The sequence below is a fragment of the Streptomyces wuyuanensis genome (assembly GCF_900103455.1).
Classification (GTDB): domain Bacteria; phylum Actinomycetota; class Actinomycetes; order Streptomycetales; family Streptomycetaceae; genus Streptomyces; species Streptomyces wuyuanensis.
Map to the genome: position 1 here is coordinate 1 of NZ_FNHI01000027.1, position 57174 is coordinate 57174.

Genomic DNA, 57174 nt, shown 5'->3' on the forward strand with positions numbered 1-57174 from the left:
GGAAGAGGAATAGTCTTCCCGGTTCACAGCGTCCTCGCTGTGTTTTTTCAAAGGAACCACGACCATCCGTGCGGATGGACGGGGTTATCAACATATCTGGCGTTGACTTTTGGCACGCTGTTGAGTTCTCAAGGAACGGACGCTTCCTTCGTACTCACCCGCAGAACATTCTCTGGGGCTTTCCTCCGGGCGCTTCCCTTCGGTGTTTCCAGCTTAGCAGATCCGATTTCCGTTTCCGCCACCCGCTGGAGCAGGCTGCCGGTCCGTTCTTCCGCTTTCGCGTTTCCCCTTTCCGGCGGTTCCGACTCTATCAGATCCTTTCGGGCCTGATTCCCAGTCAGAGGGGGTTGTCATTCCGGCCGCCGGGCCGTTCCGACGAGTGAGACTTTAGCGGAATCAATGCCCCCGACGCTAATCGGGGCGCGTTCGTTCGAACGCGGATTCCTCATTTCGCAATAGCGCACGGAAAGCGAGGCGACAGCGTGTCGCTCGCTTGGAGTGGGTCTTGCGGGATGGCTGTCCGGGGCCGACCTGGGTCGGTGCTCACGTCGGACAACCCGAAGGACTATACGGATCGGCGATTTGCGTGTCAACCTCGCTCCCGCGACGTACCCTCTGGTCATGACTGCGCACGCGTGCACCCTTCAGTGGTGGGCCGCCTGACGGCGGCCGACAGTCACGCGCGCATCCACGGCCGCCGCCTCGGCGGCCGTTCTTGTTCCTCCCTCGGGAACGCGGCCGCAGGCGGCGGCTCCGACAGGAGAGGGAGACGGACACATGACGCGGACCTTCAGCGGGGTCAAGCCGACCGGACATCTGACGCTGGGGAACTACCTCGGGGCCGTACGGCGGTGGGCCGAGACGGACCAGCACCGGTCCGACGCACTGTTCAGCATCGTGGACCTGCACGCCCTCACCGTCGAGCACGATCCGGCGCGGGTTCGCAGACTCAGCCGGCAGGCGGCGACCCTGCTGCTGGCCGCGGGACTGGACCCTGAGCTGTGCACCGTGTTCGTCCAGAGTCACGTGGACGAGCACGCCCGGCTCTCCTATGTACTCGAGTGCACGGCCACGGACGGCGAGATGCGGCGGATGATCCAGTACAGGGAGAAGGGGGCCCGGGCGCGTGCCGCGGGGGAGAGCGTCCGGCTCTCCCTGCTCACGTACCCGGTGCTGATGGCGGCGGACATCCTGGCGTACGCGACGGACGAGGTGCCTGTCGGTGACGACCAGGCCCAGCACGTGGAGCTGACGCGTGATCTGGCGATCCGGTTCAACCAGCGGTACGGGCACGTCTTCACCGTTCCGAAGGCCGTCCATCCCCAGGTGGCGGCGCGGGTGATGGACCTGCAGGACCCGACGTCCAAGATGGGGAAGTCCACGGACGGCGGGGCGGGCATCGTCTACCTGCTCGACGATCCGGACGTGGTCCGGCGCAAGATCATGCGCGCCGTGACGGACAGCGGCCGGGACGTCGCCTACGACCCCGGCACCCGGCCCGGTGTGGCGAATCTGCTGGAGATCCTCGCCGCCTGTGAGAACGGGAACCCGGAAGGCCTGGCCGGTGTATACGAGTCGTACGGCGCACTCAAGAAGGACACGGCGGAGGCGGTGGTGGAGTTGCTGAGGCCTTTGCGGAAGCGGCACGCGGAGCTGGCGGCCGATCCCGCGTACGTCGACGAGGTACTGAGGGCGGGGGCCGCGAGGGCCCGAGGACTGGCTCGTCCTCTGGTGGACCGCGCCTATCGGGCGATCGGGCTGCTTCCGCCCGGCTGACGGAAGGCGGCCCGGTAGTCGCGCGGGCTGGTGGCGAGGTGGCCGGCGAAGTGCTGGCGCATGGTCACCTCGCTGCCGAAGCCCGTGCGGCGGGCGACTTCGGGAATGGGGTGATCGGTGAGTTCCAGGAGCTTCTGAGCGGCGGCGACACGCTGGGTGATGAGCCAGTGGAGGGGGGTGGTGCCGGTGGTCGCCTGGAAGTGACGGGCGAAGGAGCGGGGCGACATGCCCGCGCGGGTGGCGAGTGAGGCAACGGTGTGCGGCTCCGCGAGGTGGGCGAGGGCGTAGTCGCGGACGGCGGCGAGAGTGTCGGCGTCGCGATCGGCACGGGGAGTGGGGTGCTCGATGAACTGGGCCTGGGTGCCCGTGCGGAAGGGGGCGGTGACCATCGAGCGGGCGATCGCGGCGGCGGCTTCGGCACCGTGGGTGACGCGGACCAGGTGGAGACAGAGATCGATACCGGCCGCCGTGCCGGCGGAGGTCCACATGTTGTCGTCGTGGAGGAAGAGCGCGTCGGGAACGACGGTGACCCGGGGATGGTGCTCGCGGAGGAGGTGCGTGAGGTTCCAGTGGGTGATCGCGCGGCGGCCGTCGAGCAGACCCGCCTGCGAGAGGGTGAAAGCGCCTCCGCAGAGTGCGGCGATCGGAGTGCCCCGGTCGTGGACGTGGCGGAGGGCTTCGAGGACCGGTGCGGGGGCGGGGGTGAGGTGGTCGTCGAGGCCGGGCACGACGACGAGGTCGGCGCGGCGCAGCCAGCCGAGGGTGCGATCGGGAGTGAGGCTCATACCGCCGCGCATGGGTACGGGTGTGCGGTCGGTGGCGGCGCGGCGGAGCTCGAAGGGAGGTACGCCGCGGTCGGTGCGGTCGACGCCCCAGACCTCGTTGATGACGGAGACGTCGAAGGCCCGGACACCCGGGAAGGCGAGGAGGGCGATGCGCTGAGGTGCTGCCGTCGGGGACGCCATGGTGGCAGTAAACCATCGATCGCTGGCTTTTGAGCCTCTGGGGCGGGCTTCGTCCCGGGGGCAGCATGGCGGGCATGGAGATCGCAGAGAATGCAGCGCTGGTCGTCGTGGATGTGCAGAAGGGATTCGAGGAGGAGGACTTCTGGGGACAGCGGAACAACCCGGGGGCGGACGAGAACATCGCCTCACTGATCGATGCGTGGCAGGCGAGCGGCCGGCCCGTCGTGTTCGTACGGCATGACTCGTCGAAGCCGGGGTCTCCGCTGCGGTCGGGCCGGTCGGGCAACGAGTTCAAGGACTATGTGGAGCAGAGGAGGGGGAAGGGCGGCGGACCGGAGCTGCTGGTGACGAAGACCGTGAACTCGGCGTTCTACGGGACCCCCGATCTGGGTGCGTGGTTCGGGTCCCAGGGAGTGCGGCAGTTCGTGGTGGCCGGGATCCAGACCAACATGTGCGCGGAGACCACGGCTCGGATGGGCGGGAACCTGGGGTACGAGGTGCTGTTCGCGCTGGATGCGACGTACACCTTCGACCTTGCGGGACCCTTCGGCTGGAGTCTGGGGGCCGATGAGCTGGCGCGGGCCACAGCCGTGTCGCTGCACGGCGGCGGGTTCGCGACGGTGGTGGCGACGGACGATCTGGTGGCTGCCGCCGGGAAGTGAGCGCCGACCCGCGGCTGGGCGCGGCGGTCCACCGGTGGTTCGGGGCAGTCGAGGGCGCCGTTCCGGCCGTCAGGGGATGCCCGTCCGGCCGTAGGGGCTGCCCCGGCGGCGACCGGATGCGGGTTCGCGGCTGCGGCTGCGCAGCCCTTGCGGCCGCGCAGCCTCTGCGGTCGCCCGGCTTCAGCCGTTGCCTGAGGCGAGTTCGCGGCTCCGGTCGCGTGCCGCTTCCAGCGCGGCGATGAGTGCGGCACGGACACCGTGGTTCTCGAGTTCGCGGATGGCGTTGATGGTGGTGCCGGCGGGGGAGGTGACGGCTTCGCGGAGCTTGACCGGGTGCTCGCCGGAGTCGCGCAGCATCACCGCGGCACCGATGGCGGCCTGGACGATCAGGTCGTGCGCCTGCGCCCGGGGCAGACCGAGGAGGATACCGGCGTCGGTCATGGCCTCGACAAGGAAGTAGAAGTAGGCCGGGCCGGAGCCCGAGAGGGCGGTGGCGGCGTCCTGCTGGGACTCGGGGACCCGAAGGGTCTTGCCGACACCGCCGAAGATCTCCTCGGTGTGGGCCAGGTGCTCGGCGGTGGCGTGGCTGCCACCCGAGATCACGGACATGCCCTCGTCGACGAGGACGGGTGTGTTGGGCATGACACGGACAACGGGGGTGTTGGGGGCGAGCCGGCTCTCGATCGTGGCGGTGGTGATGCCGGCGGCTGCGCTGATCACAAGGCGATCGGCCGAGACATGGGGGGCGAGCTCGTCGAGGAGCCTGTTCATGTCCTGGGGCTTGACGGCCAGGATGAGGGTGTCGGCCCGCTTGGCGGCGTCCGCGTTGGTGACGGCTTCGACGCCGTAACGGGTGCGGAGTTCCTCGGCACGGTCGGCCCGGCGGGCGGTGACCAGCAGGGCCGAGACGGGCCACCCGGCCCGGATCATGCCGCTGAGCAGGGCCTCGCCGATCTTGCCGGTGCCGAGGACTGCGACTGTCTGGGTCATGCGGGTCACCTCGCCGGGGTGGTGCGTGTGCACGTGGGGTCGTCCGTGTCCGTGGCCGGTCGCTCCCGGGTTCTTCCACGGACATGGACATCCTTGCACCGGGTCTGCGGTGATGTCGGCGCTGTCCGAGGTGCGGTCACGCGGTGCGGCGGCGGAGGGTGGCCGCGCCCAGGGAGAGGACGAGGAGGGCGCAGGCGGAGACGACGAGGACGTCGCGGAGGAAGTCGGCGGTGACGTCGGTGTGGCGGAGGACCTCGTTCATGCCGTCGACGGCGTACGACATGGGCAGCACGTTCGAGATGCCTTCGAGGACGGGCTGCATGTTGTCGCGGGCGGTGAAGAGGCCGCAGAGGAGGAGCTGGGGGAAGATCACGGCCGGCATGAACTGGACCGCCTGGAACTCGGATGCGGCGAAGGCGGAGACGAACAGGCCGAGGGCGGTGCCGAGCAGCGCGTCCAGCAGCGCGACCAGAAGCAGCAGCCAGGCGGATCCGACGACGTCGAGGCCGAGGAACCAGACCGCGAGCCCGGTCGCGAGGGCGGACTGGACGACGGCCAGCAGACCGAAGGCCAGGGCGTAGCCGGCGATGAGGTCGGCCTTCCCGAGGGGCATGGCGAGCAGGCGTTCGAGGGTGCCGGAGGTGCGCTCGCGCAGGGTGGCGATGGAGGTGATCAGGAACATCGTGATCAGCGGGAAGATGCCGAGCAGCGAGGCGCCGATGGCGTCGAACGTCTGCGGGCTGCCGTCGAAGACGTAGCGCAGCAGGAAGAGCATCAGGCAGGGGACCAGCAGCATCAGGGCGATCGAACGAGGATCGTGTCGCAGTTGCCGCAGAACCCGGGTGGCGGTGGCCAGGATGCGGGACAGGGAGTGCGCGAGACGCGGCGCCGACACTGTGGCGGGCACGGTCGTGGGTGTCGTGTGGGCGTTCATCGGGCGGTCTCCTGGAGGGCGTTGGCCGTGTCGACGAGGTGGAGGAAGGCGTCCTCGACGGTGGCGGTGTCGTTGCGGCGGCGGAGGGCTTCGGGGGTGTCGTCGGCGAGGAGTTCGCCTTCGCGCAGCAGGAGGAGCCGGTGGCAGCGCTCGGCCTCGTCCATGACGTGCGAGGAGACCAGGATCGTGGTGCCGCGTTCGGCGGCGATGCGGTGGAAGAGGTCCCACAGGTCGCGGCGCAGGACCGGGTCGAGGCCGACGGTCGGTTCGTCGAGCACGAGCAGTTCGGGTGCGCCGAGGAGGGCCACGGCGAGGGAGACGCGGCTGCGCTGGCCGCCGGAGAGCCTTCCTGCGAGGTCCCCGGCGTGCGCGGCCAGGTCCACGTCGGCGAGGGCCTGGGAGACATGGCGCCGGCGGCGTTCTGCGGCGGCGCGGCCGGGGTCGAGGACCGCGGCGAAGTAGTCCAGGTTCTGGCGGACGGTCAGATCGTCGTAGACGGAGGGAGCCTGGGTGACGTAGCCGATGCGTGAGCGCAGCGCGGCGTGGCCGGCGGGCCGGCCGAGGACGTCGAGGGTGCCGGTGACCTTGGCCTGGGTGCCGACGACGGCACGCATGAGGGTGGACTTGCCGCAGCCTGAGGGCCCGAGGAGTCCGGTGATCTGACCCGGCGGCACGTCGAAGTCGAGGTTGCGCAGGACGGGACGGGAACCGCGCACGACGGTGAGGGAGCGCGCATGGACGGCCGGTGCCGGAGTGCCCTCCGGCGGATTATTCATCATGCGATGAATAATCCATCCGGAGGGGGTTGGCGTCAAGATGCGGGACGCGCCGTCACGACATGCCCGGTGTCAGCGGGACGGCCCGGGGACGACGGGCGGCCGGCCCGAGAGGCCGGCGGCGGAGCGGACGGCCGCCTCACTGCCACGACAGGCCGGACGCCCCGTCAGAAGCCGGTCGCACGGCTCGTTGTGGAGGTGGGGGTGCACCGGACCCGTGCGTCCTGGCGGCGGAGGTTCATGCACCGGGCCGGGAAGCGGAGGTCCAGCAGCCGCGGCTCGGGCCCACGGAGCTCGGAAACGATCGACGAGGCGTTGTGCGGGCTCACAGGGTCCCGGTCGATCGACGAACCATGCGCGGCGGGCCCGGCCTCGGTGAACCTGCCGTGGCTCGTCTCCCGCGACGTACGCACGGAGTGCGCGGGCGAGCGCTGGGCCCGGCGACCCCGGGCGCGACACCGAGGAGGCGAGCGGGAGACCGGCGGCGGCAGGTTCGGTGTTCGGGGCAGTCAAGACCGCCGCCCGGCCCACTTCGTCGGCGCCGACGTCCCCGGGGGCGACGATCCGTCGGCCCTCCTCGATCCGTACGCCCCGTGACAGCAGGCGGCCAAGGACGCGACCCCGCGCGCGTTGCGAGAGGCACGGGAAGTACCGCCCACGCGCCACTGGCCCTGGGACTCGGCGAGTTCGGCGGCGGGCCCGATGCCTTCGGCAGGCCGCGAGGACCGCGACCCAACCCGGGCTGCCCTGGAGGCCCGCGTGCGGGCAGGCCGTCCGTCGCCTTCCGAGTCCGCCGACGAGTCGCCCATGCGCCTGACCCGCCGTCGCCCGTCTGGCGACTCCCTCACGGGAGGACCGGGAGGAGACGGTCAGGAGGAGGCGACGGTGACGGTCAGATCAACGGCGAACGCCTCTTCCACCGCGCCGTCGGGGAAGAGTTCCAGCAGCAGGGCGCGCTCGTCGGCCAGCACGGCCGCGGCCTCTCCGGGCCCGAGCGCAGCGAAGGACGAACGGCTGCCGAGATGTGCGAGGTGGGTGTCGAGCGGGATCCGGCGCGTCCAGTGCAGCCGGCGGAACACGGGCGCGAGTGCGGGGCACAGTCCGCGGACGATACGGGCGGCCTCGTCCGTGACCCCGTGTGCGTGGTACCCGGGGAGGCGGCGGGCCAGCCGTGCCTCCTGCTCCCGGGTCCAGGTCACGTCGGGGTCCGGCACGTTCCACCAGAGCGCCAGTGCGCCGTGCGGGCGGGCGAGGACGCGCAGGGCCTCGGGCACCGAGCGGGCGGGATCGGTCCAGTGCCAGGACTGGGCGTATGTGACGAGGTCCGCGCTGCCACCCGCGAACGGCAGGGCGTCGCCCAGCGCCCGCACCAGTGGGACGCGGGGGAGCACGCGGCTCAGCACCCCGGCCATGGCGGGGCCGGGTTCGACGGCGACGACGCGCGCGCCGCGGTCGCGCAGCAGACGGGTGGCGATGCCGGTCCCCGCGCCCACGTCGACGACGCGGGAGCCCTGAAGGGGTCTTCCGGTCAGTTCCTCGATCGCGTCGAGGAGGGCGGGCGGATAGCCGGGGCGGGCCGCCTCGTACTGGTCGGCGACGGACTCGAACGGGAAGCGGTGGCCGTGGGCGTCAGGCCCCGGCCGCTGTACCGCGTGCGTCATGCGCCCCATCATGACGCGGCGCGGTCATTTGCGCTTGGGCTTCTTGCGGGCCGCCGGGTTCCCGGTGCGTGCGCCGCGGCGCTTCTCGTACTGGGTGACGGCCGACTCGTACTCCCCGCGCCGCAGCTTCTCCCCCGGCGCTTCGGTGAGCGAGCGGAAGAAGTAGGCGAGCAGCGCTCCGATGAATCCGATCATCCGCAGGCTGCGCAGGGACTCGTCGCGCGCGGGGTCGGCCGGGCGGCGCGAGAAGCCCTCCCAGGTCTTGCGGAAGGCGATGGCGCTGCACACCGCGAAGGTCACGATCACGAGCAGGTTGACGAAGCCGCCGACCCGGGCGGTCTCCAGGCCCTGGTAGGCGAACCGCAGGACGAGGCATCCGGCGACCGCCGCGGCGAGCGAACCGGCCGCGACGGCGACGCGACGCAGGACGTATCCGCCGTCGTGGTGGAGCCAGGTGGTGCCGAAGAACCTGATCTCCTCGGGCTGCGGCCCGACGCGGCCACTGCTCCCGGCGCCCGAGTCGCCGCCGGGTCCGGGAGCGGAGCCGGGGGTTCGGCTGCGGTGGGGGCTGTCTTCACGGTTCTCGCTCACGCACCCGATTATCCCCGGCCGCCCACGGCCCCGGCGCTCGGCCGGGGCACCCGCGCGGGCACGCGGCCCGGCCCCGTGTCCCGAGCGGCCCGAGCACCGTCCACCGGGCCCCGCCGTCGACGGGCCCGCCGGGCGGCCCCGGGGCAACGGCGACGGCGATTACCCGACACGGACGGCGTTGTCCCGCGGCCGCCGCGGGCAGGAGGCGCGGCGGGCAGCTGAGGCGGTCGCGTTTCGCCGCGGAGTACTCGGCAGCGGAGACGACGGCGCCCACTCCCGTGGTCTGCGCGAACGACGTCACGCAGACGGTGGAGACGCCGCGCCCGGTGCTCGGCCGAGGGTCACCGGAGCGCGGTCGCGGGAGCGCAGGCCGGTTGCCCAGTTGTGCGGCCCGGCGGTGGGACAGCTCACGGCGTGATGGCCCGTTGCCGCCCGCCTCCGCCCTGGTGCCGGAGAGGAACCGGCCGCCTGCGATCTCGTCCCGCAGCATCGACGCGCCGTGAGCGCCGGTGACCGTCCCCGCCCGGGCCACCTGCACCGCATCCGCCAGGTTCCACGCACCGTACGAACCGGTGACCGCCCCGCCCCGCCACCGGCATCGGTCGGCGGGCTCGACCGGTACCGCAGCACCTCGCCGGTTCGTGGAAGGCGCCGGATCCCGCTGCGGACGTTGAGCCGGGTGCCGACGCCGGGCGCCGACACGGGACGCGCCGGGCGCCGCTTGCCGAGCGGAGCGACCGTGGTCGCCGGAACGCGGGCACGCTGCCGACATGAGACGAAGGCACCGCGGCCGCCGGCGGGTGGCCGACCCGATCACCGGGCGGAGCGGCCGCGGCCGCCGGGCTCACCGAGCGCCCCGGACCGGGCCCGTCCGCGAGGAGCCGCGTCGCCGCCGGTCCGCACCGGGGCAGGTGCCCGGTCAGGCACAGCGGAGGTCCAGGTGCCCGGTCAGGCACAGCGGAGGGTCAGGCGCAGCGGAGGGTCCAGGTGCCCGGTCAGGCACAGCGGAGGTCCAGGTGCAGCGGAGGGTCAGGCGCAGCGGAGGGTCCAGGTGCCCGGTCAGGCGCAGCGGACGGCGACGTAGCCGTCGGTGCCCGTGTTCACATAGGCGTCGGACACGAACTGGCCGTTGGCGATGTTGTCCCACAGGTTCGACGTGCCGTACGGGCCCGTCACCCTCTCCCCCGGCTTCTGGCAGTTGATCGGCACACGTGCGCCGTACTGCAGCACTCTGACGACCTGGTACTGAGTACCGGGCCCGCTGCGGACGTTCACGCGGTAGCCGGGGGCGACCGCGTAGCGTCTCGCGGCGCGCGGTTCGGCGAGCGCCTCGGGCTCCGCCTCTTCCACGCCTTCGATTCCTTCGACGGCCATGACGGCCTCCCCCGCGGTCCGAAAGTCATGCTTGCGCCCCGCAGGCTAGCAAGCCCCCACCGACTCGTACGCGCCATCGACTAGGCTCCGTGAGTCGCGCTTGCGGACAGAGAACACGGGGGTGGACGATGCCGCCGCTGCGCAGCACCGGGCCTGTCCCGGAAGCGGAACATCCTGAGTACGCCGGGCAGTACCGCCTCGAGCGGTGTCTGGGATCGGGCGGTATGGGTGTCGTACATCTGGCCACTTCGGCGTCCGGACTGCGTCTCGCCATCAAGGTCGTCCATGCGGAACACGCCACGGACCCGGAGTTCAGGGCTCGTTTCCGGCAGGAAGTGGCCGCCGCCCGCAGGGTGAGCGGTGCCTTCACCGCGCCCGTCGTGGATGCCGACCCGGCAGCGGGGCGCCCTTGGATGGCGACGCTGTTCATCGAGGGACCGACGCTGGCCGAACGCGTCAAGCGGAACGGGCCGTTGAGCGTCGACGAGCTGCGCAGGGTGGGCGCCGGGCTCGCGGAGGCACTGCGCGACATCCACCGCGCGGGTGTCGTCCACCGCGATCTCAAGCCGAGCAACGTGCTGCTCGCGGCCGACGGCCCGAAGGTCATCGACTTCGGCATCTCCCGGCCCTCGGACAGCGATCTGCGCACGGAGACCGGGAAGTTGATCGGCACCCCGCCGTTCATGGCTCCGGAGCAGTTCCAGCGGCCGCGGGACGTCGGCCCCGCGGCCGACCTGTTCGCGCTGGGCGCGGTCCTGGTCCACGCGGCGACGGGACGGGGGCCCTTCGACTCCGGCAGTCCGTACATCGTCGCCTACCAAGTCGTACACAACGAGCCCGACTTGACCGGAGTACCCGAGGAGCTGGCCCCGCTCCTGGCCCGCTGCCTGGCCAAGGACCCCGCCGAACGGCCCGCGCCGGACGAGGTGATGGCCGAGCTGCGCACCCCGGTGGGGGAGGTGGCGACGGCGTTCATACCGGTGCAGCGAGTACCGGCGGACGAACGACAGCCGACGGGCCGGGGCCCCGGCCCCGCCGAGGAGGAAGAGCCCGGACCGGCCGCCCGGCCGCGTCGGCGCCTCGTCCGGTACGCCGCCGTCGGCAGCCTCCTCGTCGGTCTGCTCGCCGGCGCGTACGCAGGCATCCGCATGGCGGCGCACGACGGCGCCCGCGCCGCCGGCGCGCCGGTCGCCCACCGCGGCGAGCCTGCCTTCACCGGCTGGCAGACCTCCCTCTCGAAGGGCTCCGACTCCCTGCGGACGGCCGCGTGTTCGTCCCACGGCGGGGCCCTCTACTGCGCGGCGCCGGGCGTCATGGCGACCCGCCTCGCCGCGCTCGACGGCAAACCGGTGTGGACGCGCGGGTCCGTGGGCTCCGGAGCCGGTGCGGGGCCGGAGGGAGACGCGGGTTACGAGGCCAGGACCCCGGTGCTCTCGGGCGGTCTGCTGCACGTCACCACGGCCGGTGGACAGCGCCTCGAAGCCCTCGACCCGGAATCGGGCGCCACGCGCTGGACCGCGGCCATCGGTCCGTACGCGACGGTCGGCCACGCCGAAGGGTGCGTCCTGCTGGCGGGCGCTGACGGGAACGTACGGGCCCTGGACGGCACGACCGGCGAGGAGCTGTGGCGGAAGCGACGGGGCGCACCGGGCACGCAGTGGGCGCCGGGCCCGCGCGGTTCGGGAACGGTCTTCGCGGTCACCCCCGGTGCCGACGGCGCCGGCACACTCGTCCGGGTTATCGCGACGCGTGACGGCTCGGTGCGCTGGGAGAAGCGGCTGACCGGCTCGCTGTCCCCGGTGCCGTCGGCCTCGGAAGGGGCGCTCTTCCTCCTGGCCGCCGACTCCGACGACTTCACCACGGCCGTCGTGCGCCTCGACACGAACACTCGCGGGGTTCGTCGTGTCCCGCTGCCCGTCGACGTCGACCAGGCCCAGGCCGCCGTGGCCGGCAGCACGGTCTACCTGGCGGGGACGGGAGGATCGCTGCTCGCCGTGGACACCGCGGCCGGAGGCGGTCAGCGCTGGCGGCTGGAGACGTACGTGGCCCAGTCCTCGCGACCGGTCGTCGACGGAGACCGGATCTATCTGAGCGGAGCCGACGGGCGGCTCCTGGCCGTCGACGCGGAACGCGGTGTGCTGCTCGGTCAGACGGATCCGCGGATGAACTCGGGACGCTCCACCTACACGTCCGCTCTGCCGGCACCCGCCACCGCCTCCGGCAAGGTCTTCGCGACCGCGCCCGACGGCACCGTGTTCGCCGTGGACGCCGCCGACCCGGGACGCTGGTAGGCGGCCGGACACGACCGGGCCACCGCCGGACGGACGGACGGGCAGACGGGCAGACGGGCAGACGGGCAGACGGGCAGACGCGAACGCCCCGGCGCACGACCGGACACCGCAAAGCCCACCGGGCAGCCACCGGGCAGCCGGACACGGCGAAGCCCCACCGGCCCGAGGCCGACGGGGCTGCCGCAGCGAACCGGTGTGGTCAGCCGAGCCTGTCCACGTCCCGCACCGCGCCCTTGTCCGCGCTCGTCGCCATCGCCGCGTACGCCCGCAGCGCCGCGGAGACCTTGCGCTCGCGGTTCTTCGGGGCATAGACGCCGCCCAGGGCCTCGCGGCGGGCGGCGAGCGTGGCGTCGTCGACGAGGAGCTCGATCGAGCGGTTCGGGATGTCGATGCGGATGCGGTCGCCGTCCTCGACGAGGGCGATGGCTCCGCCGGACGCGGCCTCCGGAGAGGCGTGGCCGATGGACAGGCCCGACGTGCCGCCGGAGAAGCGGCCGTCGGTGACGAGCGCGCAGGCCTTGCCCAGGCCGCGGCCCTTCAGGAAGGAGGTCGGGTAGAGCATCTCCTGCATGCCGGGGCCGCCGCGCGGGCCCTCGTAGCGGATGACGACGACGTCGCCCTCCTTGATCACCTTGGAGAGGATCTTGTCGACGGCCTCGTCCTGCGACTCGCAGACGACGGCCGGGCCCTCGAAGGTCCAGATCGACTCGTCGACGCCCGCCGTCTTCACGACGCAGCCGTCCTCGGCGATGTTGCCCCTGAGCACGGCGAGGCCGCCGTCCTTGGAGTAGGCGTTCTCGACGGAGCGGATGCAGCCGCCCTCGGCGTCGACGTCCAGCGACTCCCAGCGCTCGGACTGCGAGAACGCGGTGGCGGAGCGGACGCAGCCGGGGGCCGCGTGCCACAGCTCGACGGACTCGGCGGACGGGGAGCCGCCGCGGACGTCCCAGGTCTTGAGCCACTCGGCCAGCGACGCCGAGTGGACGGTGTGGACGTCCTCGTTCAGCAGTCCGCCCCGGTAGAGCTCGCCGAGGATGGCGGGGATCCCGCCGGCCCGGTGGACGTCCTCCATGTAGTACGTGCCGCCCGGGGCGACGTTGGGGGCGACCTTGGCCAGGCACGGCACACGGCGCGAGACCGCGTCGATGTCGGTCAGGTCGTAGTCGAGCTCCGCCTCCTGGGCGGCGGCGAGCAGGTGCAGGATCGTGTTCGTCGAGCCGCCCATGGCGATGTCGAGGGCCATGGCGTTCTCGAAGGCCTCGCGGGTGGCGATGTTGCGCGGGAGGACGGACTCGTCGCCCTCCTCGTAGTAGCGCTTGGTGATCTCGACGACCGTGCGGCCCGCGTTCTCGTACAGCGCGCGGCGGGCGGTGTGGGTGGCGAGGACCGATCCGTTGCCGGGCAGGGACAGGCCGATGGCCTCGGTCAGGCAGTTCATCGAGTTGGCGGTGAACATGCCGGAACAGGAGCCGCAGGTCGGACAGGCGTTCTCCTCGATCCGCAGCACGTCCTCGTCCGAGACGTTCTCGTTGACCGAGTCGACGATGGCGTTGATCAGGTCGAGCTTGCGGACCGTGCCGTCGACGAGGGTGGCCTGGCCGGCCTCCATCGGGCCGCCGGAGACGAAGACCGCCGGGATGTTGAGCCGCATGGCGGCCATCAGCATGCCCGGGGTGATCTTGTCGCAGTTGGAGATGCAGATCAGGGCGTCGGCGCAGTGCGCCTCGACCATGTACTCCACGGAGTCGGCAATGAGGTCGCGCGACGGCAGCGAGTAGAGCATGCCGCCGTGGCCCATCGCGATGCCGTCGTCGACCGCGATCGTGTTGAACTCGCGGGGCACCGCGCCCGCGGCCAGGATCGCGTCCGAGACGATCCGGCCGACCGGGGCGAGATGGGTGTGCCCGGGGACGAACTCCGTGAAGGAGTTGGCGACCGCGACGACCGGCTTGCCGATGTCCGCACCGGCTACGCCGGAGGCCCGCATAAGGGCGCGGGCGCCCGCCATATTGCGGCCGTGGGTGACTGTGCGGGACCTCAGCTCGGGCATCGTCGCTCGCTCCTTCAGACAGTTCTGGCTTTCTCGAGCGTACGCCGATGCTCCAAGATCTGGACGTCTTGTCCGGAATGCGGGACAGAGGTCCGCGTTTCGGTCAAGCCCCCAGCCGGACCGCAGCCTGACCGGCCGCCGCCGCGCCGCACGCGACGGCCCGGCTCCCATCGGGGAGGCGGCAGCGGGCCGTGGTCCCGCGCCCCCTCCGTACCCGGACCGCACCGCCCGGATACGGGCCGGACGAGCGCTCGGGTCCGGGCGCGGTCCCGGGGCGCGGAAGCGCGCGCAGCCCGTGTGCCCTCGCCCCGGACCGGGCCGACCGGCTCACGGCCGGGACTCAGGCCGCGGTGAGGTACCTCTGCAGCGTCGGCGCGACCATGGCGACGATCTCCTCCGGATCCACGGTGGCCAGCGGCTCCACCTGGACCACGTACCGCAGGATGGCGATGCCGATCATGTGCGAGGCGGCCAGCTCGGCCCGGAACTTCGGGTCCGGTACGTCCAGGTCGGCCGCGATCCGCTCCAGCATCCGCCGCAGGACGAAGCCGCGCAGCACCTTGGCCGCCGCCTCGTGCGTCAGCGCGGACCTGAGGATCGCGAGCAGCGGGGCGCGCGTCACCGGGTTCTCCCACACCCCGATGAAGTAGCGGGCCAGCCGCTCGCCGACGCCGTCCTTGCCCTCGCCGAGGATCGCCGGCACCACCAGGGCCGGCTCGAAGGAGACCTCGATGGCGGCCGCGAAGACCTCGTCCTTGGTGCCGAAGTAGTGGTGGACGAGAGCTGCGTCGACCCCCGCGGCCTTGGCGATTCCCCGGACGGAGGTCTTGTCGTAACCGCGCTCGGCGAACTCCGTGCGGGCCGCTTCGAGGATCCGCTCCCGGGCGCCGGGACCGGTCTCCGCCTCGGTTCGGGCGGGCCGGCCGCGCCGCCTGGGCGCCCCGCCGGTCATGATCGGCCCGGACCCGCCGTGCCGGGGAGACCACCCTGGGACGGCGCGTTCGCCGAGGCCAGGTGGAGCCGGGTGAAGGCCAGCGCCTCCGCGAGGTCGGCCTCGCGCTCCGCGGCCGACATCGCCCGCCGGGTGTTGACCTCGATCACGACATGGCCGTCGAAGCCGCTGCCTGCCAGGTGCTCCAGCAGTTCCGCGCACGGCTGGTCGCCGCGCCCCGGCACCAGGTGCTCGTCCTTCGCCGAGCCCTTGCCGTCCGCGAGGTGGACATGGCCGAGCCGGTCGCCCATCCGGTCGACCATCGCGAGGGTGTCCGTACGGGACGTCGCCGTGTGCGACAGGTCGATCGTGAAGTGCCGGTAGTCCTCTTTGGTGACGTCCCAGTCCGGCGCGTAGGCGAGCATCTCGCGGTCCCGGTAGCGCCACGGGTACATGTTCTCGACGGCGAAGCGCACGTCCGTCTCGTTCGCCATCCGCCAGATGCCGGAGACGAAGTCCCGGGCGTACTGCCGCTGCCAGCGGAACGGCGGATGGACGACGACCGTGGACGCGCCGAGCTTCTCGGCGGCCGCCTGGGCGCGCTGGAGCTTCACCCAGGGATCGGTGGACCAGACGCGCTGGGTGATGAGCAGGCACGGCGCGTGGACGGCCAGTATCGGCACCTCGTGATAGTCCGAGAGCCGGCGCAGCGCCTCGATGTCCTGGCTGACCGGGTCGGTCCAGACCATGACCTCGACGCCGTCGTAGCCGAGGCGCGCGGCGATCTCGAAGGCCGTCGCCGTCGACTCCGGGTACACGGAGGCCGTCGACAGGGCGACCTTCGCATCCGGGATGCGCACCACTGGTTCTGCCACGAGGGACAGATTACGGGCCCGCATCAGAGGGTGGGGAGGTGATCCAGCCGCCGCAGGATCACACCCTCGCGGAGCGCCCAGGGGCAGATCTCCAGCTCGTCGACGCCGAAGAGGTCCATCGCACCCTCCGCGACCAGCGCTCCTGCCAGCAGCTGGCCGGCCCGGCCCTCGGAGACGCCGGGCAGACTGGCACGCTGGGCGGCCGTCATCGCGGCGAGCTTCGGAACCCACTCCTCCAGTGACTTCCGACTCAGTTCGCGCTGGGTGTACACACCCTCGGCGGAGCGGGCGGCTCCGGCGATCCGGGCGAGCTGCTTGAAGGTCTTGGAGGTGGCGACGACGTGGTCCGGCCGGCCGAGCCGGTTGAACTCGCCGACCGTACGGGCGATCTGTGCCCGTACATGGCGGCGCAGCCCGCGCACGTCCTCCGGGTCGGGCGGGTCGCCGGGCAGCATCCCCGCGGTCAGCCGGCCGGCGCCGAGCGGCAGGCTGACGGCGATGTCCGGGTCCTCGTCGATCCCGCAGGCGATCTCCAGCGAGCCGCCGCCGATGTCGAGCACCAGCAGCTTGCCCGCCGACCAGCCGAGCCAGCGGCGGGCGGCCAGGAACGTCAGCCGGGCCTCCTCGTCGCCGGTGAGGACCTGGAGGTCGATTCCGGTCACCGCCTTCACCCGCGACAGGACGTCGTCGGCGTTGGCGGCCTCCCGCACCGCGGAGGTCGCGAACGGCAGCACGTCCTCGCAGCCCTTGTCCTCGGCGGCCTGAAGGGCGTCGTTGAGCGTGCCGATCAGCCGGTCGACGCCGTCGGGGCCGATGGCCCCGTCGCCGTCGAGCAGCTCCGCCAGGCGCAGCTCCGCCTTGTGGGAGTGGGCGGGCAGCGGCCGGGCGCCGGGGTGGGCGTCCACCACCAGAAGGTGCACTGTGTTCGAACCGACGTCGAGGACTCCGAGTCTCATGTACGGAACGCTACTGCGGCGACGCGCATACGCTGGAGTCGTGCCAAAGACGAAAAAGGCGAAGCCGGACAAAGCCGAGCCGAAGAAGCCCACCGTCAACTCTCACCGCCCTCCGGACGCCGAACCGGACGAGAAGGGCCTGGACTTTGCGCGGGCCTGGGTCGAGTTCCCGGACCCGGCGGACGACGAACAGATCTTCCGCTGCGATCTGACCTGGCTGACCTCGCGCTGGAACTGCATTTTCGGCAGCGGCTGCCAGGGCATCCAGGCGGGCCGGGCGGACGACGGCTGCTGCACGCTCGGCGCGCACTTCTCCGACGAGGACGACGAGAAGCGGGTCGCCGAGCATGTGGCACGTCTCACCCCCGAGCTCTGGGAGTTCCACGACGTCGGCCGTGCGTCGGGCTGGGCCGAGGTCAACGAGGACGGGGACCGGCAGACGCGGCGCTGGAAGGGCTCCTGCATCTTCCAGAACCGACCGGGCTTCGCGGGCGGCGTGGGCTGCTCCCTGCACATCCTGGCGCTCAAGGAGGGCAAGGAGCCGCTGGAGACCAAGCCCGACGTCTGCTGGCAGCTGCCGATCCGCCGCACGTACGACTGGATCGAGCGGCCCGACGACACGCGGGTCCTCCAGGTCTCGATCGGCGAGTACGACCGCAGGGGCTGGGGCCCCGGGGGCCATGACCTGCACTGGTGGTGCACGTCGGCGACCTCGGCGCACGGTGCGGGCGATCCGGTCTACGTCACCTATCGGCCCGAACTGACCGAGCTGATGGGCAAGGACGCGTACGACGTGCTCGTGGAGCTGTGCGAGGCGCGGCTGGCCTCGCAGCTGCCCCTGGTGGCTCCGCACCCGGCGGATCCCGTCTGAGGGCCGTCCCGCGCAGGCGGTTCGCGCTCCGACCGCCGCGCCGGCGGCCTCGGGCCCGCCGCTCCTGCGGGAAGTCGCGGTCGTGGCGGAGCGTATGACCGCGGCCGCCCGCGTTCCCCGGCCGGGCGGACACCCGACCTCGGCCGCACGGCGCGGGGCCGCTGCTCCCGGACGGTGTCGCGGCGGCGGCCCCTGCAGGGCGGCCCCCCGGGAGCACAGCACCTCGCGCTCCCGGTGACGGGAGAAACGCTTCGTCAGCCGGGCGTGGCCGGGGCCTCGCTCAGCGGCGGCGGAGACGGGTCGGTCGAGGACGGCGGCGGCTCCGAGGCGGGCGGCGGTTCCGACGAAGGTGGCGGCTCCGAGGACGGCGGCGGCTCCGACGGCGGAGGCTCGGACGACGGCGGCGGTTCCGTCGAGGGCGGGGGCTCCGTGGACGGCGGGGGCTCCGACGGCGGAGGCTCGGACGACGGCGGCGGGGTCTGCGGCGTTCCCTGGCCCCGGATCTGCAGGACCGTTCCGGCGGGGTCGATACCGACACGGGCGCTCCAGGGACCGGCCGGCTCTGCCGCGTGGTCCACGTGGACACGGACGACGACCGACTCCCCCGGAGCCAGCTTGCCGGTGGTGCGGTCGGCGTACAGCCATGGCGCGTCCGTCCACAGGGACCAGGAGACCGGTGCGCCGCCGGAGGCGGTGAGGGTCAGCATCGTGGCCTCGCCGTAGGGCCGTGCCTCGACGGAGAGCCGGCCGGAACCGTGTCCCGCCGCCGCGGCGCCGGGAGGGACGCCGGGGCTGATCACCTCGACGGTGACTCCCCCGGTCCCCGGGCCCGGCAGGCCGTCCGCGACCCGGGGATCCGGACCCTCCCGACGCGCATTGCCGGCGTTCTCGTAGCGGTCGTACGGCATACCGCCCAGGGACTGCGGTTCGTCGGCCTCGCTCGCGGAGACCGAGGAGCCGTCGCGCGCCTCGCCGGTCAGCGGGGCACCCCGGTAGGCCGCCCAGAGGGCGAGCACGGGCGCGGCGACGACGGTCGCGACCACGGTGGTGGTGACGGCGCGGGCCCGCAGCCGGCCGCGCCGCGCGGCGTGGTCCTTGGGGTCCAGGGGGAAGCCGTCGCGGCCGAAGCGGGGCGCGGCGGCGCGGGCGCGCGGGACGTGCAGCATCGCCGCGTGCGCCTCGGCGCGGGGTGCGACGACCAGCGGGAGCGCGGCGGGGGTGACGGTCGAGCCCGGCCACGGTCCCGCGGCGCCGGCGCGCTCGGCCGCTCTGCGGCAGCGCGGGCAGTCGTCGACGTGGCGGACGAGCTCGCGCCGCAGCGCGGCGGAGAGCAGCACCCGGCGGTCCTCGGTGAGCCGGGCGACGGAGGGGCAGTTCCCGGTCTCGACGACGGCGAGCGCGGCACGGGTGCGCTCCACCTCACAGGCGGCGGACGAGAGCAGTTCTCGCGCGGTGGCCGCCTCCATCCCGAGCACGGCGGCGACGTCCCGGTAACCGAGCCGGTGCCGTACGGCCAGTTCCAGTGCCTCGCGCTGTTCGGGGGTGGTGCCCGCGGCCTCGGGCCAGGCCAGCCGGGCGAGCTCCGCCCGGTGCCGGTCCTCGGTCTCCGGGGACACCGGGGTCTCTTCCTGCCGCTCCGGCGCCTGGGCGCCGGCGGCACGGCTCCCGGTACGCGCCGCGTGCGCGCCCGCCCCCTGGCGCCTGCGACGGCGCTGTTCGCCCAGCGCCCGCAGGCAGGCCCAGCGGGCGAGCGCGTACAGCCACGCCTTCCGCCGTTCCTCCTCGGCCGGTCCCCGCCCGCGGTGCCGCTCGGCGACCGCCAGGACCTCGCCGAGCACGGCCGTCGCGGCGTCGTGGTCGCACAGCACGGACAGGCAGTAGGTGAACAGCCCGTCCAGATGGGGCTCGTACCGCGCGGGCGGGGTCTGCCCGAGCGTCGGCCGGGGCGCACGACGGTGTGCGCGGTGTGCGCCGGTGGTTTGCGCGGGGGGCTCCAGCATGCTGCTCGTCACCCGGCGACCGTAGGCAGCGGCTGGCACACCCTTCGCGCGACTTGAGCACATTTAATCCATACGGGTGATGCGATCCCTCGAAAGAGAACAGGCGCATTTGCCACGGTGCGGGTGATTGTGCTTATCAACGTGGCCTATGCGCACCGCATGTGCTGCCGTCACCGGGCACGTGCGCTCCGGGCATCGGAACCCCCGTCCGGGTGCCCGTGGACAGGGGGAGAGCCGTTATTTGGGAGTTGCGGTATTCCCGGGTGGCTCTGTTCGCGAGATTCGGGAGGCACCCGCTGAGAATGATCTTGCTAGGGTCCACCCAAGTGCTGGGGCGTTCAGCGCACGGGAGGTGGTCAGGCGATGACCCCTGAGGAGCAGGATCTGGTCAAGGGTCTGGTGTTCGTACCGGGTAAGGGCCGGAGGCGTACGCTCGACGAGGTGTTCGCCCACTTCGGCGAGTCCGACGGTGGGGCCTTGGCGCTCCGTCTGCTCCGGGACGCCATGGAGCGCCGGGACGCCGACGACGTCGGGATGGCGTTGATCGTGAAGGCCTCCGCCGACGCCTCGGGTGAGGAGTTCCTGGAGCCGTTGATCGAGCTGTCCCGTGCCGACTGGCACACGCGCCACGAGGACGTCGTGCGAATGCTGGGCAAGCTCCGCTCGCCCAGCACGGTGCCGACGCTGGTCGAGGCGACTCGCTGGGTTCCCGAGTACCTGGACTGGGACGAGAACCGGGCGCTCGCGGTGAAGGCGATCTGGGCTCTCGGCGCCATTCCCGGCGCGGAGGCCCGGGAAGCCCTCGAGGGGTTCCGCGACGACGAGAACGAGATCATCCGCGAGAACGTGCTGAAGCAGCTCGCACGCCGCGGCGAGCTCTGACCGCGGAGCTGTAGCACTTCATCCGGAACGCCCGACCGAGTTTCCTCGGCCAGCCGTTCCGACCAAGATCAATCTCGCCAGGATTTCCTGTACCTCAACTACTCACGGGATGTCGCACAAACCACCCGCCGGGCCGTGAGTGACTCCCAAACTCAACGGACAGCAGATGTCCACCACTTCGGGAGGCACCACCGTCTGGCGCTGTTCGATTGCGGAGGCATGATCACCCGAAGGTCGGAGGCTGAGCCTCGGCGTCTTCTGCTGGCTGATCAGAAGAGGCGTGCGCGTGTCCTGCGTGAGGTTCTCAAGATCTCGCGCAGCCACTGGCTGCGGACGGCTGGTAGCCGGACCAGGGTGTGCCAGAAGATTCCCGGGTCGGGTCTGAAGAGGCTGCAGGGGTGCGGTGCGGGCGGATCGTCGCGTAGGACGCCGTCGGGCATGACGCCCGACGCGGGGGCGGGCAGGTGCGGCTCAGGGAAAGCCAACCACCACCACACCCCGAACGGCAGGGGCACCGGGGGTGCCGAGGCGGCACGCCGGATGTTGCATCGGCTGGAATAGCGCCCATTCGGCGCGTTGTCGGTGTGCGCCGCTACGGTTTCCCGCATGGCTGCCCGTACGAAGACCTCCAAGGACCGGCCGTCCTACCGCTGCACCGAATGCGGATGGACGACCGCCAAATGGCTCGGCCGCTGCCCCGAATGCCAGGCGTGGGGCACGGTGGAGGAGTACGGGGCGCCCGCGGTCCGCACGACCGCCGTCGGCCGGGTCACCAACGCCGCCCTGCCCATCGGCCAGGTGGACGGCCGGCAGGCGACCGCTCGCACGACCGGTGTCGACGAGCTGGACCGGGTGCTCGGCGGCGGGCTGGTCCCGGGCGCCGTGGTGCTCCTCGCGGGCGAACCGGGCGTCGGCAAGTCCACGCTCCTGCTCGACGTCGCGGCGAAGGCGGCGAGCGACGACCACCGCACGCTCTATGTGACGGGCGAGGAGTCCGCGAGTCAGGTCCGGCTGCGAGCCGACCGGATCGGCGCGCTGAACGACCATCTCTACCTCGCCGCCGAGACCGATCTGTCCGCGATCCTCGGCCATCTCGACGCCGTCAAGCCCTCCCTGCTGGTCCTCGACTCCGTCCAGACGGTGGCCTCCCCCGAGATCGACGGGGCGCCCGGCGGGATGGCGCAGGTCCGGGAGGTTGCCGGCGCGCTGATCCGCGCCTCCAAGGAGCGGGGCATGTCCACGCTGCTGGTGGGCCACGTCACCAAGGACGGCGCGATCGCCGGTCCGCGTCTGCTGGAGCATCTCGTGGACGTGGTGCTCCACTTCGAGGGCGACCGGCACGCGCGGCTGCGGCTCGTACGGGGCGTCAAAAACCGGTACGGAGCCACGGACGAGGTCGGCTGCTTCGAGCTGCACGACGAGGGGATCACCGGACTCGCCGACCCCAGCGGCCTGTTCCTCACCAGGCGCGACGAGCCGGTACCGGGCACCTGCCTCACGGTGACGCTCGAGGGCCGCCGCCCCCTGGTCGCCGAGGTGCAGGCGCTGACCGTCGACTCGCAGATCCCCTCTCCCCGGCGCACCACCTCCGGGCTGGAGACCTCCCGGGTGTCGATGATGCTGGCCGTGCTGGAGCAGCGCGGCCGGATCAGCGCCCTGGGCAAAAGGGACATCTACAGCGCGACAGTCGGCGGTGTGAAGCTCTCCGAGCCCGCCGCGGACCTCGCGGTCGCACTGGCGCTGGCCTCCGCGGCGAGCGACACCCCGCTGCCGAAGAACCTGGTGGCGATCGGCGAAGTGGGCCTCGCCGGCGAGGTGAGACGCGTCACGGGCGTCCAGCGCCGGCTGGCCGAGGCGCACCGTCTGGGCTTCACCCAGGCGCTGGTCCCGTCCGATCCGGGCAAGGTCCCGCCTGGTATGAAGGTCACGGAAGTCGCCGACATGGGGGACGCGCTGAGAGTGCTCCCACGCGGGCGTCGAGCAGAGGCCCCACGGGCGGACGACCCGCGCCGGTAGACTTTGCCCTGGTCTCGCCCGCCCGTACGAGCCGGAGGAGTGCAGTGGCAGCCAACGACCGGGGCTCAGCACCCGGAAAGTCCGGCGGAGGCCCCGGGGGATCCGGCACGGACGCGCTGATGCGCGCCTCGCTCAGTGCGGTCGCCCCGGGCACCGCTCTGCGTGACGGTCTCGAGCGCATTCTTCGGGGCAGCACGGGCGGTCTCATCGTCCTGGGAATGGATAAATCGGTCGAATCCATGTGCACGGGCGGCTTCGTGCTCGACGTGGAGTTCACGGCCACCCGGCTGCGCGAGCTGTGCAAGCTCGACGGTGCGCTGATCCTGGACAAGGACATCACCAAGATCCACCGGGCCGGTGTCCAGCTCGTCCCCGACGCGTCGATCCCGACCGAGGAGACCGGCACCCGGCACCGCACCGCGGACCGCGTGTCCAAGCAGTGCGGCTTCCCCGTCGTCTCCGTGTCCCAGTCGATGCGCCTCATCGCGCTCTACGTGGACGGCGAGCGGCGAGTCCTGGAGGAGTCCGCGGCGATCCTCTCCCGGGCCAACCAGGCGCTGGCCACGCTGGAGCGCTACAAGCTCCGGCTGGACGAGGTCGCCGGCACCCTCTCGGCCCTGGAGATCGAGGACCTGGTGACGGTCCGCGATGTGACGGCGGTCGCGCAGCGGCTGGAGATGGTGCGCCGCATCGCCACGGAGATCGCGGAGTACGTGGTGGAACTCGGGACCGACGGCCGGCTCCTCGCGCTCCAGCTCGACGAGTTGATCGCCGGCGTGGAGCCGGAGCGCGGGCTCGTCATCCGCGACTACGTCCCGGAGCCGACCGCCAAGCGCTCCCGCACGGTCGACGAGGCGCTCGCCGAGCTCAACGACCTGACCCATGCAGAACTGCTTGAACTGCCCATCGTGGCGCGCGCCCTGGGGTACAGCGGCTCGCCCGAGACCCTGGACTCCGCGGTCTCCCCGCGCGGTTACCGGCTGCTCGCCAAGGTGCCGCGACTGCCCGGAGCGATCATCGAGCGGCTCGTCGAGCACTTCGGCGGCCTGCAGAAGCTGCTGGCCGCGAGCGTCGACGACCTCCAGGCGGTCGACGGCGTCGGTGAGGCCCGCGCCCGCAGCGTCCGCGAAGGTCTGTCCCGCCTCGCCGAGTCGTCCATCCTGGAGCGCTACGTCTGACGGGCCCGGCGGGCGCCTGGCGAAGCGGCGCTTGCCTCTTCGTGACACCGCATCGGCCGCCGTGCGGGCCGGAGCCGGTACTAGTCCTTCTCCAGCCGGAACGACGCCGGCGCCACCGACGCCCCCGGGAACGCCGCCTCCAGCAGGTACGAGCCCGGTGCGGCGGGAGCGGCCGGCGGGGTCGCGCACTGCGGTGCGCTCCTGCGGCGGTCCCAGTCCACGGTGTGGGTCACGGTCCGGCCCGCCGGGACCTTCAGGAGGAGGGAGGCGCCGGCGGTCGGGCAGTCCTTCGAGGACCACACCTTGTCCTTCTCGCCGTCGTCGATGGACGACACGGTCAACACCGCCTTCCCGGGCCCGAGATCGGCCTTGCAGGTGACGGACGAGCCGTTGTGCACGGAGAGTTCGAACTGCGGCTTCTGTCCCGGCGCGTAGGCGGGCCTGACGCTGCGTACCGTCAACTCGACGGCTCCCGGGGCGCAGTCGGGGAGTGAGGAGCCCGCCGGGACCTGCTCGGCCCGGCCGGTACCACCGCCGTTCGCCGCGCCGCCGTTCGCTGCGCCGCCGGCGCCGGGATCGCCGTTCTTGCCGTCGCCGCCGCCGGTCTCCGCACCCGTGCCCGCGTCGCCGCCCGTGCCGTCGCCACCACCGGTACCGTCCGACTCATCGCGGCCGCCGGGCTGTTCACTGATCGCGGGACCCGAACCGCTGGGGCCCGGCGTGATGGAGGGTGCGGGCTTGGCGCCGCCCGGCTTGCCGTCGTCGCCCGTGCCGCCGCCGGGGTCACCGGAGCTGACGGCCCATGCGATCAGCAGTGCGAGCAGCGCGAACAGCAGCAGCGCGACCGCCCTTCGCCGCCAGTAAATGGAGGAGGGAAGGGGCCCGACCGGATTGCGCAGAGATCCCACGTACCGAACTGTACGAGAGATCGGCGGGCAACTCCGGCCCCACCCGCCGCTCATGGCTCCCGAATGTGCCGATCATCATCATGCGCCCCTGATTCCGGTTGCCTGGAAAGGGGTTCGGCCGACCGCGGCGGGTGGGTGGCGCCCTCGCCCGCGTACGGTCCTGGTCATGGACAGCGACATCTCCGGCGGCTTGTACCGCGATCTCACCGACTACGCCCGCTCCACCCCGCACTGGGTGCACGACGCCGCCGAACTCTGGACGGAGGCGGGCCTGCTGCTCTTCGGCGCGCTCTTCGCGCTGGCGTGGTGGCGGGCACGGGGCCTGGAAGCGGGCCGGATGGCCCTGGCCCTGCTGGCCCCGCTCGCCACCGCGACGGGCTATGCGTGCAGTGAGTCCCTGAAGTCGCTGGTGGACGAGGAGCGTCCGTGCCGCGCCGTCGCGGGGGCCGCCGTGTCACTGGTGCCGTGCCCGCCGACGGGCGACTGGTCGTTCCCGAGCAACCACTCGGCGATCGCCGGCGCGGCGGCGGCCGCGCTCGTGGTCGTACGGCCGCGGATCGCGTGGCTCACCGTTCCCATGGCCCTGCTCATGGCCTTCTCCCGCGTCTTCGTAGGAGTGCACTACCCGCACGACGTGGCCGCGGGCCTGCTGCTGGGCGGAATCGTCGCCGTGGTGTCCGTGCGGGTGCTGACCCGGCCGGCCACGTCACTCGTCGCGACCGTCCGCACCAGCCGCTCCCCGCTGGCGCAGTGGTTCGCGGGCCCCGGGCCCGCCGGGGAGACGGGTCCCGGCGCTGGCTTCCCCGCCGCGGACGCCGGTGTGAAATACACCGATCCGGACGCGGCCGTGTACTCCGACCCGGACCCCCTCGCGGGCCGCCCGGAGCGCATACGCCGCGTCCGGCGCTGAACATGCCAGGATCGGAGGTGCCATGACTGCGACCGAGATGCCCTCCTCCGTGACCGACGTCCCCTCCGACCCGGACGGTGTACCCGGCGCCGCCGAGGCCGCCGCCGAGCTCCACGACCCCGTCCTCGCCTGGTTCGACCAGCACGCCCGTGACCTGCCCTGGCGCCGCCCCGAGGCCGGTGCCTGGGGTGTGATGGTCAGTGAGTTCATGCTGCAGCAGACCCCCGTCAACCGGGTGCTCCCGGTGTACGAGCAGTGGCTGGCCCGCTGGCCCCGCCCCGCGGACCTGGCCGCCGAGGCTCCGGGCGAGGCCGTGCGCGCCTGGGGCCGCCTGGGCTACCCCCGCCGGGCGCTGCGGCTGCACGGAGCCGCGGTCGCGATAACGGAGCGGCACGGCGGTGACGTACCCAGCGAGCACGCCCAGCTGCTCGCCCTGCCCGGAATCGGCGAGTACACGGCCGCTGCCGTGGCGTCGTTCGCGTACGGGCAGCGGCACCCGGTCCTGGACACCAACGTCCGCCGGGTGTTCGCCCGCGCCGTCACCGGCGTCCAGTACCCGCCGAACGCGACGACGGCGGCCGAGCGCAGGCTGGCGCGCGCGCTGCTGCCGGACGACGAGCCGAGGGCGGCCCGCTGGGCCGCCGCCTCCATGGAACTGGGCGCCCTCGTCTGCACGGCCCGCAACGAGGACTGCGGGCGCTGCCCCGTCGCCGGGCTGTGCGCCTGGCGCCTCGCCGGCAAGCCGGCGCACGACGGACCGCCCCGTCGCGGCCAGACCTACGCCGGCACGGACCGGCAGGTGCGCGGCAAGCTCCTCGCGGTGCTCCGGGAGGCCGTGCGGCCGGTGCCGCGCGCCGTGCTCGACCGGGTCTGGGACGAACCCGTCCAGCGGGCCCGCGCCCTGGACGGCCTGGTCTCGGACGGTTTGGTCGAGCCCCTGGAGAATGATCGGTTCCGGTTGCCTCTGACCTGAGAATCGGTGGCCGACCCCGCCTGTTACACAACCGATGGACGGCCGTGCGTCCTCCGACGGCTTCTCCGCACAGCCTCGTGACAACTGCTCCGTAATTTCTTGTGGCGTAAGCGAGACCACGGAAACACACGGCTTGTCACGGGGCTGGAACGGGGAACGGAGGCGGTTGGAATGGCGCACGCAGAGGTGCTCGAGTTCGAGGAGTACGTCCGTACGCGGCAGGATGCACTGCTGCGCAGCGCACGACGGCTCGTCCCCGACCCGGTCGACGCCCAGGACCTGCTGCAGACCGCGCTGGTGCGCACCTACGGCCGCTGGGACGGCATAGCCGACAAGTCCCTCGCCGACGCCTATCTGCGCCGCGTCATGATCAACACGCGTACGGAGTGGTGGCGGGCCCGCAAGCTGGAAGAGGTCCCCACCGAGCAGCTGCCGGACGCCAGCGTCGAGGACGTCACCGAGCAGCACGCGGACCGGGCCCTGCTGATGGACGTCCTGAAGGTGCTCGCGCCCAAGCAGCGCAGCGTCGTCGTGCTGCGGCACTGGGAGCAGATGAGCACCGAGGAGACGGCCGCCGCGCTCGGCATGTCGACGGGTACCGTGAAGAGCACGCTGCACCGGGCGCTCGCCCGGCTCCGCCAGGAGCTGGAGAGCCGTGAGCTCAACGCCCGGACCCTGGAGCGTTCGGATCACGGGAACCACTCGCACGCACGGCGTGAGGAACGGGGGCAGGAGCGTTGCGCGGCCTGATCGGAGGCGGCGGCCCCGGGGACGGGACCGGCCCGCGGGGCGGCCCCCCTCTCGGAGGGCTCCTGGGCCCATGGGCGGCGAGTGGCACGGCGATGGCCGGCCTCGCCGCCTTCGGGCTGCTCGCGGTGGGCTGCTCCACCGGCGGCATGGGCATCCGCGACGAGGGTCCGGCGCGTACGGACCCGGTGGCGCAGTCCCCCTCGACGACGGCGCCGACCGCCACGACCTCTCCGCTGAGGAAGGTCGACGCGGTCGCCCTGCTGAAGAGCGACCCCAAGGTCAGCAAGCAGGTCAAGGCGGACCTGCGGCCCTGCGCGGCCGACGCCTACGCGATCGACACCTCGTACGGCAGCATCACGGACAACGCGACGGCGCCGGACGTGGTGGTGAACCTGATGACGTGCGGGGATGCCGTGGGGATCGGTACGTATGTGTACCGGGCGACGGACGGGACGTACGAGAATGTCTTCGCGAAGGAGGAGCCCGCCGTCTACGCGACGATCGACCGCGGGGACCTCGTCGTCACACAGCAGGTGTACGCCAAGGACGACCCGGTCACCTACCCGTCGGGCGAGATCGTGACCACCTATCGCTGGTCGGGGACCAAGTTCACCGAGCACGACCGGGTGCAGAACGAGTACAGCCGGGTCGCCGGCGGTGAGGAAGAACCTCCGGCGACACCGGCGCCGAGCGAGAACTGACCCGCTTGCCCGCCGCGCCGCCGAGTACCGGCCGTACGCCGAGGCGTACGGCCGGACCGCCCCCGGGCGCCACCCGGCACCTGCCGGGAACGCAGACAACGATCGAGAGACGAGAGCCGAGAGAGCTGAGGGATGGCCGAGACACATGTGCTGTTCGTCGAGGACGACGACGTCATCCGTGAGGCCACCCAGCTGGCGCTGGAGCGCGACGGCTTCGCGGTGACCGCGATGCCGGACGGACTGGCCGGTCTCGAGGCGTTCCGCGCCAACAAGCCGGACATCGCGCTGCTCGACGTGATGCTGCCCGGTCTCGACGGGGTCAGCCTCTGCCGCAGGATCCGGGACGAGTCGACCGTGCCCGTGATCATGCTGTCGGCGCGGGCGGACTCGATCGACGTGGTGCTCGGGCTGGAGGCGGGTGCCGACGACTACGTCACGAAGCCGTTCGACGGGGCCGTGCTGGTCGCCCGGATCCGAGCCGTGCTGCGCCGGTTCGGCCATGCGGGCGGGGTCACGGGCGACACCGACGCGCCCGGCGAGCGCGGCGTGCTGACCTTCGGCGACCTGGAGGTCGACACGGAGGGCATGGAGGTCCGCCGGGACGGCCGGCCGGTCGGGCTCACCCCCACGGAGATGCGGCTGCTGCTGGAGTTCTCCTCCGCGCCCGGGACTGTCCTCTCGCGCGACAAGCTGCTGGAACGCGTCTGGGACTACGGCTGGGGCGGGGACACCCGTGTCGTCGACGTCCACGTGCAGCGGCTCCGCACGAAGATCGGGCAGGACCGGATCGAGACGGTCCGCGGCTTCGGGTACAAGCTCAAGGCATGAGGAGACCGGCCCTGCGGACCGGTGTCCGCTGGAAGATCAGCATCGCGATCGCCGCGGTGGGTGCGCTGATCGCGTTCGCGCTGAGCCTGGTCGTGCACAACGCCGCCCGGGTGTCGATGCTGGAGACCTCGCGCGACCTGCAGATGAGCCGGCTGCTCTTCGCGCAGCGCATCTACGAGACCACCAAGCCGAGGACCGAGCCGAAGCTCGGCTCGAAGCTCAACGACCCGGAACTGCCCCGGCCGCTGCGGAGCCTGCTCGCCGACGGACGGCAGGCCACCTATGTGCAGGGGAAGGGCCCCGCGCCGGACATCTGGGCGGCCGTGCCGCTCGGCAACGGCGACGTGCTGTCCCTGCACAGCCGGATACCCGGCCGCAGTGCCGACATCATGAAGGACCTCGACCGCGCCCTCGTGATCGGTTCGGTGTCGGTCGTCTTCGGCGGCTGTGCGCTGGGCGTGCTCATCGGCGGGCAGCTGTCGCGCCGGCTCCGGAAGGCCGCGGCGGCGGCGGGCAAGGTGGCCCAGGGCAACACGGACGTACGGGTCCGGGAGGCCGTCGGCGGGGTCGTACGGGACGAGACCGACGAACTGGCGCGGGCGGTCGACGCCCTGACCGACGCCCTCAACGAGCGCATCGAGGCCGAACGCCGGGTCACCGCGGACATCGCGCACGAACTGCGCACACCGGTGACCGGTCTGGTGACGGCGGCGGAACTGCTGCCGCCCGGCCGCCCCACCGAGCTGGTTCGGGACCGGGCGCGGGCGATGCGCACCCTGGTCGAGGACGTGCTGGAGGTGGCGCGGCTGGACGGCGCGTCGGAGCGGGCCGAGCTCCAGGAGATCGCTCTGGGGGAGTTCGTCAGCCGCAGGGTCGCCGTGCTCGACCCCGGGGTGGTGATCAGCGTCGTGCACGAGTCGTGGGTCAGCACGGACCCGAGGCGGCTGGAGCGGATCCTGCTGAATCTGCTGACCAACGCCGCCAAGTACGGCAGGCCGCCGATCGAGGTCACCGTCGAGGGCCGGGTGGTCCGGGTCCGCGACCACGGTCCCGGCTTCCCGGAGGCGCTGCTGCGCGAGGGGCCGAGCCGGTTCCGCACCGGCGCGAGCGACCGGGCGGGGACGGGCCACGGTCTGGGCCTGACCATCGCCGCCGGGCAGGCCCGCGTCCTCGGCGCCCGGCTGACCTTCCGCAACGGGGCTCCCGAAGGCGTCGCGTCGCCGGGTGCGGCCGGAGGTGCGATCGCCGTCCTCTGGCTCCCGGAGCACGCGCCGACGAACACGGGCAGCTTTCGCCGGCCGGCATTCCCGGACTGATCGTCCCGGGCCGGGCCTCGGCCGCCGCGGGCTGTGCCCGCACCCCCCTTTCGCCTGTCCGTCCGCCCGTCGTCGGCTCATGGTCACGATGACCCGGCTGATCCAGGAGCCGGGCCTGGCCATGACCGACCGTGTGCGCTGCGTCAGCGCGCTCTTCACGATGCACGCCGGGATGTTCTTCATGCAGAACGTCGAAGGCGACCCCGAGGAGAAGCGTGAAGCCGTCCTCGAGGTCGCCATCGATCTGGTGTCGCAGGCGCATCACGGCCCGCGGGCGTGAGCCGTACCGCGCGAGGCGGGGAGCGTCAGATGGTGACGCCCTGCGCGCGCAGGAAGTTCGCCGGGTTCAGGGCCGAGCCGTAGTTGGGGGTGGTGCGGATCTCGAAGTGCAGGTGCGGGCCGGACGAGTTGCCGGTGTTGCCGGACAGGGCGATGAGCTTGCCCGCGTTCACGGTCTGGCCGACGTTCACGTTGATCTTCGACAGGTGCGCGTACTGCGAGTACTTGCCGTTGCCGTGCTTGATCACGATCGCGTTGCCGTAGGCGGAACCGTCACCGCCGCCGTTCGGGCCGGCCTTGACGACGACACCGCCGCTGGCGGCCTTGACCGGGGTACCGACCGGGACGGCGAAGTCCTGGCCGGAGTGCTTGTGGGACCACATGGCGCCGCCCTGGTTGAAGCTGGCGGTCAGGGTGTAGCCGGATACCGGCTTGACCCAGGCGTTGGCCTTGGCCTTCTTCGCCGCGACCGGCTTCGCCTCGGCGGCGGCCGGGGCGCTCTTGACCGTGTCGGCGGACGCGACGCCGGCACCGGCTCCGACGACCATCGCGGCGCCGAGTCCGGCAGCCACGACGGCACCACGGGTACGGAGCACGGACGGGCGGAAACGGGTGGGGGCGGTGCGCTTCGACATGCGGGGAGAACCTCCGGGCTGTGGGACATGAAGCGACCCGATGGCTGAGCACCGGGGCAACACCTTGGTAACCCGCACCCCCAACTCGGCTCAAACACCCCATCTACGACAACTCGTCGTAGACACGCCCCTGTGAGCGAGACCCTTGACGGAACCGAATCGCCCGTCCGGCATTGTCCGAAATCTACGGACGAAGGATGGTTTATTGGCACGTGGGGGCTGCGCATATGGGTTGTCCGGTCCCGCCCAGCGCGGCATCGGGTCCATACCGCCGGACGTCCCGCCCCCGGGGGGTCGAACACCCCGGAGCGCGGCCCGACATCCCCACTAAGGCGCCTAGTAGGGTCGGAAACGCCTGTGCGCCTTGTCACGGCCGATGGGACCTTGGGCCTTCCGTTTCGGGACCAAAGTCCCGTTAGGGGCAGGCGCCAACCGACTCCGGGCAGTACGCCCGAAGCGCCAGGTTTGAGGGGATACGCCCCTCTGGACACGGGGGAGAGTCCGATGGAGCCCGCACTGATCGGCACCCGCCTCGCGTCTGCGGCGCTCTCCCCGCTCGTCAAGCGCCTGCTGGTGCAGGAGGGCGGCGGCGCGGCCCTCACGGACAGGCCCGTACGGCTCGCGGGGCTGGTCTCGTTCCGGGGCGAGAAGCGCACCCTCACCGAGCGGGACGTCCGCAGGCTCGCGGGCACCCTCGTCCGCGAGTCGCTGGCCCGTCCCGGCGAACCGCCGTTCCCCGGCGACGAGGCCGAGGCCGTCGCCGACGCGCTGGCCCGCACCCTGCTCGCCCTCGGCGAGCTGGAGATGGACGACGTCCAGGCGGTTCGCCACGGCCACACCGAGCTGGCCCGTCGGCTGCGCGCCACCCCGGCGGCACAGCGCGCCGCCGCCGGCCTGTCCGGGGACGCCACCCGCTTCCTCGACTCGATCACCGAGTGGGCCTGCCTGCACATCCTGCAGTTCTTCACCCAGCGCTCGTCCTTCGTCGCCCGCACCCTGGTGGAGCAGAGCCGCACCCAGGCCGAGCTGATCGCGAAGCTCGACGAGCTGATCCTGCGCGTCCCCCGCACCGACGGCCGTGACGCGGCGTTCGAGCGCCGCTACCTCCCGTACGTCGCACGGCGGCACGGCAGCCTCACCATCTACGGCATCGACCTGCACGACTCACCGGACGAGTGGCCGCTGGACGCGGCGTACCTCTCCCTGGAGGCCTCCGCGCCGGCCGGGGACCGGCAGCCCGCACCGCCGGCGGACCGGCGCGAGGGGCCGCCGGACGACGGCGACCGGTGGCTGCGCGGCGCGGGACGCACGCACGAGTCAGACGCGGAACCCGTGCCCGCGGACCAGGCCCTCGCCGCCCACGACCGGGTGCTGCTCCGCGGTGTCGCCGGCTCCGGCAAGACCACCCTCGTCCAGTGGCTGGCCGTGTCCGCCACCCGTACCGCGGATGAGGCCCCGGACGGACCGATGGCCTACCTCCACGACCGCGTCCCCTTCGTCCTGCCGCTGCGCACCCTCACCCGCCACGGCGAGCGGCTGCCCGCCCCCGACGCCTTCCTGTCGGCCGTGGGCTGCCCCCTCACCCCGCCCGAAGGCTGGGCCGACCGGGTCCTGACCGCCGGCCGCGGGCTGATCCTCGTCGACGGCCTCGACGAGGTCCCCGAGGCCGAGCGGAGCCGCACCCGCCGCTGGCTGCGCGATCTGCTGGGCGCGTACGGCCGCGGCAACCGCTGGCTCGTCACGTCCCGCCCCTCCGCCGTGCGCGACGACTGGCTCGCCACCGACGGCTTCACCGACCTCACCCTCTCCCCCATGAGCCGCCGGGCGGTCGCGACCTTCGTACGGCGCTGGCACCGGGCCGCGGGCGCCGACGCGTCAGCGTACGAGCAGCCGCTCCAGGACGCTCTCCGCGGCAAGCAGGACCTGTCCGCCCTCGCCACCAACCCCCTGATGTGCGGGCTCATCTGCGCACTCCACCGCGACCGGCGCGGCTTCCTCCCCCGCGGCCGCAAGGCCCTCTACGAAGCGGCGCTCACGATGCTGCTCACCCGCCGCGACCGGGAGCGGGACATGGGCGCCCCCTCCGGCATCGACCTCGCGGAGGCCCCGCAGATCCAGCTCGTCCAGCGCCTGGCGTACTGGATGACGCTCAACGGCCGGACCCAGATGGACCGTTCCCGGGCGGAGTCGCTGGTCGTCGGGGCGATCCCGGCGGTGCCCGAGGCAGCCGCGGCCGGTGACCCGGACGCGGTCTTCGGCCATCTGCTGCACCGCAGCGGGCTGCTGCGCGAATCCTCCCCGGGCGCCGTGGACTTCGTACACCGCACCTTCCAGGACTACCTCGCGGCCAAGGCGATCGTCGACGAGTGGCACATCGGCGTCCTCACCCGGCACGCGGCCGACGACCAGTGGGAGGACGTCATCCGGATGAGCGTGGCCCACGCGCGGCCGCGCGAATGCGCCGAGATCTTCACGGAGTTGCTCGCGGCGGCGGACGCGGCGCCCGACCGCGCCACCCAGCTGCGGATCCTGGTGGTCGCGGCCGCCGCGATGGAACAGGCGACGGAGATCGCGCCGTCCGTCCGCGAGGCGCTGCTGAGCCGCACGGCCGAGGCCATCCCGCCGAGGACCGTCCAGGAAGCCCGGGCCCTGTCCGCCGCGGGACCGCTGGTGCTCGATCTGCTGCCGGGACCGGAGGACTCGGGCGACGACGACGTGGCACGGATGACAGTCGTCACCGCCTCGCTCGTCGACTCCGACGCGGCGGTCCCCTTCCTCGCCCGGTACGCCGGGCACCCCTCGGTGCGGGTGCGTTCGCAGCTCGTGTGGGCCTGGGACCGCTACGGCCACGACGAGTACGCCAGGGACGTGATCGCCGCGGTCGACCCGTCGGGGCTGTACTTCACGGTGCGCAACGGCGAACAGGCCCGCTCGCTCGCCGCCCTCGCCGGCGGACGCGCTGTGCACTTCCAGGGGGACCTGCCCGGGGAGCTCATCACCGCCACCGTCCGGTCCTGTGCGCCGCCGGCGGTCCGCATCTCCCAGAACCCGCGGCTCACCGACCTCGCCTGCCTGACGGGCGCGCCCGCGGCGCTGCGGGACGTCGAGATCGACCGGTGTCCCGCGCTCACCGACCTCTCGGCCGCGGGCCCCCTGACCACACTCCTCCTCGACGACAGCCAACTCGCCGTCGTGGAACGGGTGCCGGACGCACAGGGGGTGCAGGTCGAGCTGAGGCGGGCGGCGCCGAACCTGCGCCGCGTCCCGGATCTCTTCCCCAGTCTGCCCTTCCTCTCCGTCGTGCACCTGTGGCAGGACCGACCCGTCGACCTGACCCCGCTCGCGGCCGTGGACGGGCTCCGCCGGATCCTCCTCGTCGGCGACCCGGCCCTGTTCCTGGGGGCGGACCGCCTCGCCGACCGGGTGTCACTGACCGTCAGAACCCCGGAATGACCGACGCGTTGCGTCACGCCTCCTTTCGGCTCCGGGCCGGGTCCGCCATCCTCCTGTGACATGAGCAGACCCGTGATGAGCCTGAACCGACGCGGGCACCTGAGCCGCGACCGCTTCCGACGCAGTGTCCTCCGGGCCCGGACCTGGCCCCTCGCCCTCGGCCTCGTCGCCGCGCTCACCTGGAGCAGCGGCAGCGCACCCGCCGGGGCAGGGCCCTCCGACGCCGGCCTCAAGGGCGCGATCGACACGATCCTCGCCGACTCCCGCATGGACGGCGGTGCCGCGAGCGTCGTCGTCGCCGACGCCACCACCGGGGAGCGGCTCTACGAACGCGACGCCGGCGACCGGCTGATGCCCGCGTCCAACACGAAACTCGCCACGTCCACCGCCGCGATGGCGCTGCTCGGCCCCGACTACCGGTTCCGTACCGAAGTGCTGTCCACCGGCCGCCGTCACGGCCCGGTCCTGCACGGGGACCTGTACCTCCGAGGCGGCGGCGACCCCACGGCGCTCGCCGCCGACTACGGGCGTCTCGCCGCCCAGTTGCGGCAGTCGGGCATCCGGGGCGTCACCGGCCGCATCGTCGCCGACGACACCCGGTTCGACACCAGCCGTCTGGGCCGGTCCTGGGCCGCAGACGACGAGTCCTCCTACTACTCCGCGCAGATCTCACCGCTGACCGTCGCGCCCGACACCGACTACGACTCCGGCACCGTCGTCGTGGAGGCGTCACCCGGTGCCGCGCCCGGCGACAGGCCGAAGGTGAAGCTCACCCCGCCGACCGACTACGTACGGGTCGACGTCCGGGGCAGGACCGTGCCCGCCGGGCAGACCGACACCCTCGCCGTCGAGCGCGAGCACGGCACCAACACCATCGTGATCAGCGGGGACATCCCGGTCGGCGGCTCCACCACCAAGGAGTGGGTCACGGTCTGGGAGCCCACCGGCTACGCCGCGGCCGTCTTCGCCGACGCCCTGGCCGCCCACGGCGTACGGGTCGCCGGCGCCCCGCACCTCGGCAGGCCCACTCCGCCCGGCGCGAAGGTCCTCGCGACCCACAGCTCCATGCCGCTCAGAGAGCTGATGCTCCCGTTCATGAAGCTGTCCAACAACATGCACGCCGAGACGCTGACCAAGACGATCGGCTACGAGACGTCCGGACGCGGCACCTGGAGCGCGGGACTCTCCGCCATCGACGGCTACTTGAAGAAGGAGGGCGTCGAGGCGGCGAAGCTGCGCCAGGTCGACGGCTCCGGCCTGTCCCGGATGAACGTCTTCCCCGCCGACCAGCTCGCCCGACTCCTGCTCGCGGTCCGCGACGCTCCCTGGTACGCCGACTGGCACGCCTCCCTGCCCGTCGCCTGCAACCCCGACCGCGCCCTCGGCGGCACGCTCCGCACCCGGATGTGCAACACACCGGCGGCCCTCAACGCCCGCGCCAAGACCGGGTCCCTGACCGGCGCCTCGGCGCTCTCCGGGTACGTCGAGGACGCCGGCGGCCGCGAACTCGTCTTCAGCATCGTGCTCAACAACTACCTCGCGTCCTCCGTGAAGAGCATCGAGGACGCGATCGTGGTGACCCTGGCCAAGTCCGACACGGCGGGCGGCACCATCGCCACCGCCTCCGTACCGGCCCTGCGGAACGCCCCCCGTACGGCACCCGCGGATCTCGAATGCACCTGGCGGAAGCCGGACGTCTGCTGATCCGCCCGTGCCCCGGACCACCGGGGGACGTCAGGGCGGCAGCGGCCGGTGTCGTCGGCCCGCCGCGGTCCCACCGCGGAGTGGTCCGGCTCCGGCCGCACGGCACGGCGAAGGGGCTGTCCCCGGACCCTCGGGTCCGGGGACAGCCCCTTCGGCGCGTGTCAGAACGCTCAGGCGTCCTTCGACAGGTTCGGCCCGCTGCCGCCGGCCGCCGACTCGATCGGCGGGACGTCCGGCAGCGCCGACTTCTCCTCACCGCGGAAGGTGAACTTCTTCTCCTCACCCTCGCCCTCGGTGTCGACCACCACGATGTGACCGGGACGCAGCTCGCCGAAGAGGATCTTCTCGGAGAGCAGGTCCTCGATCTCGCGCTGGATCGTCCGGCGGAGCGGACGGGCGCCCAGGACCGGGTCGTAGCCCTTCTTCGCCAGCAGGAGCTTGGCCTCCTGGCTGAGCTCGATGCCCATGTCGCGGTCCTTCAGCCGCTCGTCCACCTTGGCGATCATCAGGTCGACGATCTGGATGATGTCTTCCTGGGAGAGCTGGTGGAAGACGACCGTGTCGTCGACACGGTTGAGGAACTCCGGCCGGAAGTGCTGCTTCAGCTCGTCGTTGACCTTGGCCTTCATCCGCTCGTAGCCGGTCTTGACGTCGCCCTGGGCGGCGAAGCCCAGGTTGAAGCCCTTGGAGATGTCCCGGGTCCCGAGGTTGGTCGTCATGATGATGACCGTGTTCTTGAAGTCCACGACCCGGCCCTGGGAGTCGGTCAGACGACCGTCCTCCAGGATCTGGAGCAGGGAGTTGAAGATGTCGGGGTGGGCCTTCTCGACCTCGTCGAACAGGACGACGGAGAACGGCTTGCGGCGCACCTTCTCGGTGAGCTGGCCGCCCTCCTCGTAGCCCACGTATCCGGGCGGGGAACCGAAGAGGCGGGAGACGGTGTGCTTCTCGCTGAACTCCGACATGTCGAGGGAGATCAGCGCGTCCTCGTCGCCGAAGAGGAACTCGGCCAGCGTCTTGGAAAGCTCGGTCTTACCGACGCCGGACGGGCCGGCGAAGATGAACGAACCACCGGGACGCTTCGGGTCCTTCAGGCCGGCGCGGGTACGCCGGATCGCCTGGGACAGGGCCTTGATGGCGTCCTTCTGGCCGATGACGCGCTTGTGGAGCTCGTCCTCCATGCGGAGCAGACGGGAGGACTCCTCCTCCGTCAGCTTGAAGACCGGGATGCCGGTGGCCGTGGCGAGGACCTCGGCGATCAGCTCGCCGTCGACCTCGGCGACGACGTCCATGTCGCCGGCCTTCCACTCCTTCTCCCGCTTGGCCTTCGCCGCCAGCAGCTGCTTCTCCTTGTCGCGGAGGGAGGCTGCCTTCTCGAAGTCCTGGGAGTCGATCGCGGACTCCTTGTCCCGGCGGACACCGGCGATCTTCTCGTCGAACTCGCGGAGGTCCGGCGGGGCGGTCATCCGGCGGATGCGCATCCGGGATCCGGCCTCGTCGATCAGGTCGATCGCCTTGTCCGGCAGGAAGCGGTCCGAGATGTACCGGTCGGCCAGGGTCGCGGCCTGAACCAGCGCCTCGTCGGTGATGGAGACCCGGTGGTGCGCCTCGTAACGGTCGCGCAGACCCTTGAGGATCTCGATGGTGTGCGGCAGCGACGGCTCCGCGACCTGGATGGGCTGGAAGCGGCGCTCCAGGGCCGCGTCCTTCTCCAGGTGCTTGCGGTACTCGTCGAGCGTCGTCGCACCGATGGTCTGCAGCTCGCCCCGGGCCAGCATCGGCTTGAGGATGGAGGCGGCGTCGATCGCGCCCTCGGCGGCACCCGCACCCACCAGGGTGTGGAGCTCGTCGATGAACAGGATGATGTCGCCGCGGGTGCGGATCTCCTTGAGGACCTTCTTCAGGCGCTCCTCGAAGTCACCGCGGTAGCGGGAGCCGGCGACCAGCGCGCCGAGGTCGAGGGTGTAGAGGTGCTTGTCCTTGAGGGTCTCGGGCACCTCGCCCTTGACGATGGCCTGCGCCAGGCCCTCGACGACGGCGGTCTTGCCGACGCCGGGCTCGCCGATGAGGACCGGGTTGTTCTTGGTACGGCGGGACAGCACCTGCATGACCCGCTCGATCTCCTTCTCGCGCCCGATGACCGGGTCGAGCTTGGACTCGCGGGCCGCCTGGGTGAGATTCCGGCCGAACTGGTCGAGGACGAGGGAGGTCGAGGGCGTGCCCTCGGCCGGACCGCCCGCGGTGGCGGCCTCCTTGCCCTGGTAACCGGAGAGCAGCTGGATGACCTGCTGCCGCACCCGGTTGAGATCGGCGCCCAGCTTCACGAGGACCTGGGCGGCGACGCCCTCGCCCTCGCGGATCAGGCCGAGCAGGATGTGCTCCGTGCCGATGTAGTTGTGGCCCAGCTGAAGAGCCTCCCGGAGCGACAGCTCCAGGACCTTCTTGGCACGAGGGGTGAAGGGGATGTGCCCGGACGGGGCCTGCTGGCCCTGGCCGATGATCTCCTCCACCTGCTGGCGGACCGCCTCGAGCGAAATCCCGAGGCTCTCCAGGGCCTTAGCGGCGACACCCTCACCCTCGTGGATAAGGCCCAGGAGGATGTGCTCGGTGCCGATGTAGTTGTGGTTGAGCATCCGGGCTTCTTCCTGAGCCAGGACGACAACCCGCCGCGCGCGGTCGGTGAACCTCTCGAACATCGTTAATCGCTCCTCAGAGCGGTCAGTCAGTTAGGGGTCGATCCCCTCCCTGTCCTTCCGCAGCTTAGTCCCGCAAGCGGGGACCGCTCATTCCAACTGCCGACACCCGTCAGTGGCCTCCTGCCCCGAACGCCGACAAATGCTCCAACCCGATGGTGCGAGACGATGTTCCCGCAGGCCAGGCAGTTACCCGCGCCATCAGTACGCCGATGGCGAACGTGAGACCGCAGAGCCCGCGTTTCACCCGTCCCCACTAGGGATGTCTTACCCGTATGGACGGACACTCCATGCGGCGCGCGCCGGTTCCCTCAGCTACGGGCGAACATCCTTGCGCCCTCGAACACGCCTTGACGACCTCCTCCCGCCACTCGGGGTGACCGGAACCCGACGATGCGTAACCACCGGGTCCTCCCGGGAGTTCCCGGAACATGGCCTTCACTCTCCCGGCACCTCGCCTGCCGCTCGATGACGGCAGCGCAAGGTGGTACAAGAACGAGCTTGGCTGGGCTACGGCCGAAGGGCCACCGGTACAGCTGATCACCGGGCTGCGGTTCGACGTGCTGGAGCTGCCGGAGGACGCCGGGACGGCTCTGTTGAGGCGTTTCGGGCGCACCGGACCGGTCGCCAGGGCGGGCGGCAGAATTCTGCTCCTGGTCGCCGCGGGCGGCGCCGAGGAACTGCCGGGGCTGCTCGACTGGCTCGAGTGGGGCGGCATCGGCCTGGAGCTGACCGCTCTCGGGCCGGGCGGGTCCGTGCCCGCCCCGGTCCCCCCGGGGCGCGCCGTCCCGGCCGGGGCGCCTCAGGGGGCCGCCGTGTGGCTGCGGCCCCCGAAGCCGGGGCGCGAGGTGGAGCCGTCACTGCCGGCGTTCGGCGCCGTGGGGCGCGTCGGTGCCGGATCCGGGGGCGATGGGGGCACCCCCGACCTCGCACGGCTCGTGGACGCGGCGGCGAACGCCTGCCACCGGGCCCGTCTGCTGCGCACGTATGCGGCGGGGCCGCACACGAATGCTCAGCCGTTGGCCTTCTCGTAGGCCTCGCGGATCTCGGCGGGGACGCGGCCGCGGTCGTTGACGCTGTAGCCGTTCTCCTTCGCCCACTTCCGGATCTCGGCGGTGTCCTTGCTGCCCGTCGAGGACGCGGCACGGCCCTTTCCACGGCCGGTCGTGGCACGGCCACCGGTGCGCCGGCCGCCCTTGGTGTACGGCTCGAGCAGACCGCGGAGCTTGTCCGCGTTGGCGGTGGTGAGGTCGATCTCGTAGGTCTTGCCGTCCAGAGCGAACGTCACGGTCTCGTCCGCCTCGCCGCCGTCGAGGTCGTCGACAAGAAGGACCTGAACCTTCTGTGCCACCGGATTTCCTTTCATCGAAAATGCAGTACGCGGAAAGGAAACCGCTTTTCTCTGGAAAACACAAACCCTCGGCAGAGGTTCAGAACCCGGGGAACGCGGGAAACGTACGCGATTCGGACATAGAGGTTCAGTGCCGGGACGAGTCCCGCTTCCGCTTGCCGCCGAAGCGGGATCACAGGTGCAGAAGCATCCGGCTGTTACCCAAGGTGTTCGGCTTCACCCGTTCGAGACCGAGGAACTCGGCGACACCCTCGTCATAGGAACGCAGCAGCTCGCTGTAGACATCTCCGTCGACCGGGGTCTCACCGATCTCCACGAACCCGTGCTTCGCGAAGAAGTCGACTTCGAAGGTCAGGCAGAATACCCGCCGCACACCCAGCCAGCGGGCGGTGTGCAGCAGCTTGTCCAGCACATGATGGCCCACGCCCCCGCCCCTGAACTGGGGGTCCACCGCGAGAGTGCGGACTTCCGCGAGGTCTTCCCACATCACGTGGAGGGCGCCGCAACCGACCACCTTGGCGTCGGAGTCGCGTTCCGCCACCCAGAACTCCTGGATGTCCTCGTAAAGCGTCACGGTCGCTTTGTCGAGCAGGATGCCTTCGCTCACGTACGGATCCACGAGGCGGCGCACGGCCGGCACATCGCCGGTCCTGGCCCGGCGGACCGTGACGGCATTTGCTGCGGCATTGGGAAGCGACTGCGCTGACGTCATGGCCGGACGCTATCGCCCCGCCCCGTCCGCGCCTCCGGCGCCCTCGGCGTCCTGTTCGGGAGAACCTTCCGCCGCTCGCCGAGAAGGGCCTTCCCCTTCCGGTTCCCGCGCCTCTTCCGCCGGGTCGCGCTGCACGACGCGGATCGCGTCCCGCAGCGCCTGGCGCTGCTCCGGCGACATCATGCCGAAGAAGGCGACAAGGGCCGCGGCGGGGTTGTCGCTCTTCGACCAGCCTTCGTTCATCAGTGCGGCGGAGTAGGCGGCCCGGGTGGAGACCGCGGTATATCGATAGGCGCGGCCTTCGACTTCCCTGCGCACCCAGCCCTTCTGATGGAGATTGTCCATTACGGTCATGACCGTGGTGTAGGCGATGGACCGTTCCTGCTGGAGATCTTCCAGCACTTCGCGCACCGTCACCGGGCGGTTCCATTGCCAGATGCGCGTCATGACGGCGTCTTCGAGCTCTCCCAATTGACGGGGCACATCGCCACCATAGTCGGAGATGTCGTAATGGCTGGCTATTGACGTACTTCGGGTACGAAAAAGGACGTACGGCCGCGATGAGCCGTACGTCCTGGGGGCAGCCGGTGCGGAACGGCCTCAGGCCTCGGTCGGCCGGTCCGACGGGGCGGGCCGGCCGGCGGCCTCCGCGCGGGCGATCGCCGCGTCCACCGCGGCGTCCTCCTTGGCCTTGTTCGGGCCGCCCTGGCTCTTCACGATCGTGACGACGAGGGCGGTGAAGAACGCGGCCATCACGACCGGGGGCAGGAGCGCGGATACGTAGTCCATGCCCTCCAGAGTAGCTATCCGGCGGCCCGCTTCTCCGGCGGGGGCGCCGGACGGCGGCGTGGCGGGAAGACCTCGCCCGGGGTGGGGATGGGACGGTCAGGGCGGGGGGCCGGGCGGCCGGGCTTCGGGGACGCCGGACGCGGCTCCTGCTTGTCCCCGGCCGCGGCGCGGCCGCCGGGCAGGGCGTGCAGCCGCACGCGCGCCGGGGTCGGCACGGCCGTCCGGGCGGCGGCCCGGTCGGCAAGCCGGGCCCGTACGGACTCCTCGGCGAGGCCCTGGCAGCGCTCCAGGAGGGCCGCGGAGAGCGGCGTGCGGCGCAGGGAGCGAAGGGCCGCGAGATCCTCGGGAGCGGGGTCGTGACCGGCCGCGAGGGCGTCCTGGAGGAGCTCCAGATAGCCGCTCGCGGAGCCGGGAAGGGCATTGCGGTACCGCGCCAGGTCGGCGAGCAGGAACGCCCGCAGCCGGCCCGCCTCGCGGACGGCCTCGTCCACGGACTGTGCGAGCCGCAGGCACTCCTGGGCGGTGTTCGTGCCGGGGCCGTCGGCCCGGTCGGCACGACGTGACTGGTCGGGGTTGAGGGCGATGGCGAGAGCGCGGCGGAGCACACGCAGTTCGTCCGAGCTGAACGCCATGCCGCCGCGGGATCCGTATGGCGTGGGCATGGGGTGACGATACGCGCTAATCGGACAAAATTCGTTTAACGCCCCATTTGCGGCGCGGCGTGCACGGCGGCGCCGCGACGGCGTGCACGGCCGGACCTGCGGGAGCCGCCCACCGCTGTCCGCGGGCGGTGCGCCGCGCAGGGGGCCGCCCACGGCGGACCCTCACGCGAGGGCCTGCATGGCCCTGCCGGCAACCGCGCCTGCGGACGGCGCCCACGGACGGATACGCGGGCCCGGGCGGCGTGTCCGCCCCGCCGCGGTCCGACTTCAGGCCGACCGCAGGCCGCCGCGACGGGAAGCGGGGACTCCGCCCGGCGCTCCCGAGCACGCCCACCGCGTGGCCGCGCGCCCGCGCACCGGGCGCGGGGTCACATCCGGGAGACGTTCCGCTCGTAGACGAGGCGGAGGCCGATCAGCGTCAGCCAGGGCTCGTGCTCGTCGATCGCGGACGACTCACCGAGGACCATCGGCGCCAGGCCGCCGGTGGCGATCACGGTCACGTCCTCCGGGTCGTCGGCCAGCTCGCGCTTCATGCGCTGGACGACGCCGTCGACCTGGCCCGCGAAGCCGTAGACGATGCCCGCCTGCATGGCCTCGACCGTGTTCTTGCCGATCACGCTGCGCGGACGGGCCAGTTCGATCTTGCGGAGCTGGGCGCCCTTGACGCCGAGGGCCTCGACCGAGATCTCGATGCCGGGGGCGATGACACCGCCCGCGTACTCGCCGCGGGCGCTGACGGCGTCGAAGGTCGTCGCCGTACCGAAGTCGACGACGATCGCCGGGCCCCCGTAGAGCTCGACGGCGGCGACCGCGTTGATGATGCGGTCCGCGCCGACCTCCTTCGGGTTGTCCATCAGGATCGGCACGCCGGTCTTGATGCCGGGCTCGACGAGCACGGCGGGCACGTCGCCGTAGTAGCGGCGGGTCACCTCGCGGAGTTCGTGGAGCACGGACGGCACGGTGGCGCAGATCGCGATGCCCTCGATGCCGTCGCCCAGTTCCTCGCCGAGCAGCGGGTGCATGCCCATCAGGCCGTTGAGGAGCACGGCCAGTTCGTCGGCCGTACGGCGCGGGTCGGTGGAGACGCGCCAGTGCTCGACGATGTCCTCGCCGTCGAAGAGGCCGAGGACGGTGTGGGTGTTGCCGACGTCGATGGTGAGCAGCATCGGATCAGACCTCGGCCTCTCGCAGGTCGAGACCGATGTCGAGGATCGCGGAGGAGTGGGTGAGCGCTCCGACCGCGAGGTAGTCCACGCCCGTCTCGGCGTAGGCACGGGCGTTCGCCAGGGTGAGCCGGCCGGAGGACTCCAGGACCGCGCGCCTGTCGACGATCGCGACGGCCTCGGCGGTCTCCACCGGAGTGAAGTTGTCCAGCAGGATCAGGTCGGCGCCCGCGTCCAGGACCTCGCGGACCTGGTGGAGGGTGTCCACCTCGACCTCGACGGGCAGGTCCGGGGTGCCCAGCTCGGCCAGGGTCTCCCGAACGGCCTTGAACGCCTGGGCCACGCCGCCCGCGGCGATCACGTGGTTGTCCTTGACGAGGGCCGCGTCCGACAGCGACATGCGGTGGTTGACGCCGCCGCCGCAGCGCACCGCGTACTTCTCCAGGGCGCGCAGGCCCGGGGTCGTCTTGCGGGTGTCGCGCACGCGCGCACCCGTGCCTTCGAGCGTGTCGGCCCAGGCGCGGGTGGCCGTGGCGATGCCCGAGAGGCGGCACAGCAGGTTCAGGGCGCTGCGCTCGCCGGTGAGCAGGTCCCGGGTGCGGGCGGTGACGGAGAGGAGCTTCTGCCCCGGCTCGACGCGGTCGCCGTCCTCGACGTGCCGCTCGACCTCGAACTCGTCGGTGCAGACGATCGAGAGGACCGCCTCGGCGATGCGCAGGCCCGAGACGACGCCGGCCTCGCGGGCGGTGAAGTCACCGGTGGCGACCGCGTCCTCGGGGACGGTGGCGACCGTCGTCACGTCGACGCCGCCGTCGAGGTCCTCCTCGATGGCGAGGTGCGCGATGTCCTCGACCTGCACGGGGTCCAGGCCGGCCTCGGCAAGGAGTTCGGCGAGGGCGGGGTCGAGGCCGCACTCGTACACCTCGTCGCCGCAGCCGCAGTCGTCGCCGCAGCCCTGCTCTTCGGCGGCGCGGGCGCCGATCTGGATCAGCGGGACGTCCACGGGCTCCGGACGTTCTTCGGGCGTGCTCACGGTTGCGGCTCCCTGTCGGCGGTGGGGGTGGGGACGGACGTGGGACGGACGGGCGGGAACGCCTCGCTCGGCGTGCGGCGTACGACGAGGCGGCGGTCGGGGGTGAGGCGCACGACGATATGACGGCGCCACCCGGCGTCGTCCCGCCCGGGGTGGTCCTCGCGCCAGTGGCAGCCGCGCGTCTCCGTCCGCTCGTGGGCGGCGGCGACCAGGACGCGGGCGACGAGCAGCAGGTTGGTGGCCTCCCAGGACTCGACGCCCGGCTCGGCGGCCTTGTCGAACTCCTCGGCGTCGTGCAGCGCGGACAGGTGCAGCGCCTCCAGCGCCTCCGCCGCCTCGTCCAGGCTCGCCGCGGAGCGCAGCACTCCGGCGCCGTTCGTCATGATCCGCTGGATCTCGCGCCGGGCCTCGGGCACGAGAAGCGGTACCGGGCCGCGGGAGCCGCCCTCCGCCGGAGCTCCGGTCCGTCCGGCCGGCCGGGCGTCCGCAACGGCCGCCGGGCCCGCCGGCCGGACGGAATCGGCCGCCGCCCCGGCCGCGTGCGTCTCCGCGACCGTCCTCGCGATGCGTTCCGCGAAGACGAGGCCCTCCAGGAGGGAGTTGGAGGCCAGCCGGTTGGCGCCGTGGACGCCGGTGCAGGCGACCTCGCCGCAGGCGTACAGGCCGGGAACGGTCGTACGGCCGTGGAGGTCGGTGCGGACGCCGCCCGAGGCGTAGTGGGCGGCCGGGGCGACCGGGATCGGTTCGGTGACCGGATCGATGCCGTGGGCGCGGCAGGCGGCGAGGATGGTGGGGAACCGGTTCTCCCACATCTCGGCGCCGAAGTGGCGGGCGTCCAGGAGCATGTGGTCCGCGCCCTGCTCCTGCATGCGGCGCATGATGCCCTTGGCCACGATGTCGCGGGGGGCGAGTTCGGCGAGTTCGTGCTGTCCGACCATGAAGCGGGTGCCGGACGCGTCGACGAGATGGGCGCCCTCGCCCCGCACCGCCTCGGAGACCAGCGGCTGCTGGCCCTCGGAGTCCGGGCCGAGCCAGAGGACGGTCGGGTGGAACTGGACGAACTCGAGGTCGCTCACCTCGGCGCCGGCGCGCAGCGCGAGCGCGACGCCGTCGCCGGTGGACACCGGAGGATTGGTGGTGGCGGAGAAGACCTGGCCCATGCCGCCGGTCGCCAGGACGACCGCCGGCGCGTGCACCGCGCCGACGCCGTCGTGCTGGCCCTCGCCCATGACGTGCAGCGTGATGCCGGCGGTACGGCCCTTTTCGTCCGTCAGCAGGTCGAGCACCAGGGCGTGCTCGATGACGCGGACGGCGCCGTCGCGTATCGCCGTGACCAGCGCGCGGGAGATCTCGGCGCCCGTGGCGTCGCCCCCCGCGTGGGCGATACGGCGGCGGTGGTGGCCTCCCTCGCGGGTCAGCGCGATGTCGCCCGAGTCGTCGGTGTCGAACCGCGCCCCGGTCGCGATCAGCCTCCGCACCGCGTCCGGGCCCTCGGTGACGAGCGTGCGCACGGCTTCCTCGTCGCACAGCCCGGCACCCGCGACGAGGGTGTCGTCGCGATGCTGCCCGGGGGTGTCGCCTTCGCCGAGCGCCGCGGCGATGCCGCCCTGGGCCCAGCGGGTGGAGCCGTCGTCCAGGAGCGCCTTGGTGACCACGACGGTGCGCAGGCCCTCGGCCGTGCAGCGGAGCGCCGCCGTGAGGCCCGCGACGCCCGAACCGACCACGACGACGTCCGCGTCGATGGCCCAGCCGGGGGCCGGGGCGTTCAGCCGTATACCGGTGCTCGTCACGAGGCGGCTCCGAAGGTCAGGGGGATGTTGTCGATCAGCCGGGTCGTGCCGACCCGCGCGGCGACGGCCATGATCGCTTCGCCGGTGTGGTCGTCGGCGGCCTCGGAGAAGTCGGCCGGGTCGACCAGGGCGAGATAGTCGAGGACGAGTGGCGTCGAGGACTTGGCGGCCTCGTCGAGGACGGCGCGCGCCGCGGCCCGCACGGCGTCGGCACCGCCGCCGGGCTGGGCGACCGCGACCGCGTGGGCGTCGGCGGCCGCCCGGGCCTCGCCGAGCGCGGACAGCGCGGCGGCCCGGGCGTTGGAGGCGGGCGAGGACTCGGCCCTGGCGCGCAGGGCGACCTGTGCGGCGAGCCGGTCCCGGGCCGCGAAGAGGGCCCGGGACAGCGCGAGGGCGGTGTGGCGCTCCCCCGGCGAGAGGTAGCGGTTGCGGCTGGAGAGGGCGAGGCCGTCCGGCTCCCGCACGGTCGGGACGCCGACGATCTCCACCGGGAAGTTCAGGTCCCGGACCATCCGGCGGATCAGGGCCAGCTGCTGGGCGTCCTTCTGCCCGAACAGCGCGACGTCGGGGCGGGTCAGGTGCAGCAGCTTGGCGACGACGGTCAGCATGCCGTCGAAGTGACCGGGCCGGGAGGCGCCTTCGAGGACGTCTCCCATGGGGCCGGCGGTGATCCTGACCTGGGGCTCGCCGCCCGGGTACACCTCGTCGACCGGCGGGGCGAACACGGCGTCGGCGCCCGCCTCCGCCGCGGTCTTCAGGTCCGCTTCGAGGGTGCGCGGATAGCGGTCGAGGTCCTCGCCGGCGCCGAACTGCAGGGGGTTCACGAAGACCGTGACCACGACCTGGCCCTCCGGCCCGACCAGTGAACGGGCCGTGCGGATCAGGGTGGCGTGGCCGTCGTGGAGGGCGCCCATCGTCATGACCACCGCGCGGCGGGCCGGGGCCGCCGGGGCGAGGGCGTCGAGCTCCGCGGCGGTGCGCAGGGGCGTGATCATCGGTCGTTCTCCCCGTCCGCGGTGTCGTCCGGGCCGTCCTCGCGGCCGCGGCCGTCCCCGGCGTCCGGGCCGTCCGCCAGGACGACCAGCAGGTCCTCGGCGAGCTCGGGCTTGAGCAGGCCGTGCGCGAGGGCGCGGTCCGCGGTCGCGCGGGCCATGGCCAGATACCCGGCGACCATGCCCGGGGCGTGCTTGCGCAGTTCGGACACATGGGCGGCCACCGTCCCCGCGTCACCGCGGGAGACCGGCCCGGTCAGCGCGGCGTCGCCGGAGCGCAGGGCGTTGTCGAGCGCGGCGCCGAGCAGCGGGCCGAGCATCCGGTCGGGGGCGGAGACCCCGGCGGTGCGCAGCAGCTCCATGGCCTGGGCGACCAGCGTGACCAGGTGGTTCGCGCCGAGGGCGAGGCCCGCGTGGTACAGCGGCCGGTCGGCCTCCTCGATCCACTCGGGCTCCCCGCCCATCTCGATGACGAGGGCCTCGGCGGCGAGCCTCAGCTCCTCGGGCGCGGTGACGCCGAAGGAGCAGCCGGCCAGCCGCTGGACGTCCACGGAGGTGCCCGTGAAGGTCATGGCGGGGTGCAGGGCGAGCGGGAGCGCGCCGGCCCGGCGGGCGGGGTCGAGCACCGCCGTGCCGTACCGCCCCGAGGTGTGGACGAGAATCCGGCCGGGGCGCACGGCGCCGGTCTCGGCCAGGCCTTCGACCAGTCCGGGCAGCACGTCGTCGGGAACGGTCAGCAGCACCAGCTCGGCACGCGCGAGCACCTCCGCCGGGGGGACCACCGGCACGTCGGGCAGCATCGAGGCGGCCCGGCGCACGGAGGCGTCGGAGACGCCGGAGACGGCCACGGGACGGTGGCCGGCGAGCCGGAGGGACGCGGCGAGGGCGGGGCCGACGCGGCCCGCACCGACGACACCCACGGTGAGGCGGGCCGGACGGTCCTTGGGGTCGACCGGCTCCTGTGCCGGTGGTGTTGCTGGCGATGGTGCGTTCACGCGCGGCCTTCCGTTCCAGTCCGCAGGGGGTACCGGACGATTCTTCGCCATGCTACGCCAGCGTTTCGGCACCCTTCCGCTTGTCCACAGGCTGTGGAGACGGCACCGGGCCCGGGCGGAAGGGACCTGTGGACAACGGCATGGGGCCGTCCGCCATGGGCGATGATCGCACCATGACTCAGAACGCGGAGCGGACGCTGCCCTTCGACGCCGGCGGGACGACCGCCGGCACGGGGAGGGCTGCCGGCGCGGACCCGCTCGGTGACTCGGAACGGCGCACGGACCGGAGCGAGGAGGAGGGACGCCGCCGCAGGCTGACTGCCTGGCGGGCCTCCGACCGGCTGCTGTGGCGCGGCTCCGCGGACGGCCGGCTCGGCGAGCGGCTCGCGGCGCTGGCGGCCGACGCGGGTGCGGTCCACGACCTGGACGAACACGTGGACCTCTACGGCGACGGGGTCGTCGCCGCGCTGGAAGGACGCGTGGCCGCGCTGCTCGGGTTTCCCGCCGCGGCGTTCTTCCCCACCGGCACGATGGCGCAGCAGGTGGCCCTGCGCTGCTGGGCCGGGCGCACGGGCAACCGGACCGTCGCGCTCCATCCGCTCGCCCACCCCGAGGTGCACGAGCGGGGCGCGCTGGGGGCGGTCGGCGGGCTGCGCACCGTCCACCCGACCCGGGAGCCGCGGCTGCCGACGGCGGACGAGATACGCGGTCTGGACGAGCCGTTCGGCACGCTGATGCTGGAGCTGCCTCTGCGGGACGCCGGATTCGTGCTGCCGGAGTGGGACGAACTGGTGGACGTCGTCGAGGCGGCACGGGAGTCGGACGCGGTGGTGCACTTCGACGGCGCGCGACTTTGGGAATGCGCCCCTCATTTCGGCCGTGAACTGGACGAGATCGCCGGGCTCGCGGACAGCGTGTACGTGTCGTTCTACAAGTCCCTCGCGGGCCTGTCCGGCGCGGTGCTGGCCGGGCCGGAGTCCCTCGTGGAAGAGGCACGCGCCTGGCGCCACCGCTACGGCGGCCTGGTCTTCCAGCAGTACCCGGCGGCGCTGTCGGCTCTGCTCGGCCTGGAGCGGGAACTGCCCAGACTGCGGTCCTACGTGGCTCATGCGAAGACCGTCGCGGCGGCGCTGTCGACGGGTCTGGCGGAGGAGCCGGGCGTGCCCTGGTTCCGGGTGCATCCGGACCCGCCGCACACCCATCAGTTCCAGGTGTGGCTCCCGTTCGACGCCGATGCGCTGGACGAGGCGGGCCTGCGGCAGGCGGAGGAGACGGGCGTGACCCTGTTCCGACGCTGGTTCCCGGCCCCGTCCGGTCCTCCGGGCGTCAGCGTCACGGAGGTCACCGTCTCGGCGCCGGGGCTGTCGTGGACCGCCGACGACGTCAGGGCTGCCCTCGCGGACTTCATGGCGCGGGTACGGACCGGGGGCGAAGGGGGCCCCGGCTGACGGCGGGGCGCCGGCGGCCCCGGCGGCCCGCTCCTGCGCCGCACCACGCCTCTGGAATCCCTCGACGCGCGCCGTCCGCGCGGGGAGGCCGGGCCGTGCTCGGCCGACCCGCTCGGTGCCGGCCGAGGCTCGCGAGGGGCGACGCCGCCCGTACGCGCGAGCGCGTACGGGGAACGACCGGGCCGTACCGGCCGGGAAGGGGCGGCACCTCGCCGTGCCCGGCCGCGCGAGAGCCGTCGAGCAGGTGGCGCCGTACGGTGCCCGTGCGCTTCGGGCCGGTACAGCCCCCTCCGGCGCCCGCCGCGCGTCGATTGACGAGGACCGTCAACCGGACGACAGGCACCGTCCCGCACCGCGCACCATGGGGACCGTGACCGTCACCATCGACATCGCGGGCCTCCCGCCCGAACGCATCGTCTTCGAGCCGTCGCCGCTCGCCGAGCTGGGCATGGCCCTGCACGCCCTGGCCGAACCGGGGCACCATCCGGGACTGCACGGCTGGGCGACGGCGACCGCCGCCGGATTGAAGCCGGACCTGGCCGACCGGCTGCACGAGGCCGACTTCCTCTGGACGTCGACCTTCTCGGACGTACTGATGCCGTTCTCCGGCATCCGCGGCGGCGACGGCCGCACCGGCGCGACGCTCGCCGAGGAGCTGGACCTGCTGGACCGGCTCGACGAGGAGCGGTTCCTGATGGCCGCGATGGAGTTCACCTGCTCCCGCTCGTACACCACGGGCGCCATGATCGAATCCGGGCGCGCCCTCGAGCTCGCCGCTTCCCGCGGGCCCAGGCAGCTGGGCTTCGCCCGCCGCATCCTCGACGACCCCGGGGCCGTACGGGCCTGGCTGCGACGGCTGTTCGAGGACTGCGACCAGGCGTTCTTCGCAGACACCTGGCGCCGGGTGGGACCGGGGCTGGCCGCCGACGCCCGGCACAAGACGGAGCTGCTGCGCCGCAAGGGCCTCGGCGACGCGCTGCGCGACGTGTCGCCCGCGCTCTCCTTCGACGAGGAGCGGGGCCGGATCTGCGCGGACAAGCTGAGCGACGGGAGGACGACCGCGGTCGACCCCGCCGTCGGGCCCGGCCTGACCCTCTTGCCGTCCCACTTCGGCTGGCCGCATCTGACGGTGCTGTACGCCCCGGGCTGGCGGCCCGCCATCGCCTATCCGGTGGGAGCACCCGACCTGCCCGGCCCCGCGTCCGTCGAGATCCTCCAGCGCCGGATGGAGGCACTGGCCCACCCCCTGCGCATGCGGCTCTGCCGGAACCTGGGCCGGGCCTCGTACACCACCGGCGAGCTCGCCGAGACCCACGGCATCACCGCGCCGGAGGTCTCCCGGCATCTGTCGGTGCTCAAGCGGGCCGGACTGGTCACGACGCGACGGCGCGGCCGGTACGTCCTGCACCAGTTGGACGTGGCGGTGGTGGCACGGCTGGGAAGCGACTTCCTGGAGACGGTGCTGCGCTGAAGCGGGTCCCCTGGGCGTGGCCGGAACCACCCGGTACGCCCCGCCGCAGTGGCTCCTACGCGGTCTGCGTCCCGCCGCCGAGCCGGCCGTCGGTCCGCAGGAGTACGACGGTCATGACGCGGCGCCGCCGCCCGCGCGGACCAGACCGCTCTCGTAGGCGAGCACCACGACCTGCACCCGGTCGCGCAGGCCGAGCTTGGTGAGGATGCGGCCCACATGGGTCTTCACCGTGGCCTCGGACAGCACCAGCCGGGCGGCGATCTCGCCGTTCGACAGGCCCTGCGCCACGAGCATCATGACCTCGCGCTCCCGGTCGGTGAGCCGTTCCAGCTCCTTCTGCTGCGGCTCCTTCCCGTGGGACGGCAGCATCGGCGAGAAGCGGTCGAGCAGCCGGCGCGTCGTGGACGGGGCGACCACCGCGTCGCCGCTGTGCACGGAGCGGATGGCGCCGAGCAGTTCGGCCGGCGGCACGTCCTTCAGCATGAAGCCGCTGGCGCCCGCCTTGAGCCCCGAGAAGGCGTACTCGTCGAGGTCGAAGGTGGTCAGGATCAGCACCTTCGGCGGATCGGGCTGGGCGCAGATCCGGCCGGTCGCCTCCACCCCGTCGAGCCGGGGCATGCGGACGTCCATCAGCACCACGTCGACGGCCGTGGAGCGGAGGATCTCGATGGCCTCTGCCCCGTCACCGGCCTCGGCGACGACCTCCATGTCGGGCTGGGCGGCGAGCACCATCCGGAAGCCGGTGCGCAGCAGCACCTGGTCGTCGACGAGCATCACGCGGATGGTCATGGGCGGGGTCCTTGTCTTGTGGGCCGGGGCGGGAGGGGTACGGGCGGGGCACGAAGGGACGGGCGGGGTACGGCCGGCGGGGCCGGTGACGGCAGGCTAGTGGGCCGATTTGAGGGGCAGCAGTGCGCTGATCCGGAATCCTCCGCCCGGCCGCGGACCGGCGTCGAGCGTGCCGCCGACCATGCCGACGCGCTCCCGCATGCCGATGAGTCCGTGGCCCTTGCCGTCCGCGCCGCCGTCCTCGTACAGCTCGTGGGCCGCACCCCGGCCGTCGTCCTCGACGAGCAGCCCGAGGCCGTCGTCGAAGTAGACCAGCCGGACGCTCGCCCCGGCGTCCGGGCCGCCGTGCTTGCGCGTGTTGGTGAGCGCCTCCTGGACGATCCGGTAGGCGGTGAGCTCCACGCCGCTCGGCAGCGGGCGCGGGGTGCCCTCGATCCGGAAGTCGATGGTCAGGCCCGCCCCGCGGACCTGCTCCACCAGTTCCTTGATCTGCTCGACGTCCGGCTGCGGTACGTACTCCCCGCTCTCCGGGGCGTCGCCGGTGCGCAGGACGCCCAGCAGCCGGCGCATCTCGGCGAGCGCCTGGCGGCCGGTGGAGGAGATCGTCTCCAGGGCCTGCCGTGCCTGGTCGGGCGCGGCGTCCAGCACGTAGGCGGCGCCGTCGGCCTGCACGACCATCACCGAGACGTTGTGCGCGACGACGTCGTGGAGTTCGCGTGCGATCCGGGCGCGCTCCGCCGCGACGGCGACCTTGGACTGCGCCTCGCGCTCCTTCTCCAGCCGGGAGGCACGCTCCTCGAGCTGGGCGAAGTACGCGCGGCGGGTGCGCAGGGAGTCGCCGAGCACCCAGGCGAGGGCGAACGGGACCGTCATGACCACCGTGAAGAAGATCTTCCCGCCCGCGCTCATGCCCGGCTCGGGCCAGCGGATCTGGGCGAGCGTCGCGGCGGACAGCCCGCCGGCGAGCGCGAGGTGGGAAGCCCAGCGCGGCCCGTCGTGCGCGGCGACGGTGTAGATCAGCACGAGCATCGCGAAGTCCGCCGGGTTCGGCCCGACGTCCAGCACCAGCTGGGCGACGCCGATCCCCGCGACCAGCAGCAGCATCCTCTCCGGCATGCGGCGGCGCAGCGCCACGGCAAGGCAGAGGAGGAGCACGACGACGGCGGGCGCGATCCGCGGCTCGACCCCGACGTGCTCCTGGACGACCCACAGCATGGAGAACCCGAAGAGCATCACAGCCCAGAAGCTGTCGACGCCCGTCGGGTGCCTGCGGAGAAAATCATAGAGGCGCTGCACGTAACCCAGCGTAGGCAAGGACGAAAGGTGCCCGGGTCAACCGGAGGGGCGATCCGGTCCGCCGACGCCTACTCCCCAAGGTGGAGACTGGGGCGCGTGACGTACCAGGCGACGAACGAGGCGGGCCACGCCGGCGCGGAATGGGTCCCCTGGCGGCAGGCCGCGGAACGGGCGCTGTACGGGCCGCGGGGGTTCTACCGCAGGCCGGAGGGACCGGCGGGGCACTTCCGCACGTCCGTGCACGCGTCGCCGCTCTACGCCGCCGCGGTCGCCCGGCTGCTCCGGGAGACCGCGGAGGGGCTGCGGACACGGGTCGGCGAGGTCGCGCTGGTCGACGTCGGCGCGGGCCGCGGGGAACTGCTGACCGGTGTCCTGGCGGCGCTGCCGGACGGTTTCCCCGTGCGCGCCTGCGCCGTCGAGCGCGCCGACCGGCCGCCGGGCCTCGACCCGCGGATCGAGTGGGCCGAGCGGCCGCCGACGGGGATCTCCGGGCTGCTGTTCGCGAACGAATGGCTGGACAACGTCCCGGTGGACGTCGCCGAGGTCGACTACGCGGGCGTCCCGCGTTACGTCATGGTCAGGGCCGACGGCGAGGAACGTCTCGGGGATCCGGTGTCCGGGGCCGACGCCGCCTGGCTGGACCGCTGGTGGCCGCCCGCCGGGCCGGGGGCGCGGGCCGAGATCGGGCGACCGCGCGACGAGGCCTGGGCGGCGGCCGTCGCGGGCCTGGACGCGGGGCTCGCGGTCGCCGTGGACTACGCGCACCGCGCCGGCGCTCGCCCGCCCTTCGGGACGCTGACCGGGTTCAGCGGCGGGCGCGAGGTCCGTCCCGTGCCGGACGGCGGCTGTGACATCACGGCGCATGTCGCCCTCGACGCCTGCGCCGGTCCAGGGGCCGAGCTGGTGAGCCAGCGCGAGGCCCTGCGCCGCCTCGGCGTCTCCGGCGCCCGGCCGCCGCTCTCCCTGGCCTCGTCCGATCCCGCGGCCTACGTCCGCGCGCTGGCGTCGGCGGGCGAGGCCGCCGAACTCACCGCCCCCGGCGGCCTCGGCGACTTCACCTGGCTCCTCCAGCCGGTCCCGGCCCGCTGAGGCGCTCCGTGGCGCGCCGGTCACGTGCGTGCACGACGCCCGGCGCACGGCCCCGGCCCGGACACGGCAGGGTCGGAGGCCGGCCTGACGGGTCGGGCGGGGGGCCCGCACGGCGGGTGCGGGCCCGTGCCGGCGCCCGGTGGCGGACCCCCGGACACGGTCCGGCCACGGGCGCGTCCGGTCCACGGGCACATCTCCGGGCACTCACCCACGCGAGGGATACTGCCTCCATGACGGAGACGACGATCGGCATCGGCGGCGCGGCGGAGAGCACCGACATGGTGCTGAACATCGGGCCGCAGCATCCCTCCACGCACGGCGTGCTGCGCCTCCGCATCGTCCTGGACGGCGAGCGCATCGAGCAGGCCGAGCCGGTGATCGGCTACATGCACCGCGGCGCGGAGAAGCTCTTCGAGGCACGCGACTACCGGCAGATCGTCATGCTGGCCAACCGCCACGACTGGCTGTCCGCGTTCTCGAACGAACTGGGCGTCGTCATGGCCGTCGAGCGCATGCTCGGCATGGAGGTCCCGGAGCGCGCCGTGTGGCTGCGCACCCTCCTCGCGGAGCTGAACCGGGTGCTCAACCACCTCATGTTCCTGGGGTCGTATCCCCTCGAACTCGGTGGAATCACCCCGATCTTCCACGCCTTCCGCGAGCGGGAGGACCTCCAGCACGTGATGGAGGAGGTCTCCGGCGGCCGGATGCACTACATGTTCAACCGCGTCGGCGGCCTCAAGGAGGACCTGCCCGCGGGCTGGACCGGCCGGGCGAGGAGCGCGATCGCCGAGGTCCGTTCGCGGATGGACGTCTACGACCGGCTCGTCCTCGGCAACGAGATCTTCCGTGGCCGCACCCGAGGCATCGGCGTGCTCACCGAGCGGACGGCACACGGGTACGGCGTCTCGGGCCCGATCGCCCGTGCCTCCGGAGTCGACTTCGACCTCCGACGCGACGAGCCGTACCTGGCCTACGGCGAGCTCCAGGACACCCTGAAGGTCGTCACCCGCACCGAGGGCGACTGCCTGGCCCGGTTCGAATGCCTGCTGTGGCAGACGCACAACTCGCTGGATCTGGCGGACGCCTGTCTGGACCGGCTCGCCGAGCTGCCGCCCGGGCCGGTCAACCAGCGGCTGCCGAAGGTGCTCAAGGCGCCCGAGGGCCACACGTACGCCTGGACCGAGAACCCGCTGGGCATCAACGGCTACTACCTGGTCTCCAAGGGCGAGAAGACCCCGTACCGCCTCAAGCTCCGCTCGGCGTCGTACAACAACATCCAGGCGCTCACCGAGCTGCTGCCCGGCACCCTGGTCGCGGACATGGTGGCGATCCTGGGCTCGATGTTCTTCGTGGTCGGAGACATCGACAAGTAGGCCGACCGCGCCCGCGACTCGCAGGCCGGCGCCCGAGCGGGCGGACGCTCAGCAGCTACACGGGAGCAACAGGAACGCCGGGCGGCGTGAGCCACCCGGCGTTCGCGCGGCCGGAACCGCGCCGGATCGGGAACCGCGCCGGATCAGGAGATCGCGGTGCGCAGCTGGGCGACGTCCAGCTGCTCCGTCTCGTCGTGCGCGGTCAGATCGATGACCTCACCCACGACGCGTTCCTCGGTGCGCCTGCTCTGCGCCAGCGCCTCCTCGCCCACCACGTCGGCGAGGTCCTCGTCCTGGACCGACGCGAGCTGGGCGGGCTCGAGGGCCGCGACCGGCGTCTTCTTCCGGCTGCCGCCCCCGGCGGTCGGGGCCGGCCCGGTGGACTCGGCGGCTCCAGCAGCCTGTTCGGCGCCCTCCGGAGCCTTCGCCCCCTGAGTGCCGAAGAAGTCGAAACCGCCCTGCGGGCGCACGGGCCGGCGCTGCCCGGAGTAGGGGACGATCGCCGCGGCGACCGGCACGCGCGTGGCGGGGACGGCGGACGACGGGCGGGCGTGCTGCGCTCCCCCGGCGGCCGCCGCGTGCTTCCCCTGCGGCTCGTCCGCCTCCCGGGCCCGCTCGGCGATGTCGCGCTTGCGGGCCTCCTCGACGGTGCGCTTCGCCTGCTGCTCGGCGGCCCGGCGCGGCAGGTCCTCCAGCGCCTTGGCCGCACGCAGGTACGCGGACGGCGTCGGCGTGGAACCCGCCGGGGGGAGCTCCTTGGGCGAGCCCGCCTCGATCGCGAGCTGCCTGCGGCCCTCGAGCGCGCTGGCGCGCTCGGTCTCGGCGTTCGCGTACCGGCGGAGCAGTGCGGCGTGCTCGTTGCGCAGTCCGGCCAGCTCGACCCGCTTGGCGCGCAGCTTGGCGTCGAGCTTGGTCCGCAGTTCGCGGGACTCGTCGAGGTCGGCTTCCAGCTCCGCCGTGCGCTCCTCCGTCTTCCACGCGTCACTGGCGCGGAGACGGGTGAGTTCGGCGACGCGGCGGCCCGCGTGCCGGTCCCAACTGCGCATGAGGACCGCGCCGGTGACCGCCGCTGCGGCGGCGGCCGCGACCAGGGTGCGGAGCAGGACCGGATCGGAGAGCAGCCAGGCGCCCAAAGCACAAAGGACCGCAGCTCCGGCGACCGCCGAGGGCGGAAGGAGCCTGTGCAGAGGTGGGGAATGGCGGTGGCGTCCACGTGGCATGGCCTGAAATTTACCGTGCGTAGGTGACGATTGGGGGGTCGGCCCGGCAATCTCTTCGCATCGGTGACACAT

48 protein-coding genes and 1 pseudogene are annotated in these 57174 nt (G+C 72.5%); 21 read left to right on the top strand and 28 right to left on the bottom strand.

Annotation, left to right across the window (positions count from 1 at the left end; translation table 11 throughout):
• Positions 1 to 777 precede the first annotated feature (777 nt).
• A complete protein-coding gene (gene trpS, locus BLT82_RS30805; RefSeq protein WP_093660795.1) occupies positions 778 to 1776 on the top strand; it encodes a tryptophan--tRNA ligase in 999 nt (332 codons plus the stop codon).
• Here trpS and BLT82_RS30810 read toward each other — a convergent pair.
• Positions 1743 to 2741, bottom strand: coding sequence for a GlxA family transcriptional regulator (locus tag BLT82_RS30810; protein WP_093660797.1), 999 nt, complete (start codon positions 2739 to 2741; stop codon positions 1743 to 1745). The genes trpS and BLT82_RS30810 overlap by 34 nt on opposite strands.
• A 74-nt stretch (positions 2742 to 2815) precedes the next feature.
• Between BLT82_RS30810 and BLT82_RS30815 the strand changes: the two genes are divergently transcribed.
• Positions 2816 to 3403 (top strand): cysteine hydrolase family protein, encoded by a 588-nt coding sequence (locus BLT82_RS30815; protein ID WP_093660999.1) that lies wholly within the window; start codon positions 2816 to 2818, stop codon positions 3401 to 3403.
• A gap of 180 nt (positions 3404 to 3583) precedes the next feature.
• Here the strand turns inward: BLT82_RS30815 and proC are convergent, their stop codons facing one another.
• From proC to BLT82_RS30850, 6 genes are all read right to left on the bottom strand, one after another.
• Positions 3584 to 4393, bottom strand: coding sequence for a pyrroline-5-carboxylate reductase (proC, locus tag BLT82_RS30820; protein WP_093661001.1), 810 nt, complete (start codon positions 4391 to 4393; stop codon positions 3584 to 3586).
• Between the two features lie 136 nt (positions 4394 to 4529).
• Positions 4530 to 5327: an ABC transporter permease gene (locus BLT82_RS30825; RefSeq protein WP_093660799.1), complete on the bottom strand. Its 798-nt coding sequence runs from the start codon at positions 5325 to 5327 to the stop codon at positions 4530 to 4532.
• Positions 5324 to 6106 carry an ABC transporter ATP-binding protein gene (locus tag BLT82_RS30830; RefSeq protein WP_404205581.1) on the bottom strand — a complete coding sequence of 261 codons (783 nt, stop codon included), beginning with the start codon at positions 6104 to 6106 and terminating at the stop codon, positions 5324 to 5326. Before BLT82_RS30830 ends, BLT82_RS30825 begins: the two co-directional genes overlap by 4 nt.
• Positions 6107 to 6972: 866 nt before the next feature.
• Complete coding sequence (locus tag BLT82_RS30840) at positions 6973 to 7764, bottom strand: class I SAM-dependent methyltransferase (protein ID WP_093660803.1); 792 nt, start codon at positions 7762 to 7764, stop codon at positions 6973 to 6975.
• 24 nt (positions 7765 to 7788) lie between these two features.
• Positions 7789 to 8355: a hypothetical protein gene (locus BLT82_RS30845; protein WP_093660805.1), complete on the bottom strand. Its 567-nt coding sequence runs from the start codon at positions 8353 to 8355 to the stop codon at positions 7789 to 7791.
• Positions 8356 to 9414: 1059 nt separating this feature from the next.
• Positions 9415 to 9729, bottom strand: a complete 315-nt coding sequence (locus BLT82_RS30850; RefSeq protein ID WP_093660807.1) for an SH3 domain-containing protein — start codon at positions 9727 to 9729, stop codon at positions 9415 to 9417.
• Positions 9730 to 9857: 128 nt separating this feature from the next.
• Here BLT82_RS30850 and BLT82_RS30855 point away from each other — a divergent pair, with 128 nt between their 5' ends.
• Positions 9858 to 12020, top strand: coding sequence for a serine/threonine-protein kinase (locus tag BLT82_RS30855; RefSeq protein ID WP_093660809.1), 2163 nt, complete (start codon positions 9858 to 9860; stop codon positions 12018 to 12020).
• Positions 12021 to 12219: 199 nt separating this feature from the next.
• On the opposite strand, the gene ilvD is transcribed toward BLT82_RS30855, so the two are convergent.
• From ilvD to BLT82_RS30875, 4 genes are all read right to left on the bottom strand, one after another.
• Entirely contained in the window at positions 12220 to 14070 is a 1851-nt protein-coding gene (gene ilvD / locus BLT82_RS30860) for a dihydroxy-acid dehydratase (RefSeq protein WP_093660811.1), read from the bottom strand.
• 340 nt (positions 14071 to 14410) lie between these two features.
• Entirely contained in the window at positions 14411 to 15022 is a 612-nt protein-coding gene (locus tag BLT82_RS30865; protein ID WP_093660813.1) for a TetR/AcrR family transcriptional regulator, read from the bottom strand.
• Positions 15019 to 15876, bottom strand: coding sequence for a sugar phosphate isomerase/epimerase family protein (locus BLT82_RS30870; RefSeq protein ID WP_093661005.1), 858 nt, complete (start codon positions 15874 to 15876; stop codon positions 15019 to 15021). The genes BLT82_RS30865 and BLT82_RS30870 overlap by 4 nt, the downstream gene beginning before the upstream one ends.
• A gap of 23 nt (positions 15877 to 15899) precedes the next feature.
• Positions 15900 to 16832: a Ppx/GppA family phosphatase gene (locus BLT82_RS30875; protein WP_208868093.1), complete on the bottom strand. Its 933-nt coding sequence runs from the start codon at positions 16830 to 16832 to the stop codon at positions 15900 to 15902.
• Positions 16833 to 16872: 40 nt separating this feature from the next.
• Here BLT82_RS30875 and BLT82_RS30880 point away from each other — a divergent pair, with 40 nt between their 5' ends.
• Positions 16873 to 17703: a DUF3109 family protein gene (locus BLT82_RS30880; RefSeq protein WP_093660815.1), complete on the top strand. Its 831-nt coding sequence runs from the start codon at positions 16873 to 16875 to the stop codon at positions 17701 to 17703.
• 254 nt (positions 17704 to 17957) lie between these two features.
• On the opposite strand, the gene BLT82_RS30885 is transcribed toward BLT82_RS30880, so the two are convergent.
• Entirely contained in the window at positions 17958 to 19703 is a 1746-nt protein-coding gene (locus tag BLT82_RS30885) for a sigma-70 family RNA polymerase sigma factor (RefSeq protein ID WP_093660817.1), read from the bottom strand.
• A gap of 363 nt (positions 19704 to 20066) precedes the next feature.
• On the opposite strand from BLT82_RS30885, the gene BLT82_RS30890 reads away from it, so the two are divergent.
• The 3 genes from BLT82_RS30890 (at position 20067) to disA (ending at position 23779) form a co-directional block, all read left to right on the top strand.
• The gene (locus BLT82_RS30890) at positions 20067 to 20585 is read left to right on the top strand and encodes a HEAT repeat domain-containing protein (protein ID WP_093660819.1); all 519 of its coding nucleotides are present in this window, start codon (positions 20067 to 20069) and stop codon (positions 20583 to 20585) included.
• Between the two features lie 606 nt (positions 20586 to 21191).
• A complete protein-coding gene (gene radA / locus BLT82_RS30900; RefSeq protein ID WP_093660821.1) occupies positions 21192 to 22601 on the top strand; it encodes a DNA repair protein RadA in 1410 nt (469 codons plus the stop codon).
• A 44-nt stretch (positions 22602 to 22645) separates the two neighbouring features.
• On the top strand, positions 22646 to 23779 hold the full coding sequence (disA, locus tag BLT82_RS30905; protein ID WP_093660823.1) for a DNA integrity scanning diadenylate cyclase DisA: 1134 nt from the start codon (positions 22646 to 22648) through the stop codon (positions 23777 to 23779).
• 80 nt (positions 23780 to 23859) lie between these two features.
• On the opposite strand, the gene BLT82_RS30910 is transcribed toward disA, so the two are convergent.
• Positions 23860 to 24687, bottom strand: coding sequence for a hypothetical protein (locus BLT82_RS30910; protein WP_093660825.1), 828 nt, complete (start codon positions 24685 to 24687; stop codon positions 23860 to 23862).
• A 166-nt stretch (positions 24688 to 24853) separates the two neighbouring features.
• Here BLT82_RS30910 and BLT82_RS30915 point away from each other — a divergent pair, with 166 nt between their 5' ends.
• The 7 genes and pseudogenes from BLT82_RS30915 to BLT82_RS30945 all read left to right on the top strand — a co-directional run.
• Complete coding sequence (locus tag BLT82_RS30915) at positions 24854 to 25597, top strand: phosphatase PAP2 family protein (RefSeq protein ID WP_093660827.1); 744 nt, start codon at positions 24854 to 24856, stop codon at positions 25595 to 25597.
• 22 nt (positions 25598 to 25619) lie between these two features.
• Positions 25620 to 26570 carry an HhH-GPD family protein gene (locus BLT82_RS30920; RefSeq protein WP_093660829.1) on the top strand — a complete coding sequence of 317 codons (951 nt, stop codon included), beginning with the start codon at positions 25620 to 25622 and terminating at the stop codon, positions 26568 to 26570.
• 171 nt (positions 26571 to 26741) lie between these two features.
• Positions 26742 to 27320 carry a SigE family RNA polymerase sigma factor gene (locus BLT82_RS30925; RefSeq protein WP_093660831.1) on the top strand — a complete coding sequence of 193 codons (579 nt, stop codon included), beginning with the start codon at positions 26742 to 26744 and terminating at the stop codon, positions 27318 to 27320.
• Between the two features lie 92 nt (positions 27321 to 27412).
• Complete coding sequence (locus BLT82_RS30930) at positions 27413 to 28021, top strand: hypothetical protein (protein ID WP_093660833.1); 609 nt, start codon at positions 27413 to 27415, stop codon at positions 28019 to 28021.
• 132 nt (positions 28022 to 28153) lie between these two features.
• Positions 28154 to 28849: a two-component system response regulator CseB gene (gene cseB / locus BLT82_RS30935; protein WP_093660835.1), complete on the top strand. Its 696-nt coding sequence runs from the start codon at positions 28154 to 28156 to the stop codon at positions 28847 to 28849.
• Positions 28846 to 30165 (top strand): two-component system sensor histidine kinase CseC, encoded by a 1320-nt coding sequence (gene cseC, locus BLT82_RS30940; protein ID WP_093660837.1) that lies wholly within the window; start codon positions 28846 to 28848, stop codon positions 30163 to 30165. Before cseB ends, cseC begins: the two co-directional genes overlap by 4 nt.
• 100 nt (positions 30166 to 30265) lie before the next feature.
• Positions 30266 to 30445 (top strand): annotated as a pseudogene (locus tag BLT82_RS30945) (TetR family transcriptional regulator); the annotation flags it as partial.
• 25 nt (positions 30446 to 30470) lie between these two features.
• Here the strand turns inward: BLT82_RS30945 and BLT82_RS30950 are convergent.
• Complete coding sequence (locus tag BLT82_RS30950) at positions 30471 to 31079, bottom strand: M23 family metallopeptidase (RefSeq protein WP_093660839.1); 609 nt, start codon at positions 31077 to 31079, stop codon at positions 30471 to 30473.
• A gap of 504 nt (positions 31080 to 31583) precedes the next feature.
• Here BLT82_RS30950 and BLT82_RS30955 point away from each other — a divergent pair.
• Together BLT82_RS30955 and dacB are read left to right on the top strand one after the other, a co-directional pair.
• Positions 31584 to 34532, top strand: a complete 2949-nt coding sequence (locus BLT82_RS30955) for an NACHT domain-containing protein (RefSeq protein WP_093660841.1) — start codon at positions 31584 to 31586, stop codon at positions 34530 to 34532.
• A 75-nt stretch (positions 34533 to 34607) separates the two neighbouring features.
• The gene (gene dacB, locus BLT82_RS30960) at positions 34608 to 36236 is read left to right on the top strand and encodes a D-alanyl-D-alanine carboxypeptidase/D-alanyl-D-alanine endopeptidase (protein ID WP_093660843.1); all 1629 of its coding nucleotides are present in this window, start codon (positions 34608 to 34610) and stop codon (positions 36234 to 36236) included.
• Between the two features lie 170 nt (positions 36237 to 36406).
• Here dacB and BLT82_RS30965 read toward each other — a convergent pair whose 3' ends face one another.
• Positions 36407 to 38932: an ATP-dependent Clp protease ATP-binding subunit gene (locus BLT82_RS30965; protein ID WP_093660845.1), complete on the bottom strand. Its 2526-nt coding sequence runs from the start codon at positions 38930 to 38932 to the stop codon at positions 36407 to 36409.
• 428 nt (positions 38933 to 39360) lie between these two features.
• Between BLT82_RS30965 and BLT82_RS30975 the strand changes: the two genes are divergently transcribed.
• Positions 39361 to 39963, top strand: a complete 603-nt coding sequence (locus tag BLT82_RS30975; RefSeq protein ID WP_093660847.1) for an SCO3374 family protein — start codon at positions 39361 to 39363, stop codon at positions 39961 to 39963.
• On the opposite strand, the gene BLT82_RS30980 is transcribed toward BLT82_RS30975, so the two are convergent.
• From BLT82_RS30980 to BLT82_RS31025, 10 genes are all read right to left on the bottom strand, one after another.
• Positions 39942 to 40280 (bottom strand): histone-like nucleoid-structuring protein Lsr2, encoded by a 339-nt coding sequence (locus tag BLT82_RS30980; RefSeq protein ID WP_093660849.1) that lies wholly within the window; start codon positions 40278 to 40280, stop codon positions 39942 to 39944. The genes BLT82_RS30975 and BLT82_RS30980 overlap by 22 nt on opposite strands.
• A 172-nt stretch (positions 40281 to 40452) precedes the next feature.
• Complete coding sequence (locus BLT82_RS30985) at positions 40453 to 40992, bottom strand: amino-acid N-acetyltransferase (RefSeq protein WP_093660851.1); 540 nt, start codon at positions 40990 to 40992, stop codon at positions 40453 to 40455.
• 9 nt (positions 40993 to 41001) lie between these two features.
• Positions 41002 to 41475, bottom strand: coding sequence for a BlaI/MecI/CopY family transcriptional regulator (locus BLT82_RS30990; protein WP_093660853.1), 474 nt, complete (start codon positions 41473 to 41475; stop codon positions 41002 to 41004).
• A 117-nt stretch (positions 41476 to 41592) separates the two neighbouring features.
• Complete coding sequence (locus BLT82_RS30995; RefSeq protein WP_093660855.1) at positions 41593 to 41781, bottom strand: hypothetical protein; 189 nt, start codon at positions 41779 to 41781, stop codon at positions 41593 to 41595.
• A gap of 14 nt (positions 41782 to 41795) precedes the next feature.
• Positions 41796 to 42413 carry a hypothetical protein gene (locus tag BLT82_RS31000; RefSeq protein WP_093660857.1) on the bottom strand — a complete coding sequence of 206 codons (618 nt, stop codon included), beginning with the start codon at positions 42411 to 42413 and terminating at the stop codon, positions 41796 to 41798.
• 398 nt (positions 42414 to 42811) lie between these two features.
• Positions 42812 to 43609, bottom strand: a complete 798-nt coding sequence (locus BLT82_RS31005) for a type III pantothenate kinase (RefSeq protein WP_017949716.1) — start codon at positions 43607 to 43609, stop codon at positions 42812 to 42814.
• A 4-nt stretch (positions 43610 to 43613) separates the two neighbouring features.
• The gene (nadC, locus tag BLT82_RS31010) at positions 43614 to 44639 is read right to left on the bottom strand and encodes a carboxylating nicotinate-nucleotide diphosphorylase (protein ID WP_093660859.1); all 1026 of its coding nucleotides are present in this window, start codon (positions 44637 to 44639) and stop codon (positions 43614 to 43616) included.
• Positions 44636 to 46429: an L-aspartate oxidase gene (locus tag BLT82_RS31015; protein WP_093660861.1), complete on the bottom strand. Its 1794-nt coding sequence runs from the start codon at positions 46427 to 46429 to the stop codon at positions 44636 to 44638. Before BLT82_RS31015 ends, nadC begins: the two co-directional genes overlap by 4 nt.
• Complete coding sequence (gene panC, locus BLT82_RS31020; protein WP_093660863.1) at positions 46426 to 47424, bottom strand: pantoate--beta-alanine ligase; 999 nt, start codon at positions 47422 to 47424, stop codon at positions 46426 to 46428. The genes BLT82_RS31015 and panC overlap by 4 nt, the downstream gene beginning before the upstream one ends.
• Complete coding sequence (locus BLT82_RS31025; RefSeq protein WP_404205588.1) at positions 47421 to 48467, bottom strand: Rossmann-like and DUF2520 domain-containing protein; 1047 nt, start codon at positions 48465 to 48467, stop codon at positions 47421 to 47423. Before BLT82_RS31025 ends, panC begins: the two co-directional genes overlap by 4 nt.
• 122 nt (positions 48468 to 48589) lie before the next feature.
• Here BLT82_RS31025 and BLT82_RS31030 point away from each other — a divergent pair, with 122 nt between their 5' ends.
• On the top strand, positions 48590 to 49864 hold the full coding sequence (locus tag BLT82_RS31030) for a threonine aldolase family protein (RefSeq protein WP_093661011.1): 1275 nt from the start codon (positions 48590 to 48592) through the stop codon (positions 49862 to 49864).
• Between the two features lie 361 nt (positions 49865 to 50225).
• Positions 50226 to 51335, top strand: coding sequence for a DUF5937 family protein (locus BLT82_RS31035; RefSeq protein ID WP_093660867.1), 1110 nt, complete (start codon positions 50226 to 50228; stop codon positions 51333 to 51335).
• Between the two features lie 111 nt (positions 51336 to 51446).
• Here BLT82_RS31035 and BLT82_RS31040 read toward each other — a convergent pair whose 3' ends face one another.
• Both BLT82_RS31040 and BLT82_RS31045 read right to left on the bottom strand, forming a co-directional pair.
• Positions 51447 to 52124 carry a response regulator transcription factor gene (locus tag BLT82_RS31040; protein ID WP_093660869.1) on the bottom strand — a complete coding sequence of 226 codons (678 nt, stop codon included), beginning with the start codon at positions 52122 to 52124 and terminating at the stop codon, positions 51447 to 51449.
• A 96-nt stretch (positions 52125 to 52220) separates the two neighbouring features.
• On the bottom strand, positions 52221 to 53420 hold the full coding sequence (locus BLT82_RS31045) for a sensor histidine kinase (protein WP_093660871.1): 1200 nt from the start codon (positions 53418 to 53420) through the stop codon (positions 52221 to 52223).
• A 96-nt stretch (positions 53421 to 53516) separates the two neighbouring features.
• Here BLT82_RS31045 and BLT82_RS31050 point away from each other — a divergent pair, with 96 nt between their 5' ends.
• Together BLT82_RS31050 and BLT82_RS31055 are read left to right on the top strand one after the other, a co-directional pair.
• Positions 53517 to 54509 (top strand): SAM-dependent methyltransferase, encoded by a 993-nt coding sequence (locus BLT82_RS31050; protein ID WP_093660873.1) that lies wholly within the window; start codon positions 53517 to 53519, stop codon positions 54507 to 54509.
• 230 nt (positions 54510 to 54739) lie between these two features.
• Positions 54740 to 55882, top strand: coding sequence for an NADH-quinone oxidoreductase subunit D (locus tag BLT82_RS31055; protein ID WP_093660875.1), 1143 nt, complete (start codon positions 54740 to 54742; stop codon positions 55880 to 55882).
• Between the two features lie 143 nt (positions 55883 to 56025).
• Here BLT82_RS31055 and BLT82_RS31060 read toward each other — a convergent pair whose 3' ends face one another.
• Positions 56026 to 57102 carry a hypothetical protein gene (locus BLT82_RS31060; RefSeq protein WP_208868094.1) on the bottom strand — a complete coding sequence of 359 codons (1077 nt, stop codon included), beginning with the start codon at positions 57100 to 57102 and terminating at the stop codon, positions 56026 to 56028.
• Between the last annotated feature and the right edge of the window lie 72 nt (positions 57103 to 57174).

Excerpts from the sequence above, each read along its gene's own strand:
- BLT82_RS30830 (WP_404205581.1), bottom strand. The coding sequence starts at position 6,106 with ATGATGAATAATCCGCCGGAGGGCACTCCGGCACCGGCCGTCCATGCG.
- BLT82_RS31040 (WP_093660869.1), bottom strand. The coding sequence starts at position 52,124 with ATGACCATCCGCGTGATGCTCGTCGACGACCAGGTGCTGCTGCGCACC.
- BLT82_RS30875 (WP_208868093.1), bottom strand. The coding sequence starts at position 16,832 with ATGAGACTCGGAGTCCTCGACGTCGGTTCGAACACAGTGCACCTTCTG.
- BLT82_RS30890 (WP_093660819.1), top strand. The coding sequence starts at position 20,067 with ATGACCCCTGAGGAGCAGGATCTGGTCAAGGGTCTGGTGTTCGTACCG.
- cseB (WP_093660835.1), top strand. The coding sequence starts at position 28,154 with ATGGCCGAGACACATGTGCTGTTCGTCGAGGACGACGACGTCATCCGT.
- BLT82_RS30965 (WP_093660845.1), bottom strand. The coding sequence starts at position 38,932 with ATGTTCGAGAGGTTCACCGACCGCGCGCGGCGGGTTGTCGTCCTGGCT.
- BLT82_RS30825 (WP_093660799.1), bottom strand. The coding sequence starts at position 5,327 with ATGAACGCCCACACGACACCCACGACCGTGCCCGCCACAGTGTCGGCG.
- BLT82_RS30930 (WP_093660833.1), top strand. The coding sequence starts at position 27,413 with ATGGCCGGCCTCGCCGCCTTCGGGCTGCTCGCGGTGGGCTGCTCCACC.
- BLT82_RS31035 (WP_093660867.1), top strand. The coding sequence starts at position 50,226 with ATGGGGACCGTGACCGTCACCATCGACATCGCGGGCCTCCCGCCCGAA.
- BLT82_RS31025 (WP_404205588.1), bottom strand. The coding sequence starts at position 48,467 with ATGGCGAAGAATCGTCCGGTACCCCCTGCGGACTGGAACGGAAGGCCG.
- cseC (WP_093660837.1), top strand. The coding sequence starts at position 28,846 with ATGAGGAGACCGGCCCTGCGGACCGGTGTCCGCTGGAAGATCAGCATC.
- BLT82_RS30925 (WP_093660831.1), top strand. The coding sequence starts at position 26,742 with ATGGCGCACGCAGAGGTGCTCGAGTTCGAGGAGTACGTCCGTACGCGG.
- BLT82_RS30865 (WP_093660813.1), bottom strand. The coding sequence starts at position 15,022 with ATGACCGGCGGGGCGCCCAGGCGGCGCGGCCGGCCCGCCCGAACCGAG.
- proC (WP_093661001.1), bottom strand. The coding sequence starts at position 4,393 with ATGACCCAGACAGTCGCAGTCCTCGGCACCGGCAAGATCGGCGAGGCC.
- BLT82_RS30950 (WP_093660839.1), bottom strand. The coding sequence starts at position 31,079 with ATGTCGAAGCGCACCGCCCCCACCCGTTTCCGCCCGTCCGTGCTCCGT.
- BLT82_RS30885 (WP_093660817.1), bottom strand. The coding sequence starts at position 19,703 with ATGCTGGAGCCCCCCGCGCAAACCACCGGCGCACACCGCGCACACCGT.
- dacB (WP_093660843.1), top strand. The coding sequence starts at position 34,608 with ATGAGCCTGAACCGACGCGGGCACCTGAGCCGCGACCGCTTCCGACGC.
- BLT82_RS30995 (WP_093660855.1), bottom strand. The coding sequence starts at position 41,781 with ATGGACTACGTATCCGCGCTCCTGCCCCCGGTCGTGATGGCCGCGTTC.
- BLT82_RS30975 (WP_093660847.1), top strand. The coding sequence starts at position 39,361 with ATGGCCTTCACTCTCCCGGCACCTCGCCTGCCGCTCGATGACGGCAGC.
- BLT82_RS30815 (WP_093660999.1), top strand. The coding sequence starts at position 2,816 with ATGGAGATCGCAGAGAATGCAGCGCTGGTCGTCGTGGATGTGCAGAAG.
- panC (WP_093660863.1), bottom strand. The coding sequence starts at position 47,424 with ATGATCACGCCCCTGCGCACCGCCGCGGAGCTCGACGCCCTCGCCCCG.
- BLT82_RS30855 (WP_093660809.1), top strand. The coding sequence starts at position 9,858 with ATGCCGCCGCTGCGCAGCACCGGGCCTGTCCCGGAAGCGGAACATCCT.
- BLT82_RS30920 (WP_093660829.1), top strand. The coding sequence starts at position 25,620 with ATGACTGCGACCGAGATGCCCTCCTCCGTGACCGACGTCCCCTCCGAC.
- BLT82_RS31055 (WP_093660875.1), top strand. The coding sequence starts at position 54,740 with ATGACGGAGACGACGATCGGCATCGGCGGCGCGGCGGAGAGCACCGAC.
- BLT82_RS31030 (WP_093661011.1), top strand. The coding sequence starts at position 48,590 with ATGACTCAGAACGCGGAGCGGACGCTGCCCTTCGACGCCGGCGGGACG.
- BLT82_RS30840 (WP_093660803.1), bottom strand. The coding sequence starts at position 7,764 with ATGACGCACGCGGTACAGCGGCCGGGGCCTGACGCCCACGGCCACCGC.
- ilvD (WP_093660811.1), bottom strand. The coding sequence starts at position 14,070 with ATGCCCGAGCTGAGGTCCCGCACAGTCACCCACGGCCGCAATATGGCG.
- BLT82_RS31060 (WP_208868094.1), bottom strand. The coding sequence starts at position 57,102 with ATGCCACGTGGACGCCACCGCCATTCCCCACCTCTGCACAGGCTCCTT.
- trpS (WP_093660795.1), top strand. The coding sequence starts at position 778 with ATGACGCGGACCTTCAGCGGGGTCAAGCCGACCGGACATCTGACGCTG.
- BLT82_RS30915 (WP_093660827.1), top strand. The coding sequence starts at position 24,854 with ATGGACAGCGACATCTCCGGCGGCTTGTACCGCGATCTCACCGACTAC.
- BLT82_RS30850 (WP_093660807.1), bottom strand. The coding sequence starts at position 9,729 with ATGGCCGTCGAAGGAATCGAAGGCGTGGAAGAGGCGGAGCCCGAGGCG.
- radA (WP_093660821.1), top strand. The coding sequence starts at position 21,192 with ATGGCTGCCCGTACGAAGACCTCCAAGGACCGGCCGTCCTACCGCTGC.
- BLT82_RS31000 (WP_093660857.1), bottom strand. The coding sequence starts at position 42,413 with ATGGCGTTCAGCTCGGACGAACTGCGTGTGCTCCGCCGCGCTCTCGCC.
- BLT82_RS30985 (WP_093660851.1), bottom strand. The coding sequence starts at position 40,992 with ATGACGTCAGCGCAGTCGCTTCCCAATGCCGCAGCAAATGCCGTCACG.
- BLT82_RS31005 (WP_017949716.1), bottom strand. The coding sequence starts at position 43,609 with ATGCTGCTCACCATCGACGTCGGCAACACCCACACCGTCCTCGGCCTC.
- BLT82_RS30810 (WP_093660797.1), bottom strand. The coding sequence starts at position 2,741 with ATGGCGTCCCCGACGGCAGCACCTCAGCGCATCGCCCTCCTCGCCTTC.
- BLT82_RS30955 (WP_093660841.1), top strand. The coding sequence starts at position 31,584 with ATGGAGCCCGCACTGATCGGCACCCGCCTCGCGTCTGCGGCGCTCTCC.